Origin of the sequence: Sphingopyxis sp. 22461 (assembly GCF_052044915.1) — a bacterium.
GTDB lineage: Bacteria > Pseudomonadota > Alphaproteobacteria > Sphingomonadales > Sphingomonadaceae > Sphingopyxis.
Genome location: NZ_JBQENY010000006.1, coordinates 115,343 through 171,120, shown reverse-complemented (window position 1 = coordinate 171,120; position 55,778 = coordinate 115,343). Strand labels below are relative to the sequence as shown.

At 64.6% G+C, this 55,778-nt stretch carries 54 protein-coding genes (2 of these 54 running past the window's edge); 28 read left to right on the top strand and 26 right to left on the bottom strand.

Annotated features, from left to right (window positions below):
- The 4 genes from ACTJI5_RS11670 to ACTJI5_RS11655 all read left to right on the top strand — a co-directional run.
- A protein-coding gene (locus ACTJI5_RS11670; RefSeq protein WP_440860434.1) for a catalase crosses the window boundary here: on the top strand, positions 1-1,650 show its 3' portion. The gene continues 501 nt to the left of window position 1, outside the view; only the last 1,650 of its 2,151 coding nucleotides appear in the window; its start codon lies off the left edge, out of view; it ends in the stop codon at positions 1,648-1,650.
- A 12-nt stretch (positions 1,651-1,662) separates the two neighbouring features.
- A complete protein-coding gene (locus tag ACTJI5_RS11665) occupies positions 1,663-2,895 on the top strand; it encodes an NAD(P)/FAD-dependent oxidoreductase (RefSeq protein WP_440860433.1) in 1,233 nt (410 codons plus the stop codon).
- A gap of 366 nt (positions 2,896-3,261) precedes the next feature.
- Positions 3,262-4,740: a flavin-containing monooxygenase gene (locus tag ACTJI5_RS11660; protein WP_440860432.1), complete on the top strand. Its 1,479-nt coding sequence runs from the start codon at positions 3,262-3,264 to the stop codon at positions 4,738-4,740.
- A 26-nt stretch (positions 4,741-4,766) separates the two neighbouring features.
- Positions 4,767-5,639 carry an SDR family NAD(P)-dependent oxidoreductase gene (locus ACTJI5_RS11655; RefSeq protein WP_440860431.1) on the top strand — a complete coding sequence of 291 codons (873 nt, stop codon included), beginning with the start codon at positions 4,767-4,769 and terminating at the stop codon, positions 5,637-5,639.
- On the opposite strand, the gene ACTJI5_RS11650 is transcribed toward ACTJI5_RS11655, so the two are convergent.
- Genes ACTJI5_RS11650 through ACTJI5_RS11625 form a run of 6 tightly spaced genes read right to left on the bottom strand, consistent with a single transcriptional unit; the run spans position 5,636 to position 11,919 of the window.
- The gene (locus tag ACTJI5_RS11650; RefSeq protein WP_440860430.1) at positions 5,636-7,108 is read right to left on the bottom strand and encodes an FAD-dependent oxidoreductase; all 1,473 of its coding nucleotides are present in this window, start codon (positions 7,106-7,108) and stop codon (positions 5,636-5,638) included. The two genes, ACTJI5_RS11655 and ACTJI5_RS11650, sit on opposite strands and share 4 nt — an antisense overlap.
- A complete protein-coding gene (dmpG, locus tag ACTJI5_RS11645) occupies positions 7,105-8,151 on the bottom strand; it encodes a 4-hydroxy-2-oxovalerate aldolase (RefSeq protein ID WP_440860429.1) in 1,047 nt (348 codons plus the stop codon). The genes ACTJI5_RS11650 and dmpG overlap by 4 nt, the downstream gene beginning before the upstream one ends.
- Entirely contained in the window at positions 8,148-9,092 is a 945-nt protein-coding gene (locus ACTJI5_RS11640) for an acetaldehyde dehydrogenase (acetylating) (RefSeq protein WP_440860428.1), read from the bottom strand. The genes dmpG and ACTJI5_RS11640 overlap by 4 nt, the downstream gene beginning before the upstream one ends.
- 9 nt (positions 9,093-9,101) lie before the next feature.
- Positions 9,102-9,890: a fumarylacetoacetate hydrolase family protein gene (locus tag ACTJI5_RS11635; RefSeq protein ID WP_440860427.1), complete on the bottom strand. Its 789-nt coding sequence runs from the start codon at positions 9,888-9,890 to the stop codon at positions 9,102-9,104.
- Positions 9,877-10,695, bottom strand: a complete 819-nt coding sequence (locus tag ACTJI5_RS11630) for an alpha/beta fold hydrolase (protein ID WP_440860426.1) — start codon at positions 10,693-10,695, stop codon at positions 9,877-9,879. The genes ACTJI5_RS11635 and ACTJI5_RS11630 overlap by 14 nt, the downstream gene beginning before the upstream one ends.
- A gap of 12 nt (positions 10,696-10,707) precedes the next feature.
- On the bottom strand, positions 10,708-11,919 hold the full coding sequence (locus tag ACTJI5_RS11625; protein WP_058539043.1) for an acyl-CoA dehydrogenase family protein: 1,212 nt from the start codon (positions 11,917-11,919) through the stop codon (positions 10,708-10,710).
- A 377-nt stretch (positions 11,920-12,296) separates the two neighbouring features.
- Between ACTJI5_RS11625 and ACTJI5_RS11620 the strand changes: the two genes are divergently transcribed.
- Genes ACTJI5_RS11620 through ACTJI5_RS11605 form a run of 4 tightly spaced genes read left to right on the top strand, consistent with a single transcriptional unit; the run spans position 12,297 to position 15,585 of the window.
- A complete protein-coding gene (locus ACTJI5_RS11620) occupies positions 12,297-13,187 on the top strand; it encodes a VOC family protein (protein WP_058539042.1) in 891 nt (296 codons plus the stop codon).
- A 40-nt stretch (positions 13,188-13,227) separates the two neighbouring features.
- A complete protein-coding gene (locus ACTJI5_RS11615; protein WP_439514092.1) occupies positions 13,228-13,605 on the top strand; it encodes a nuclear transport factor 2 family protein in 378 nt (125 codons plus the stop codon).
- Between the two features lies 1 nt (position 13,606).
- Positions 13,607-14,812 (top strand): acetyl-CoA C-acyltransferase, encoded by a 1,206-nt coding sequence (locus ACTJI5_RS11610; RefSeq protein ID WP_440860425.1) that lies wholly within the window; start codon positions 13,607-13,609, stop codon positions 14,810-14,812.
- Positions 14,813-14,829: 17 nt separating this feature from the next.
- Positions 14,830-15,585, top strand: coding sequence for a glucose 1-dehydrogenase (locus ACTJI5_RS11605; RefSeq protein ID WP_440860424.1), 756 nt, complete (start codon positions 14,830-14,832; stop codon positions 15,583-15,585).
- Between the two features lie 43 nt (positions 15,586-15,628).
- Here the strand turns inward: ACTJI5_RS11605 and ACTJI5_RS11600 are convergent, their stop codons facing one another.
- Together ACTJI5_RS11600 and ACTJI5_RS11595 are read right to left on the bottom strand one after the other, a co-directional pair.
- Entirely contained in the window at positions 15,629-15,988 is a 360-nt protein-coding gene (locus ACTJI5_RS11600) for an EthD domain-containing protein (protein WP_440860423.1), read from the bottom strand.
- Complete coding sequence (locus ACTJI5_RS11595) at positions 15,988-17,673, bottom strand: FAD-dependent oxidoreductase (RefSeq protein ID WP_440860422.1); 1,686 nt, start codon at positions 17,671-17,673, stop codon at positions 15,988-15,990. The genes ACTJI5_RS11600 and ACTJI5_RS11595 overlap by 1 nt, the downstream gene beginning before the upstream one ends.
- A gap of 230 nt (positions 17,674-17,903) precedes the next feature.
- Here ACTJI5_RS11595 and ACTJI5_RS11590 point away from each other — a divergent pair, with 230 nt between their 5' ends.
- Both ACTJI5_RS11590 and ACTJI5_RS11585 read left to right on the top strand, forming a co-directional pair.
- On the top strand, positions 17,904-18,425 hold the full coding sequence (locus tag ACTJI5_RS11590) for an Lrp/AsnC family transcriptional regulator (RefSeq protein WP_440860421.1): 522 nt from the start codon (positions 17,904-17,906) through the stop codon (positions 18,423-18,425).
- The gene (locus ACTJI5_RS11585; RefSeq protein ID WP_056370606.1) at positions 18,422-18,892 is read left to right on the top strand and encodes an Lrp/AsnC family transcriptional regulator; all 471 of its coding nucleotides are present in this window, start codon (positions 18,422-18,424) and stop codon (positions 18,890-18,892) included. Before ACTJI5_RS11590 ends, ACTJI5_RS11585 begins: the two co-directional genes overlap by 4 nt.
- 77 nt (positions 18,893-18,969) lie before the next feature.
- Here ACTJI5_RS11585 and ACTJI5_RS11580 read toward each other — a convergent pair whose 3' ends face one another.
- Genes ACTJI5_RS11580 through ACTJI5_RS11545 form a run of 8 tightly spaced genes read right to left on the bottom strand, consistent with a single transcriptional unit; the run spans position 18,970 to position 25,649 of the window.
- Positions 18,970-19,437, bottom strand: coding sequence for a nuclear transport factor 2 family protein (locus ACTJI5_RS11580; RefSeq protein ID WP_440860420.1), 468 nt, complete (start codon positions 19,435-19,437; stop codon positions 18,970-18,972).
- Positions 19,424-20,512, bottom strand: coding sequence for a DUF1214 domain-containing protein (locus ACTJI5_RS11575; RefSeq protein WP_440860419.1), 1,089 nt, complete (start codon positions 20,510-20,512; stop codon positions 19,424-19,426). Before ACTJI5_RS11575 ends, ACTJI5_RS11580 begins: the two co-directional genes overlap by 14 nt.
- Positions 20,513-20,514: 2 nt before the next feature.
- Entirely contained in the window at positions 20,515-21,300 is a 786-nt protein-coding gene (locus ACTJI5_RS11570) for an SDR family oxidoreductase (protein WP_440860418.1), read from the bottom strand.
- A complete protein-coding gene (locus tag ACTJI5_RS11565) occupies positions 21,284-22,540 on the bottom strand; it encodes an NADH:flavin oxidoreductase (protein ID WP_440860417.1) in 1,257 nt (418 codons plus the stop codon). Before ACTJI5_RS11565 ends, ACTJI5_RS11570 begins: the two co-directional genes overlap by 17 nt.
- Complete coding sequence (locus tag ACTJI5_RS11560) at positions 22,537-22,977, bottom strand: nuclear transport factor 2 family protein (RefSeq protein ID WP_440860416.1); 441 nt, start codon at positions 22,975-22,977, stop codon at positions 22,537-22,539. Before ACTJI5_RS11560 ends, ACTJI5_RS11565 begins: the two co-directional genes overlap by 4 nt.
- A gap of 13 nt (positions 22,978-22,990) precedes the next feature.
- Complete coding sequence (locus tag ACTJI5_RS11555; protein WP_440860526.1) at positions 22,991-23,737, bottom strand: SDR family NAD(P)-dependent oxidoreductase; 747 nt, start codon at positions 23,735-23,737, stop codon at positions 22,991-22,993.
- 2 nt (positions 23,738-23,739) lie between these two features.
- Positions 23,740-24,534 (bottom strand): SDR family NAD(P)-dependent oxidoreductase, encoded by a 795-nt coding sequence (locus tag ACTJI5_RS11550; protein ID WP_440860415.1) that lies wholly within the window; start codon positions 24,532-24,534, stop codon positions 23,740-23,742.
- Positions 24,535-24,569: 35 nt separating this feature from the next.
- The gene (locus tag ACTJI5_RS11545) at positions 24,570-25,649 is read right to left on the bottom strand and encodes a Rieske 2Fe-2S domain-containing protein (RefSeq protein WP_440860414.1); all 1,080 of its coding nucleotides are present in this window, start codon (positions 25,647-25,649) and stop codon (positions 24,570-24,572) included.
- A 141-nt stretch (positions 25,650-25,790) separates the two neighbouring features.
- Between ACTJI5_RS11545 and ACTJI5_RS11540 the strand changes: the two genes are divergently transcribed.
- A complete protein-coding gene (locus ACTJI5_RS11540) occupies positions 25,791-26,567 on the top strand; it encodes an SDR family NAD(P)-dependent oxidoreductase (RefSeq protein WP_440860413.1) in 777 nt (258 codons plus the stop codon).
- 28 nt (positions 26,568-26,595) lie between these two features.
- On the opposite strand, the gene ACTJI5_RS11535 is transcribed toward ACTJI5_RS11540, so the two are convergent.
- Positions 26,596-27,531 (bottom strand): alpha/beta hydrolase, encoded by a 936-nt coding sequence (locus tag ACTJI5_RS11535; protein ID WP_440860412.1) that lies wholly within the window; start codon positions 27,529-27,531, stop codon positions 26,596-26,598.
- Here ACTJI5_RS11535 and ACTJI5_RS11530 point away from each other — a divergent pair.
- The 3 genes from ACTJI5_RS11530 (at position 27,530) to ACTJI5_RS11520 (ending at position 30,436) form a co-directional block, all read left to right on the top strand.
- Positions 27,530-28,717 (top strand): helix-turn-helix transcriptional regulator, encoded by a 1,188-nt coding sequence (locus tag ACTJI5_RS11530; RefSeq protein WP_440860411.1) that lies wholly within the window; start codon positions 27,530-27,532, stop codon positions 28,715-28,717. The two genes, ACTJI5_RS11535 and ACTJI5_RS11530, sit on opposite strands and share 2 nt — an antisense overlap.
- Before the next feature lie 117 nt (positions 28,718-28,834).
- Positions 28,835-29,986, top strand: a complete 1,152-nt coding sequence (locus tag ACTJI5_RS11525; protein ID WP_440860410.1) for a sulfotransferase family protein — start codon at positions 28,835-28,837, stop codon at positions 29,984-29,986.
- The gene (locus tag ACTJI5_RS11520; RefSeq protein ID WP_058539024.1) at positions 29,987-30,436 is read left to right on the top strand and encodes a nuclear transport factor 2 family protein; all 450 of its coding nucleotides are present in this window, start codon (positions 29,987-29,989) and stop codon (positions 30,434-30,436) included.
- 13 nt (positions 30,437-30,449) lie between these two features.
- Here ACTJI5_RS11520 and ACTJI5_RS11515 read toward each other — a convergent pair whose 3' ends face one another.
- Positions 30,450-31,211 carry an SDR family NAD(P)-dependent oxidoreductase gene (locus ACTJI5_RS11515; protein WP_440860409.1) on the bottom strand — a complete coding sequence of 254 codons (762 nt, stop codon included), beginning with the start codon at positions 31,209-31,211 and terminating at the stop codon, positions 30,450-30,452.
- 143 nt (positions 31,212-31,354) lie between these two features.
- On the opposite strand from ACTJI5_RS11515, the gene ACTJI5_RS11510 reads away from it, so the two are divergent.
- The 5 genes from ACTJI5_RS11510 (at position 31,355) to ACTJI5_RS11490 (ending at position 36,991) form a co-directional block, all read left to right on the top strand.
- Positions 31,355-32,497 carry an LLM class flavin-dependent oxidoreductase gene (locus tag ACTJI5_RS11510; protein WP_440860408.1) on the top strand — a complete coding sequence of 381 codons (1,143 nt, stop codon included), beginning with the start codon at positions 31,355-31,357 and terminating at the stop codon, positions 32,495-32,497.
- 201 nt (positions 32,498-32,698) lie between these two features.
- Positions 32,699-34,957 (top strand): TonB-dependent receptor, encoded by a 2,259-nt coding sequence (locus tag ACTJI5_RS11505; RefSeq protein ID WP_440860407.1) that lies wholly within the window; start codon positions 32,699-32,701, stop codon positions 34,955-34,957.
- 64 nt (positions 34,958-35,021) lie between these two features.
- The gene (locus ACTJI5_RS11500; RefSeq protein WP_440860406.1) at positions 35,022-36,011 is read left to right on the top strand and encodes a quinone oxidoreductase family protein; all 990 of its coding nucleotides are present in this window, start codon (positions 35,022-35,024) and stop codon (positions 36,009-36,011) included.
- Positions 36,001-36,366: a hypothetical protein gene (locus ACTJI5_RS11495; RefSeq protein WP_440860405.1), complete on the top strand. Its 366-nt coding sequence runs from the start codon at positions 36,001-36,003 to the stop codon at positions 36,364-36,366. The genes ACTJI5_RS11500 and ACTJI5_RS11495 overlap by 11 nt, the downstream gene beginning before the upstream one ends.
- Positions 36,359-36,991: a Dabb family protein gene (locus tag ACTJI5_RS11490; protein WP_440860404.1), complete on the top strand. Its 633-nt coding sequence runs from the start codon at positions 36,359-36,361 to the stop codon at positions 36,989-36,991. The genes ACTJI5_RS11495 and ACTJI5_RS11490 overlap by 8 nt, the downstream gene beginning before the upstream one ends.
- Here ACTJI5_RS11490 and ACTJI5_RS11485 read toward each other — a convergent pair.
- Positions 36,988-37,449, bottom strand: a complete 462-nt coding sequence (locus ACTJI5_RS11485) for a nuclear transport factor 2 family protein (RefSeq protein ID WP_439514116.1) — start codon at positions 37,447-37,449, stop codon at positions 36,988-36,990. The two genes, ACTJI5_RS11490 and ACTJI5_RS11485, sit on opposite strands and share 4 nt — an antisense overlap.
- 140 nt (positions 37,450-37,589) lie before the next feature.
- On the opposite strand from ACTJI5_RS11485, the gene ACTJI5_RS11480 reads away from it, so the two are divergent.
- From ACTJI5_RS11480 to ACTJI5_RS11465, 4 genes are all read left to right on the top strand, one after another.
- Complete coding sequence (locus tag ACTJI5_RS11480) at positions 37,590-38,393, top strand: helix-turn-helix domain-containing protein (protein ID WP_440860403.1); 804 nt, start codon at positions 37,590-37,592, stop codon at positions 38,391-38,393.
- 99 nt (positions 38,394-38,492) lie between these two features.
- A complete protein-coding gene (locus ACTJI5_RS11475; RefSeq protein WP_440860402.1) occupies positions 38,493-39,911 on the top strand; it encodes a cytochrome P450 in 1,419 nt (472 codons plus the stop codon).
- Entirely contained in the window at positions 39,911-40,246 is a 336-nt protein-coding gene (locus tag ACTJI5_RS11470) for a 2Fe-2S iron-sulfur cluster-binding protein (RefSeq protein ID WP_058539017.1), read from the top strand. The genes ACTJI5_RS11475 and ACTJI5_RS11470 overlap by 1 nt, the downstream gene beginning before the upstream one ends.
- Positions 40,247-40,432: 186 nt before the next feature.
- Positions 40,433-42,799 (top strand): TonB-dependent receptor, encoded by a 2,367-nt coding sequence (locus ACTJI5_RS11465; protein ID WP_440860401.1) that lies wholly within the window; start codon positions 40,433-40,435, stop codon positions 42,797-42,799.
- An 89-nt stretch (positions 42,800-42,888) separates the two neighbouring features.
- On the opposite strand, the gene ACTJI5_RS11460 is transcribed toward ACTJI5_RS11465, so the two are convergent.
- The 6 genes from ACTJI5_RS11460 to ACTJI5_RS11435 all read right to left on the bottom strand — a co-directional run bounded on the left by ACTJI5_RS11460 (position 42,889) and on the right by ACTJI5_RS11435 (position 49,071).
- Positions 42,889-43,395, bottom strand: a complete 507-nt coding sequence (locus ACTJI5_RS11460) for an SRPBCC domain-containing protein (RefSeq protein WP_197411498.1) — start codon at positions 43,393-43,395, stop codon at positions 42,889-42,891.
- 26 nt (positions 43,396-43,421) lie between these two features.
- On the bottom strand, positions 43,422-44,135 hold the full coding sequence (locus ACTJI5_RS11455; RefSeq protein ID WP_440860400.1) for an EthD domain-containing protein: 714 nt from the start codon (positions 44,133-44,135) through the stop codon (positions 43,422-43,424).
- A gap of 9 nt (positions 44,136-44,144) precedes the next feature.
- A complete protein-coding gene (locus ACTJI5_RS11450) occupies positions 44,145-44,693 on the bottom strand; it encodes a VOC family protein (RefSeq protein ID WP_440860399.1) in 549 nt (182 codons plus the stop codon).
- Positions 44,694-44,725: 32 nt separating this feature from the next.
- Positions 44,726-45,697, bottom strand: coding sequence for a flavin reductase (locus ACTJI5_RS11445; protein WP_440860398.1), 972 nt, complete (start codon positions 45,695-45,697; stop codon positions 44,726-44,728).
- Between the two features lie 222 nt (positions 45,698-45,919).
- The gene (locus ACTJI5_RS11440) at positions 45,920-46,777 is read right to left on the bottom strand and encodes a tyrosine-protein phosphatase (protein ID WP_440860397.1); all 858 of its coding nucleotides are present in this window, start codon (positions 46,775-46,777) and stop codon (positions 45,920-45,922) included.
- 56 nt (positions 46,778-46,833) lie between these two features.
- The gene (locus ACTJI5_RS11435; protein WP_058539012.1) at positions 46,834-49,071 is read right to left on the bottom strand and encodes a TonB-dependent receptor; all 2,238 of its coding nucleotides are present in this window, start codon (positions 49,069-49,071) and stop codon (positions 46,834-46,836) included.
- A gap of 107 nt (positions 49,072-49,178) precedes the next feature.
- Between ACTJI5_RS11435 and ACTJI5_RS11430 the strand changes: the two genes are divergently transcribed.
- The gene (locus ACTJI5_RS11430; protein WP_331458523.1) at positions 49,179-49,829 is read left to right on the top strand and encodes a TetR/AcrR family transcriptional regulator; all 651 of its coding nucleotides are present in this window, start codon (positions 49,179-49,181) and stop codon (positions 49,827-49,829) included.
- Between the two features lie 46 nt (positions 49,830-49,875).
- On the opposite strand, the gene ACTJI5_RS11425 is transcribed toward ACTJI5_RS11430, so the two are convergent.
- Entirely contained in the window at positions 49,876-50,502 is a 627-nt protein-coding gene (locus ACTJI5_RS11425) for a TetR/AcrR family transcriptional regulator (RefSeq protein ID WP_058539011.1), read from the bottom strand.
- Between the two features lie 170 nt (positions 50,503-50,672).
- On the opposite strand from ACTJI5_RS11425, the gene ACTJI5_RS11420 reads away from it, so the two are divergent.
- The 4 genes in view from ACTJI5_RS11420 to ACTJI5_RS11405 are tightly spaced (at most 55 nt apart) and all read left to right on the top strand, a layout consistent with a single transcriptional unit that may run on beyond the window.
- Positions 50,673-52,853 carry a TonB-dependent receptor gene (locus ACTJI5_RS11420; RefSeq protein ID WP_440860396.1) on the top strand — a complete coding sequence of 727 codons (2,181 nt, stop codon included), beginning with the start codon at positions 50,673-50,675 and terminating at the stop codon, positions 52,851-52,853.
- An 11-nt stretch (positions 52,854-52,864) separates the two neighbouring features.
- A complete protein-coding gene (locus ACTJI5_RS11415; protein WP_439514126.1) occupies positions 52,865-53,902 on the top strand; it encodes a metallophosphoesterase family protein in 1,038 nt (345 codons plus the stop codon).
- Positions 53,903-53,957: 55 nt separating this feature from the next.
- Positions 53,958-54,743, top strand: coding sequence for an SDR family NAD(P)-dependent oxidoreductase (locus tag ACTJI5_RS11410; protein ID WP_310252487.1), 786 nt, complete (start codon positions 53,958-53,960; stop codon positions 54,741-54,743).
- A 20-nt stretch (positions 54,744-54,763) separates the two neighbouring features.
- Positions 54,764-55,778 carry the 5' portion of a tyrosine-protein phosphatase gene (locus ACTJI5_RS11405; RefSeq protein ID WP_440860395.1) on the top strand. It continues 119 nt past the right edge of the window, so only the first 1,015 of its 1,134 coding nucleotides appear in the window; it begins with the start codon at positions 54,764-54,766; its stop codon lies beyond the right edge, outside the window.

Below are 55,778 nucleotides of genomic sequence, written 5' to 3'. Positions count from 1 at the left end.
AATTGGGATCTCGTCGGGAACAATATCCCGGTCTTCTTCATCCAGGACGCGCTGAAATTTCCTGACCTTGTCCACAGCGTGAAGATGGAAGCCGATCGTGGCTATCCGCAGGCGGCGAGCGCGCACGATACCTTCTGGGACTTTATCGGGCTGATGCCCGAGGCGATGCACATGATCATGTGGGCGATGTCCGACCGCGCGATTCCGCGCAGCCTTCGCATGATCGAAGGCTTCGGCGTCCACACCTTCCGCTTCGTCAATGAAAAGGGCGAGGGAAAATTCGTCAAATTCCACTGGAAGCCGCTGCTCGGACTCCAGTCGACGACATGGGACGAGGCGGTCAAGATTGCGGGTGCCGATCCCGATTTCCATCGCCGCGACCTGTTCGAGGCGATCGATGCGGGCGACTTTCCGGCGTGGGATCTCGGCGTGCAGGTGTTCGACGAGGCGTTCGCGAAAAAGCAGCCCTATGACGTGCTCGACGCGACCAAGCTGATTCCCGAAGAAGATATCCCCGTCGAGATCGTCGGCCGCATGACGCTCAACCGCAATGTCGACAATTTCTTTGCCGAAACCGAACAGGTCGCTTTTCTGCCCTCGAACATCATTCCCGGGATCGATTTCAGCAATGATCCACTGCTGCAGGGCCGGCTATTCTCCTATCTCGACACCCAGAAATCGCGGCTGGGGACGACCAATTTCCACCAGATCCCGATCAATGCGCCCAAATGCCCGTTCCACAATTTCCAGCGCGACGGGATGATGCAAACGCTCGTGCCAACCGGGCGCGCCAATTATGAGCCCAATAGCTTAGCTGAAGCAGGCGAAAATGGCGGCCCGCGAGCGAGCGCCGAAACGGGCTTCACGACCTTCACCGCCAACGACGAGCGGAACGACCCAGCGCAGAAGCTGCGTATCCGCGCCGAACTTTTCGCCGATCATTTTACTCAGGCGCGGCTCTTTTATCTGTCGCAGACCGAGAATGAGCAGGCGCATATCGCCTCGGCGCTGGTGTTCGAGCTGTCGAAGGTCACGCTCGATCATGTTCGTGCGCGCGTCGTCGGCCAACTCCGCAACATCGACGAGGATCTGGCGATGCGCGTCGCCGTCGGCCTCGCGATCGATCTGCCGGCCAAGGAAAAGGCGGCGCGACCGCCAGTCGAGCTCAAACCCTCTGACGCGCTCTCGATCCAGAAGAATGCCGACGACACGATGGAGGGCCGCAAGGTCGCGATCCTGTTTGCCGAAGGGTCGGACAAGGCGGCGATCGACAAGCTGAAAGGCGCGATCGAAAGCGCCGGCGGCACCGCCTTTCTCGTCGCGCCGAAGGTCGGCGGGATCAAGGTCAAGGGCGGCACGCTCAAGGCCGACGGCCAGCTCGCGGGCTCGCCTTCGGTGCTGTTCGACGCCGTCGCCTCGATCCTGACCGACGAACAGGCCAAGGCGCTATCGGCGCAGGGTGCAGCCGTCCAGTGGTTCATGGACGCCTATGGGCATTGCAAGACCATCGCCCATGATGAAGCGACGCAGCTATTGCTCGACAAGGCGGGGGTTGAAAAGGACGGCGGTGTCGTTGCGATCGACAAATTTGAAAGCGTGGGCACACGGCGCCATTGGGCACGCGAAGCCAAGGTGCGCGATCTTGCCTGATCGCCATTTTTGGTGAGCCGGGCATCGGCTACCCATCATCGTGACCTCCGGACCGGCCAGTCGATCTGGTCGGCGCGGCGCCGTCCCGCTATCGCCGCACAGCCGCTGACACGGGACATCGCGTGCGACGTGGTCGTCGTTGGGGCCGGCGTATCGGGCGCGCTGATCGCGGAAGCGCTGTCGGACGCGGGGCTCAACACCGTCATCGTCGATCGCCGGGGCCCGGCCGAAGGATCGACCGCCGCGTCGACCGCGATGCTGCAATATGAGCTCGATACGCCGCTCTCCGTGATGGCCGAGCGGATCGGTCGCGAGAAGGCCGAACGCATCTGGCGCCGCTCGCGCCAATCGGTCGATGCACTGCGCGAACGGACCGAACGGCTGGACCTCGCCGTCGATGGCGCGACGCGCGGTTCGATCTATCTCGATGGCGATGTGCTCGACGCGGGCGGTCTCGCGATCGAGGCCGACGCCCGGCGACGCGCTGGCTTCGAGGTCGAGCTGCTCAAGCCCGCTGCCGTGCAGGAGCGCTACGGGATCAAGGGACGTCACGCGCTGATCGGCTTCGGCAATTACTCCGCCGATCCGCGTCGTCTCACCGCGGGTTATCTGAACGTCGCGCTGGCGCGCGGCGCCCGGCTCTATTCGCCAGTCGATATCTGCGACATAGTGCCCACGGGCGATGGTGTAACTCTGGTGTCGGCTCGCGGACCAGCTATTCGCGCGCGCCATGCCGTGATGGCGACGGGCTATGAGATGATGAAAGGCATCCCACGCAAGGGAAACAAGATCATCTCGAGCTGGTCGATCGCGACCCGCCCGCAGCCCCGCGCCATCTGGCCGACCGCCGCGATGATATGGGAAGCCGCCGATCCGTACCTGTACATCCGGACCACCCCACGCGGAGAAATCATTTGCGGCGGCGAGGATGAGGAAATCGGCGATGCGGAGCTCCGCGATGCCAAGCTTCCCGACAAGGCAGCGACGTTGTCCCTAAAGCTTGCGGCTTTGCTGCCGGGAGTCGACGCCACGCCCACTTATAGCTGGGCCGGCAGCTTCGGTGACAGCCCGGTGGGGACACCGACCATCGGCCGCATCCCGGGCATGCCCAACTGCTATGCCGCGATGGGGTATGGCGGGAATGGCATCACCTTCTCGATGATGGCGGCCCAGATTTTGCGCGGCTTGATCTGCGGCTACGGCGACCCGGACGCGGATTTAGTCAGCTTCCATCGGAAGTTCTGACCGCAGAGATATTCGCCCGTCGGGTGATATCCGCTTTCCGCACCTGTCTCCCCTATGCCTATCGTCCGTAGCCGGCCCATAACGGAATTGGCTGCCCATCTTTTCACAGCTTCGCGATATGAGACGATCTCAATGTCTTTGACGCACTCGGCCGCTCCAACAGAGGAGCGTTACCAAGTGCCATTGAGTGAAGCAATTATTCGGCAAGCCGACCCGCGCCTAAAGCCCCACAAGATCTCCGACGGTGGCGGACTCGACACGCGCTTCTGTTCACGCTGCTCCCGATCTCGTCCATTTGAGTGATGTGGGCGCCCGGCAGCGGCCGTAGGGAATGGGGCAAGAGCAATCGGAAAACTGGAGTGGATAGTGGAGCGCAATCTGGACCTGCGATATGTCGTCATCGGCGCGGGCATGTCGGGGATATTGGCGGCGATCCGGCTGCGCGAGGCGGGCTATCGCAACGTCACGCTTCTCGAAAAGGCGCACACGATCGGCGGCACCTGGCGCGAAAACCGCTATCCGGGGCTCAACTGCGACGTTCCCGCGCACGCCTATACCTACAGCTTCGCGCCCAATGCCGAATGGAGCAGCTATCTGGCGCCGGGTCCCGAGATCCAGGACTATTTCGAAGATGTGACCGATCGTTTCGGCCTGCGCGAGGTCGCGCATTTCGGGCAGGAGGTCGATAGCTGCACCTATGACGATGGGGTGTGGACCATCACGACCAAGCCGGGGATGACCGTCGAGGCCGATGTCGTCATCACCGCGACGGGCGTCCTTCATCATCCGCGGATGCCCGAGATCGAGGGGCTCGACAGCTTCGCCGGCACCGTCGCGCACAGCGCGCGCTGGGACGATGCGATCGCGCTCGACGGCAAGCGCATCGGCGTCGTCGGCAGCGGTTCGACCGGGGTCCAGCTCGTCTCGGCGCTCGCCGGGCGCGCGGGCAAGCTCGGCCATTTCCAGCGCTCGCCGCAATGGATCATGCCGATGCCGAACACGCCTTATTCCGAGGAGCAGCGCGAGGCGTTCCGCCGCGACCCGGCGCTGATCGACGCGGTTCGTTACGATCCCGACTATCAGGCGAATGTGCTGCGTTTCACCGCGGGCATCATCAAGCCCGACAGCGAAGAGATGCACATTATCGAAACGATCGTGCGCGACAATCTGGAACAGGGCGTCGCCGACCCGGTGCTTCGCGAGCGGTTGCGCCCGAATTACCGCGCAGCGTGCAAGCGGCTGATCTTCTCGCCCGACTATTATCAGGTCGTGCAGCAGCATGACGTCGACATCGTGATCGAGGGGATCGAGCGCGTCGAGCCGCAGGGTATCCGGACGAGCGACGGCGTGCTCCACGAACTCGACCTCATCATCCTCGCGACGGGTTTTCACGCCGACCGCTTCATTCGCCCCGCGGTCGTGACCGGGCGCGGCGGCGCGTCGCTCGACGACATGTGGGCGAAACACGCGACCGCTTATAATGCGATCTCGCTCCCCGATTTCCCGAACTTCTTCTTCCTCAACGGGCCGACGGGGCCGGTCGGCAATTTCTCGCTGATCGACGTCGCCGAACGTCAATGGGGCTATATCGAGCAGCTCCTCGACAAGGTGACGAGCGGCGAATGCGACGAAATCTGCGTCACGCCCGACGCCATGACGCGTTATGACGACGCGCGGACCGAGGCCGCCAAAGGCACGATCTTCGCCTCGGGCTGTTCGAGCTGGTATCTGGGCAAGGATGGCGTGCCGATGACCTGGCCGTGGAGCTATGGCCATTTCGCCGATGTGATGGCGAAGCCCGTTTTCGCCGATTTCGAGATGGTGAAGGCCGAAGTTGCCGCCTGAAGGCGACGCCCAATAGGGAGAGTGACATGGCAAATCCGGCAATCGCCGTCGTGACGGGCGCCAGCCGCGGCGCGGGCAAGGGCATTGCGATCGGTCTCGGCGAAAAGGGGATGACGGTCTATGTCACCGGCCGCAGCAGCGATCGCAGCGATGCGACGGGGTGGGACGGCGCGCCGCTCGCGGGAACGATCCATGAAACCGCCGCGGCGGTGACAGCAGCGGGTGGCAAGGGCATCGCGGTCGCTTGCGACCACGCCGACGATGCGCAGGTCGCGGCGCTTTTCGAACAGGTACGCAAGGATTCGGGGCGGCTCGACATCCTCGTGAACAACGCCACCTATATCCATCACCAACTCATCACGCAGGCGCCCTTCTGGGAAAAGGAGCTTGCGGCGGTCGAAATCCTCAACGTCGGGCTGCGCTCGGCCTATGTCGCGAGCTGGCACGCCGCCGCGATGATGGTCGAGCAGAAATCGGGGCTGATCGCTTTCACCTCTTCTTTTGGCGCGAGCTGCTATATGCACGGCGCGGCCTATGGCGCGCAAAAGGCGGGCGTCGACAAGTTCGCGCACGACATGGCGGTCGATTTCCGCCCGCATGGCGTCCGCACCGTCTCGATCTGGCTGGGGCCGCAGATCACCGAGCGCGCGCTGGGCGCGGCCGAAGTGCACAAGGAGCAATATGAAGGCTTCATGGCGATGGCCGAGATGCCGCAGTTCACCGGGCATATCATCCACGCGATCGCCGGTGACCCCAAGGGTGACGAACTGTCCGGGCACACCGTCATTGGCGCCGAGATCGCGGGACGCTATGGCATCACCGACCGCGGCAAGACGCCGCCGTCGCACCGCGAGATGCTGGGCAGCCCGCGCGATCCGAACCCCGCGATCGTCTATTAGTCGGGCGTAGCAGTTGCCGCCTGCCGCCCCGCCATGCGCCCGAAAAAGGTGCAGTCGGCGAGGCTGAGACCCGAGCTATAGCCATGCCCCCAGCGCGGGAGGCCCGACGTCGCGCGGCCCGCGGCATAGAGGCCGGGAACGATGTTTCCGGCACGATCGAGCACCTCGCCCGACGGGCGGGTGTTGAGGCCGCCAAGCGTGAAGAAGGAAAAGAAGCTGGTGCGGATGTTGAGCTCCAGCGCCGCAAAAGGTCCTTCGTCCAGCACTTTCAACCATTCGGACGCCTTGTTGAAGACCGGGTCATGGCCTTCGGCGGCGTAGCGATTGAAGGTGTGGACGGTCGGCGCCAGTGTGTTTTCGGGCAGGCCGAGCTCGCGTTCGACCTCCTCCCAGCTGTCACCCACCGCGGCAATCTCGATCCGCGCAAGATCGAGCGGCCGCGCAAAAATCGCGTTGTCGACGAGCAGGAAGACGCGATCGCCGGGCTGGTCGAGCATCGTCCGGCTGACGCGCCCGTGATAGCAGTCCTCGTTGATGAAACGCTGCCCGCGCTCGTTGACGAAAATGCCCTTCACGAGGCTTTCGGGCATAATCCACGGGCAGGTCGTGAAAAACTCGTCCATGTGGATCGCGTCGCCGCCGACGCCCATACCCATCAAGATGCCCGAACCATTGTCGTTCTCGCCGATCGGGTTCGCGAGGCGCAGCGTTTGCGGCGCGTGGCGGCGGAGCATGTCGTCGTTCATGCAGAAACCGCCGGTGGCGAGGATCACGCCCTTGCGCGCGCGAATAAATCGCGGCTGGCCGTCGAGGCGGACGACCAGGCCGGTTACGCGGGCGTCGGTGTCGACGACGAGCGACAGCACGCGCGCATCGCATTGAACGTCGACGCCGAGCGCGCGAACCCGCGCTTCGAATATGTCCATCAGCTTGCGCCCGCCGCCCCAGCCCATGAACTGGATCGTATGTCCGCGCGGCGCGGGTGTCGCGGCTTCGGAAAAGGGCCACGCCGCCTCGCTGCCCGACCAGATCAGCGTGTCGTCTTCGGCCGGCTCGATGATCTTGCCGGGCAGGAAGCTGCCCTTGTAGGGGACGCCCTGATCCTTGAGCCATTGATAATGGCTGAGGCTTTCGCGCGCATAGAGCGCGACCTTGGCGGCATCGGCATCGGGGCCGCCCGCCATCATCAGATAGGCTTCGAGCGCTTCGGTCGTGTCGGTAAAGCCCGCGTCGCGCTGCGCATCAGTGCCGCCGCCGCCGCCGAGATAGATTTCGCCGCCCGAAAGCGCCGAGGCGCCGCCGCTTCCCGACGCCGCCTCGAACAGCGTCACCGTGGCGCCGGCCCCGGCCGCCTCGATCGCCGCGCAGGCGCCCGCGGCGCCGAAGCCGACGATCGCGACATCGGTTTCGGCGTCCCAGCGCTCGACCTGTTCGTGAGGAAAGGGGCGAGCGGCGGAGAAGCCCGTCATGCGGCGGTCTCGCGCGCCTTCAGCATGTCGAGCGCGACGTCGACGATCATGTCTTCCTGCCCGCCGACCATCTTGCGGCGGCCGAGCTCGACGAGGATCGTGCGCGTGTCGAGACCATAGGTTTCGGCTGCCTTTTCGGCGTGACGCAGGAAGCTCGAATAGACGCCCGCATAGCCGAGCGCGAGCGTTTCGCGGTCGACGCGGACCGGGCGATCCTGAAGCGGACGCACCAGATCCTCGGCGGCGTCCATCAGCGCATTGACGTCGCAGCCATGGTTCCAGCCCTTGCGGTCGGCGGCGGCGACGAAGACCTCGAGCGGCGCGTTGCCCGCGCCCGCGCCCATGCCGGTCAGCGAGGCGTCGATGCGCACCGCGCCTTGCTGCGCCGCGACGATGCTGTTCGCGACGCCGAGCGACAGATTGTGGTGCGCGTGCATGCCGCGCTGCGTTTCGGGCTTGAGCACGCGGTCATAGGCTTCGAGCCGCGCCTTCACCCCGTCCATGTCGAGCGCGCCGCCGCTGTCGGTGACATAGACGCATTCGGCGCCATAGCTTTCCATCAGCAGGGCCTGGCTCGCGAGCGCTTCGGGCTCGATCATATGGCTCATCATCAGGAAGCCCGCGACGTCCATGCCGAGGTCGCGCGCGATGCCGATATGCTGCTTCGACACATCGGCCTCGGTGCAATGCGTCGCGACGCGCACCGAACGGACGCCGAGGTCATAGGCGCGGCGAAGTTCCTCGACCGTGCCGACGCCGGGCAGGATCAGCGTGGTGAGCACCGATTTGGTGAGCACCGATGCGACCGCTTCCAGCCATTCCCAGTCGGTGTGTGCGCCGAAGCCATAGTTGAAGCTCGCGCCGCTCAGGCCATCGCCATGCGCGACCTCGATCGCGTCAACCCCCGCGTCGTCGAGCGCCTTGGCGATCGCCTTCACCTCGGCGATGCCATACATATGGCGGATCGCGTGCATCCCGTCGCGCAGCGTGACGTCCTGGATATAGAGCTTGTCGCCCGCCTCGACGTTGAATTGCGCGCTCATGCCGTCACCTTCTTTCCGTCGCGAATACGCTCCGCCAGCAGCTCGCCGGTCGCCTTGGCGGCGGCGGTCATGATGTCGAGATTGCCCGAATAGGGGGGCAGGTAATCGCCCGCGCCCTCGACCTCGAGCAGGATCATCGTCTTGATGCCCGTAAACTCGCCGCGCCCGGGAATCTTGAGCTTGTTGTTGTCGCCGAAGCGTTCGAACTGCACTTCCTGCTTGAGCCGGTAGCCGGGCACATAGGCCTGCACCTTCTTGACCATCGCCTCGACGCTGGCACGGATCGTGTCCTCGTCGGCGCCTTCGGACAGGGTGAACACCGTATCGCGCATGATCATCGGCGGTTCGGCGGGATTGAGGATGATGATCGCCTTGCCCTGCGCTGCGCCGCCGACCTTTTCGATGGCTCCGGCAGTGGTGCGGGTGAACTCGTCGATGTTGGCGCGGGTGCCGGGGCCCGCCGAGCGCGACGAGACCGACGCGACGATCTCGGCATAATGGACGGTCGCGACATGGCTGACCGCGGCGACCATCGGGATCGTCGCCTGTCCGCCGCAGGTCACCATATTGACGTTGCCGGCGTCGAGGTTGTCCTCGCCGTTGACGGTCGGGATCGTATAGGGGCCGATCGCGGCGGGGGTCAGGTCGACGACCTGCTTGCCGTCGGCGCGCAGCGCGGCGTCGTGCAACTTGTGTGCATAGGCGCTGGTCGCGTCGAACACGATGCCGATCTCGGGATAGACGTCCATGGCCTTGAGCCCGTCGATGCCTTCATGCGTTGTCGCCACGCCGCGTTCGCGCGCGATCGCGAGTCCTTCGGATTTTTCGTCGATGCCGACGACCGCGACCAGTTCCATATTTTGCGGATATTTGATCATCTTGATCATCAGGTCGGTGCCGATATTGCCCGAACCGATGATCGCTGCCTTCACGCGGGTCATGGGGTTTCCTTATACAAAACGCGCGACGCAGTGGCCGAGCGTGCGGCGGCCGTCGCCGAGGATCAATTCGAAGATGTCGCCCTTTACTGCGGGCGCGAGCGGCACGAGGCTGCCCGACAGGATGATGTCGCCGGCGTCGAGCGTCACGCCGTGCGCGCCGAGCGTATTGGCGAGCCACGCGACCGCCTGCGCCGGGTCGCCCTGAACCGCATGGCCATAGCCTTCGGACAGCGGCGATCCGTTTTTCGCGACCGCGACATGCAGGTTCGGAAGATCGAGCCCGCGCGGATCGATACGTTCCTTGCCGAGCACGAAGACCCCGCACGAGGCGTTGTCGGCAACCGTGTCGACAATGCCGATCTTCCAGTCGGTGATGCGGCTGTCGACGATCTCGAAACAGGGGGCGATGCTCGCGGTTGCCGCAATCACGTCGGCGGCGGTCACGCCCGGGCCGTTCAGGCTGTCCTTCAGGATGAACGCGATCTCTGCCTCGGCGCGCGGCGCGATCAGCGCTTTCGCGTCGATATCGATATCGCCCTCGACATACATCCAGTCGGTGAGGAAGCCGAAATCGGGCTGGTGAACGCCCAGCATGTCCTGCACCGCCTTCGACGTGACGCCGATCTTCTTGCCGACGACGCGCTCGCCGTCCTTCAGCCGCCGCGACAGGAAGTCGAGGCTGATCGCATAGGCGTCATCGATTGTCAGCGAGGCATCGCGCGCGATCAGCGGTTCAACCGTGCGCCGGTCGCGCAGCGCCGCATAGAGTTCGCGCCCGTATGTTTCAGCGATGCTCATCGAGGAACTCGATTGCATAGCGGTTGAACTCGCTCGCGCGTTCGACCTGCACCCAGTGGCCGACCTTGTTGAAGGTCACGCAGCGCACATCGTCGCATGCTTCGAAGAAATACTGGATTCCCGAAAGCGGCATGAACCGCTCGTTCTGGCCCCAGAAGAGCAGGATCGGGACCTTGACCTCGCCGAGCCGCGGGCGGACGTTGTGCGTCCGCATCCGCGTGATCACCTCCTTGGGCTGCTGGCTCGCGACCGCGAAACGTTCCTCGACGAGCGCATCGGTGATGTGTTTCGGGTCATAGACCAGATTTTCGCCGAGGCGCCGCTGGTCGGCGAGGCTGAAGTCGGGGCTGCCGAAGGAGGAGCGCATGTCGGCGATGCCGGGCATCGCGAAATAGACGTCGAGCTCCTCGATGCAGCCGGGCGCCATCAGGATCAGGCGCTCGGTGAATTCGGGATGGTCCTGCGTCATCTGGATCGCGACGCCGCCGCCGAGCGAGTTGCCGATCAGCGTCGCGCTCTCGATCCCGTGCGCCTTCAGCGCCCCGTACAGCGTGTCGGTGAACAGGGTCAGCGTATAGTCGATATCGGCAGGCTGCGACGAGGCGCCATAGCCGATCATGTCGGGCAGGATGACGCGGTAGCCGGCCGCGACGAACGCATCGACATTCTGCCGGAAATTGGACAGTCCCGACGCGCCGGGACCGCTGCCGTGGACGAACACCAGCGCCGGGCCTTCGCCCGCTTCCTTGATGTGGATGTCATAGCCACCCGCGACGCGGTGCGTCGTTTCCTTCATCTCTCCCATGGCGATTTCCTCTTACATGAATGTGAAGGCGGGCGGTTCGCCGAGCATCGTCATCACGACGTCGGTGGTGCGATTGCCGGGGTCGTTCGCGACGTGCGCGCGCGCGGCGTTGAGGTCGAGCCACGGCTGGATGATCGCGCTCGACATATAGACGGCGCGGCCGCCGAGGAGCTGGACCATGCCGTCGACCAGCTCGGCGAGCCGCCGCACGACGGTCGAGCTTTGATAGGCATAGAGCGCGCGTTCCTCGAGCGTGATCGGCTCGCCGCTTTCGGATTTCGCCATCAGCCGGTCGAAGGTCGTCTGGTGCGTCAGCTCCATCTCGAGGATTTGCGCGTGGGCTTTGGCGATCGCGCCGTGGAGCAAAGGGTCGGCCTTCGACGCCTTGCCGGTGTTGGTCGAGATGCGGCCCTGCATGATTTCCATCGCGGCATTGACCGCCGCGCGGGCGCCGCCGAACGCCGCGGTCGACACCGAGCGGACGAAGATCTGCGCCCAGGGCAGGCGATAGAGCGGGCCGTCATTCTCGGCCTGGCCGGGATTGGTGCAGGCAAAGCCGTCGCTCGCGCGGTGGGTGCGATGTTCGGGGACGAAGACGCGCTCGACGAGGATGTCGAAGCTGCCGGTGCCCTGCAGCCCGAAAACGTCCCATGTCCCCTCGATGACCTGATAATCGCCGCGGGGGAGCAGGAAGGTGCGCATGTCGGGCGGGCCGCCGTCGGTATCGAAGTTGAGCGCGCCGAGCAGCACCCAGCCGCAATGCGTCGAGCCCGACGAAAAGCCCCAGCGGCCCGAAAGATAGAAACCGCCCTCGACCTTCTCGACCTTGCCGACGGGCTGATAGGTCGACGAGACGAGCATCGCGCCGCCATTGTCGCCCCACACCTCGCGCTGCGCCTCGTCGTGGAAAAGCGCGAGTTCATAGGGGTGGCAGCCGAGCACGCCGTAAATCCAGCCGGTCGACATGCAGCCCTCGGCGAGCGCCTTTTGCACTTCGAAGAAGACATTGGGGTGCATTTCATAGCCGCCCCAGCGCTTCGGCTGCAGGATGCGGAAGAATCCGGCGTCCTGCATCTCGGCGACGGTTTCAGCGGGGACGTTGCCGTCGAGCGTCGTCTGGCGTGCGCGGGCCTTCAGCGTCGGAATCATTGCGCGGGCGCGCTCGATCAGCGCGGCGGGGGTGGGCAGCGCGGTGTCGGCGGCTTGCTGCGGGGCGGTGGCCATATGCTCTCCTCGGGATATTCATGCGCTTGCGGGAGGCCGCGTCGCGATATCGCTCCTGTATTCGTAGTGAATGATGCATTTCTCTACGCAAGCTGTCAATCCGGATTCTATGCAAAATGTCGCTTCGGGCCATTCGAAGGGTCGGGCTGCGTATCGAGGCGCGCAGCGCGATACGCAAAGTGTCGCTTGCCGTAGCGGCGTTCAGGGCTTTGGATTGATCGATCGACAGCGACACGTGCGAGCTGAGAAGGCAAAATATACGGTTTGCGTAAATTATAACGCAAATTTCTACGTATCATACTTGATGTGGCGCGTTCTCGCCTGTAGCTTGCGCTCGATTCAGGGTGCCGGAGCACCCGTCCGTAGGGGATGAGTGAATGGCAATCAGGTCACTGGCCTATGTCGTGGTCGATACGGCCGATGTCGAAGCGTGGCGCGCCTATGCCGAGCAGGTGCTGGGTATGCAGGCGATCGACCATGCGGGCGGGCTGCGCCTGCGCATGGACGAGCGTCCGTTTCGCATGCTGATTCGGGCAGGCGACGCCGAGCAGTTTCACGCCGCGGGGCTCGTCTATCCCGACAAGGCCGCCTTCGATCGCGGCATTGCGGGGCTTCGCGAGGCGGGCGTCGCGATCGAATCCGCGACCGCCGACGAAGCCACGGATCGCCATGTCGTCGAATTCGTCCGCTGTACCGACCCGTCGGGCAACCGGCTCGAACTCGGCTGGGGGCGCGTCGTCGACGGCAATCCGTTCGTCTCGCCTGCGGGCGTATCCGAATTCATCACCGGCGAGATGGGGATGGGGCATGTCGTCTTCCCCGCGGCCAAGCTTGCGGAGACGCGCGCTTTCTATATCGACCTGCTCGGCTTCGGCGACACCGACGAGATGCGTGTCTATATGCAGGGCGGCGGGCCCGACGATCCGGGGCTCGGCCTTCATTTCCTCCACTGTGACAATCCGCGTCACCACAGCGTCGCGCTCGCCGAATTCCCCGTGCCGAGCGGGCTTGTCCACATGATGGTCGAGGTGCCGGGCCTCGACGATGTCGGCCGTGCGCTCGACCGCGCGAAGGCGGCGAACGTCCATATCTCGTCGAGCCTCGGCAAGCATATGAACGACAAGATGGTCAGCTTCTACATGCGCAGCCCCGGCGGTTTCGACATCGAATATGGCTTCGGCGGCATCCAGCCCGACTGGGCCAGTTTCACCCCGACGATCAGCCTCAAGGAAGACGAATGGGGTCATCATTGGGATTTCGGCGGCTGACGCCGCGCTGATCTCGCCCCCGATTTTGGAGAAAGACATCATGCCCAGCCACGAAGATATGGTCCGCGCCGTCGAGCGCTATGTCGAGGCGTTCGACAAAGGCGACGCCGCGATGGCGTCGGGCCTTTATGCCGACGACGCGACGGTCGAGGATCCGATCGGCACCCCGATCCATCAGGGACGCGACGCGATCCACGCCTTTTATACGATGTCGATGCAGGCGGGCGCCAAGCTCCGCCTCGACGGCCCGGTGCGCACCGGCGGCGATTATGCGGCCTTCGCCTTCACCGTGCTTGTCGATTTTGGCGGCCCGAAGGAAATCGAGGTGATCGACACCTTCAAATTCGACGCCGAGGGCAAGGTGACCGAGATGCGCGCCTATTGGAGCCCCGCCAACATGCGCGCAGTCGAGGCCTGAGATGGCACGCGAAGCCGCCATCGTTTCGACCGCGCGCACCGGCGTCGGCAAGGCCTATCGCGGCGCGTTCAACGACACCGAGGCGCCGGTGCTGGCGGCGCATGTCGTCAACGCCGCGATCGCGCGCGCCGGGATCGATCCCGCACGCGTCGACGACGTCTATCTGGGCGTCGGCAACCACTGGAACACGCAAAGCTATAATCTCGGGCGGCTGACGGTCCATGGCTCGGTGCTTCCCGATTCGACCGGGGGTTTCACGCTCGACCGCAAATGTTCGTCGGGGCTCAACGCGCTCGCGCTCGCCGCACGCGGGATCATCGCCGACGAGATCGACGTCGCGGTCGCGGGCGGGATGGAGAGCATCTCGCTGACGCTGAACAAGCACACCCCGGCCTTTCGCAACCGGTCGGAATTCATCAAGGCGGCTGACCCCCACGCCTATATGGCAATGATCGAGACCGCCGAGATCGTCGCCGACCGCTACGGCGTCAGCCGCGAGGCGCAGGACGAATTTTCGGCTGTAAGCCAGCAGCGCGCCGGCGCGGCGCAGGCCGCGGGAAAGTTTGCCGACGAAATCGTGCCGATCACCGTTCAAAAAGCGCTATTCGACAAGGAAGGCCATGAGGTCGGCAAGGAAGAATTGACGCTGGCGCATGACGAGGGCGTGCGCGGCGACACCACCGCCGAAAAGCTCGCGGGCCTGAAACCCGTGTTCAAGGACGGGCTGGTCGTCAAGGAAGGCCGCCATGTCACCGCGGGCAACGCCAGCCAGCTGTCCGACGGCGCCTCGGCGCAGGTCGTCATGGACCGCGCGATGGCCGAGAAGGAAGGGCTGCCGATCCTTGGGCTTTATCGTGGCTTTCAGGTCGCGGGCTGCAAGGCCGAGGAAATGGGCATCGGCCCGGTCTTCGCGATTCCCAAGCTGCTCGAACGCAATGGTCTCAAGATCGACGATATCGGCCTCTGGGAAATCAACGAGGCGTTCGCGAGCCAGGCGCTTTATTGCCGCGACAAGCTCGGCATCGATCCGGGCAAGCTCAACGTCAACGGCGGCGGCATCGCGATCGGCCATCCCTTCGGGATGACGGGCTCGCGCCTCGTCGGCCACGCATTGATCGAGGGCAAGCGCCGCGGCGTCCGCTATGCGGTCGTGTCGATGTGCGTCGCGGGCGGCATGGGCGCCGCCGGCCTGTTCGAAATCGTCTGAATCAAAAGGAGGCAGCGATGGCGCTGTTGTTCGAAGGAAAAACCGCTTTCGTCACCGGCGGGGGCAGCGGCATCGGCCGCGCCGCCGCGCTGGCCTTTGCCGCCGAGGGCGCGAAGGTCGCGATCGGCGATCTCAATGGCGACAGCGCCGCTGAAACCGCGGCGCTGATCCGCGCTGCGGGCGGCGAGGCGCATCATGGTGCGCTCGACGTCACCGACGGGCGCGCGGTCGACGCCTTTGTCGACGATGTTGTCACGCGCTGGGGACGGCTCGATTGCGCCTTTAACAATGCCGGGGTCTCGCTCGAGGGGATGGAAACGCCATGGGGCGACCTAGCCGCCTATGATCGCACCATCGCGGTCAACCAGCGCGGGCTGCTGCTCTGCATGGCCGCGGAACTGCGCCATATGGAACAGGCGGGGCGCGGCGCGATCGTCAACACCGCGTCGATCGCGGGCATGGCGGGCGCCGGGGGCGCGGGCTATTGCGGGTCGAAGCATGCGGTGATCGGGCTCACGCGCTCGGCGGCGATGCGCTACGCCGCGCAGGGTATCCGCATCAACGCGGTCTGCCCCGGTGCGATCCGCACCCCGATGGTCGACGCGGTGGTGAAAGAGGAAGCCGCGGCGCGCTTCGTGGCCGAAATGCACCCGATGAACCGCATCGGCGAAGCGCATGAAATCGCCGACGCGGTGATCTTCCTCTGCTCGGACAAGGCGAGCTTCATCACGGGGCACCCGCTCGCGGTCGATGGCGGTTATCTGGCACGCTGAGGCTCGCTACCGAGGGGCCGCATCAATCGAGGCGGCGCACACCTCAAATATCGCTTTCGTGTTCGTTGACCACCACCATACGCGTCTTGTTTCGGTCGAGAAATCGCTCTTCATCTTCTGCCATCCGCGCGGCGTTGGCGGGGCTCATCAGCACCGCCAGGGCCTCGTCATACGCGGCGCGATCGCGGAATAATATTTCGGTGATCGCGTCATAATCGAAAGCCGGAGCCAGTTCGAAGGCGATGCCGCCATCGGCCTGCACATAGTTGCGCCGATAGCCGATAATATTGGGCATAAGCTCGCGGACCAGCGGAGCATGGCGCGTCTCATAATATTCGACGAAATCCGCGCGGCTGATATCCGCGCGAGCTTTCAAGAGCGAAATCACCTTGAACGCAGCCATCAGTGGTTCACCCGCATCGCGTGGCGCGCAGCAAGCCAGCCGAAGGTCATCGCAGGGCCCAGCGTCGCGCCCGCGCCGGGATAGGTCCGCCCCATTGCGGCCGCCGAGGCGTTGCCGATCGCATAGAGCCCGCCCAGCGGCCTGCCGTCCTCGCCCAGCACCCGGCCGTTGTCGTCGGTGAGCAGCCCGCCGTTGGTGCCAAGGTCGCACGGATAGATCGGGATGGCATAAAAGGGGGCCTCGGCGATCGGTGCGAGCGTCGGATTCGGCGTCACCGACGCATCGCCATAATGCCGGTCATAGGCGGAGGCGCCGCGGCCGAAATCGGGATCCTCGCCCTTGATCGCATTGGCGTTGAAGCGGGCAATTTCCTTGGAAAGCACGGCAGCATCGACGCCGATCTCCTTCGCCAGTCCGGCAAGCGTTCCGGCCTTCTTCAATATCTTGCGCATCGCCTCGGGGATGCGGCTGTCGGCCGACGGCTTGCCCGCCATCATCGGGCCCAGCATATATTTGCCGCGATAGCGCGCGTCGAACACGAACCACGAGGGGGCGGTGGGCGCCTCGGGGGTGTTGCAGCGGTGCATCTCGCCCCCCGCGACATGATAGGACGCCGCTTCGTTCATGTAGCGGCGACCCGCCTGATTGATGATGATCGAGGAGGGCAGGGCGCGCTCGACGAACAGGATCCGCGCGCGGTCCTCGCCTTCGAGCAGGAACCCCGGCCCCCACCAGGCCGAATCCATCAGCGCGGTCGCGGCGCCCGCCGCGAGCCCGGCCTTCAGCCCGTCGCCGGTGTTGCTCGGCACCCCCGCGCTCCAGTCGGCCGAGGTCGGCTGCGGCAGATATTTTTCGCGCAGCGCGGCGTCATGGTCGAAGCCGCCGCTCGCAATGATCACCCCGCGGCGCGCGCGAACCTCGATCCGCTGGCCGTCGCGTTCGACGATCGCGCCGGTGATCCCCCCCTTGCCTTGGACCAGCTCGACCATCGGCGCATTGAGCCACAGCGGCACGCCCTTTTCGTCGATCGACAGCTTCAGCCGTCCGATCAGCGCATTGCCGCCCGTCAGCCGCCGCGACCGCTTGGTCCTGAAGCGCCAGGGCAGGTCGAACATATATTTGAGCATCAGCTTGAACAGCAAAGGCTTGGCGCCGGGGCTCATCGTCAGGAGGAGCTTGGCTTCCTCCATCGTCCAGGTGAAGCGGCCAAAGGTCAGCGTTAGCGTGTGCGGCGGTTCCATCCGCTCGAAATCCGCGCCCAGCCTGTCGGCCATCAGCGGGATCGGGTCGTGCGTCCGCCACCCGTCGCGCGCGCCCGCGACGTCCATATGATAGTCGGAATAGGCATAGGCGGTGTAGCGAACCTCGGACCGTTCCTCGAGATAGCGCAGCATCCGGTGTGCATTGTCGACATAGGTCGCAAGCCTGATTTCGGGCACGTCGTCGCCGATCAGCGTCTTGATATAGCCCAGCGCTTCCTTCGGATCGTCGGCATGGCCCTTGGCGCGCGCGTCGTCGCTGTTCGGGATCCAGATGCCGCCGCCCGACGTCGCCGACGTCCCGCCATAACGCGCGCTTTTCTCGACAACCAGCACGTCGGCGCCGGCATCGGCGGCGGTAAAAGCCGCGGTCAAAGCCCCGGCGCCCGAGCCGATCACCAATATATCGACTTCGTGAACCGCCACTCTATTGCTCCTGCGTTCCTGCCTCGGAAAAACTCGCGCTTTCCGGCCTGCATGCGGTTCTACATAATGATTGCGTTTTTGAAAGATAAAATTTTTACGCAAACCGTTATATATTCTGCGCTGCAATCGATGAATGTTGACAGTGGCGCGGCGATACGGTCTGTGGACGCATATCGATGACGTCGACGCGCCATCGCACAGGATGCTGGTTTAGCTGGGGAGAACAGGCGTTGCGCACCGCAACCAAGGCCGGAAAAAGGACGCGGGGCAAGGCCGCGAACGCGAACCAGGGTGACGGGCTGCCGGCGCTCGACGAGGTCGACGAGCAGATCATCGCCGCGCTTCGCAAGAACGGCCGGATCGCAAACCGCGACATCGCGCGCGAGATGGGGCTGAACGAGGCGACGGTGCGCACGCGGCTGCGCCGGCTCGAGGATGCCAGCATGGTGCGCGTCGTCGCGATGCGCGACCTTTCGGCGATGGGCTTTGGTTATTTGGCACCCGTCGGCGTGCAGGTGAAAGGCCGGTCCGCGGGCGATGTCGGCGCAGAGATTGCCGAGCTGGAGCGCGTCATCACCGTCAATGTCGCGATCGGAACGCATGACCTAGAAATCCAGGTGGTGGCCGAAACGCTGGAGGAGATGCAGCATCTTCTGACCGGCGTGATCGCCAAGATCGACGGGGTCGAGCGGCTGTTTCCCAGCCTCGCGCTCAAGGTTCTCAAATATAATCCGGAGTGGGCACCGCTATGAGCACCAGGATCAGCCTCGACGAGCTCGATCACAAGATCATCGAACGGCTCGGCCACGACGCGAGGGTCTCGAACCGCGAGATCGGCCGCGAATTCGACCTGACCGAAGGCACGATCCGTTCGCGCCTCAAGCGGCTGCTCGACAACAGGGTGATCCGCGTCGCCGCGGTCACCAACGCCAACCGGCTCCGCAACCCGATCCTCGCCTATCTCTGGGTCGAAGCCGACACCGCCGCCGATATCGAGAAGGTCGCGGCGAGCTTGGCGCAGCTGCCCGAGATCGGCTTTGTCGCGACGACGCTGGGCCGCGCCGACGTGCTCGCGATGACGCTGGTCGAAAACGGCAATGAGCTGACCGATTTTCTCCACCAGACGATCGACAAGATCCCCGGCGTCCGGCGGGTCCGCTACAGCCTCGGGCAGAATTTCATCAAGCACGACTATCGCTGGTGCGCGCTGGTCGATTGAGCGTGGTCTTTATTGATTGCGAAAAGCGCCTTGGAATGGCCGTTAAGAGGCGGGGGCGACGGCTAGTTCCGGTCGTCTTACGTCCCCAGCCAGCCCGCCTTGATCGCGTCTTCGGCCAACGTCCCGTCGACAATCGCGCGCGGCTCCGACCGCGTGTAGCAAATCCGCCAGCCCTCGGCCGTTCGGCGATAGCGGTCGTGATAGAAATTCGCGAGCAGCCGGAAACCCCCGGTGCGCGGGTCATAGGTCGCATAGCCCAGATTCCAGCGCGCGCTCGCCTCGTCGCCCTTCACCTCGATCTCGGCATTATGCCCCTGATGCACGTCGGTGATCGGGGTGGTCGCCGCCATCTGCGTGAACACGCCGATCAGCCCGTCGAGGTCGAATTCGCCGACGGGCGGAAAGTCGATCACCGCATCCCCGGTAAAACAGGCGCGGATCGCGTCCACATCCTTGGCGTCGCAGGCATTGAGGTAGCGCGCCTTCAGGCGGCGGATGTCGCTTTCGGCTTCAAGCCGCGCGATACGGGATTCAAGGTCGGTCATCGATGGGGATTATCCTGCTTTCGGGAATGGGATGGTCGTCGGCGCCGATCCAGCGCAGCAACATGGTGCCTTGATGGTGCCCCGCGGTATCGATCCAGTTGCCAAAGCCCGGGTCGTGCGGGCCGACGACCAGCGTCAGCGTGCCGTCGTCGTTCAGTCGCGCACTGTGCCCGTTCACATGGATGCGGTGATGGCGATAATCGAGCGATTCCATCCAGTAATTGTCGAGCTGGAAATTCCAGAAGCTGCATGCGGGCACGCGCGTATCGATCCGCAGCATCTCGCCGGGTTCAAGCTGCCACCAGCCGTGGAGGTAGAAGATCGTCGGATCGCCGCCCGCGCGGAAAAAGGGCGTCTGGTCGGTCGTCGCCAGCCGGTTCATCTGGTTCGCGCGGAAATCCTCGGTCCACTGGACGAAGGTCCGCGCCGTGCCGGCGACAAAAGCGGTGGTGCGCTCCAGCGCCGCTGCGAGCGTGTCGGCGGCGAGCGGTGCGGGGTGCGCGGGGCCGTCGATCGCCTCGATCGTCACCGTCGCGGGCACTTCGTTCGCGCGGTCGAGGAAGGTCTGGCGCACGATCACCATCGAGCTGTCGTCGGCGAGCGGGAGCCAGTTGCCGTCGGCGCGCTCGCGGCTGACGATGATCTCGAACGATCCGTCGGGGGCGACCGCCATGTCGGCCGAATCGAGCTCGCCGGTCGAGGCCATCGTGCCGTCGACGGCATAGCGATTGGCCTTGGTGCCGAAACTCAGGATCGGCACGCTGCCGCGCCGGCCCCGGATGCGGTAACGCCGCGCGCCCGACACCGTCGCGTTCATATAGATATTGTCGGGATTGTCGGCGCCGATCTTCGCCGTTTCGTGCGAGGCGGCGTAGAAGCTCGGAAAATCGGGGTCGGCATGTTCGAGCTGCATGTCGAGCGCGATGCGCAGAAGCCGCGTGAGATAACGATAGCCCTCGGCGCGGTCGAGCGGGTTCGCGGCGGCGTCGGCGCCGGTGACAATCTCGCCCGCAGCCTCGAGCCGCCGGCAAAAATCGCGCCAGACATCGGGCGACAGGATAGGGCTCTCCGTCATCGTCATGGCGCCATATACTGGCCGCCGTTGACGTCGAGCGTCGCGCCGGTGACCATTTTTGTATAATCGGAGAGGAAGAAGAGCACGCTCTTCGCGCAATCCTCCTCGGGCGGAATGACGCCGAGCGGGATGCGCCCGGTGATCTCGCCGATCACCGTATCGCGGTCCTGTCCGCCCGCGGCGGCGCGGTCGATATAATCATAAACGGGCTTGCCCCCGATCCAGCCCATCCGCGTCGCGTTGACCCGGATGTTAAAGCGGCCAAGATCCTTGGCCATATGTTTGGTCATGGTGGTGAGGCCGCCTTTGCCGGTGGCATAGCCGCCCTCGCCGGGAAAGGGATTGACCTGCGACATGGTGGCGACATTGACCACCGCGCCGCCGCCCTGCGCTTTCATCGCCGGCAGCACCGCCTGCGTCATCCGGAGCGCGCCGAGGCAATTGACGTCGAACACCCGCGCCCAATCCTCGGGATCGGCCTCGTCCACCGTCACCCATTCGCCGTGGATATAGGCGGTGTTGACCAGCCCATCGATCCGCCCGAACGCGTCGGCAGTTGCTTGCGCCAGCGCCGCGCACTGGCCTGCATCGCCGACATCGGTCGGCACCGCAACGGCCTCGCCGCCCTTCGCGCGGATCTCATCGGCGACCGCGTCGATGAAATCCCGGTTGCGCGCGCCGAGCCCGACTTTCGCGCCCTCGGCGGCGGCGATCCGCGCCATCGCCTGCCCCATGCCGGGGCCGACCCCGCTGATGATGACGACCTTGTTCTCAAGCAGGCCCGGCATATTTCTCTCCCGCAAAAATGTCCTTGAGCCCGGGGGCGAGCGCGTTGCCGACCTCCGGGCAATGCGTTCCCGACGGACCGTACATCGCGGCGACGCAGCGGTTGCACGCGGTGCAGCCCGAAGCATCGGTGGTCCCGCTTTGCCATTTCGCGATCAGCGCCGGATCGTGGATCAGTGAACGCGCCAGCGCGATCGCATCGAACCCTTCGGCGGCCGCCTGCCGCGCCCCGGCGAGCGATTGAATGCCGCCCAGATAGGCGAGCTTCATCGGCGTCTGGCCGAGCGCCGCTTTCAGCTTCAGCGCGGGGTCCATCAGATAATTTTCGTGAAACGGCGGCAGCTTCGGCACGCTGCGCTTCAGGACCGCGAATTGCAGTTTCGCGAGCCACCCGCCCTGCATCGCGGCAAGGTCGTCATAGGGCAGCGCGCTGCCGAACATCGCCCAGGTGCTTTCGATGTTACGCCCCGCCGACAGCACCAGCATGTCGGCGCCCGCCGTTTCGAGCGCGCGCGCGGTTACAATTGCGTCGTCGACCGTCGCGCCGCCCGGCACCGCATCGGTCAGGTTGATCTTGGCGAGGATCGCGAGCCGCCCGCCGGTCGCCCGCTTGACCGCCGCCAGCACCTCGGCGGGAAAGCGCACGCGGTTCGTGGCCGATCCGCCATAGCCATCCTTGCGGAAATTGGAGAGCGGCGAGATGAACTGGTTGAGCAGATAGCCGTGCCCCATATGGATTTCGAGCGCATCGAAACCCGCTTCTTCGGCCAGCTCGGCGGCGCACACGAACTCGCCCGTCACCATCTCCATGTCGGCGCGGGTCATCGTACGTTGGAAAAAACGGCCCTTCAGCACGCCCATCTTGTCGATCCCGGCCGATGCCGACATCGCGCGCGGGGTCGAGAGGTCGTCGATCTGGCAGAAGCTGCCGCCATGGGTGATCTGCGCCGACGCTTTGGCACCCTCGGCGTGGATCGCATCGGTGACCGCGCGGTAATGCGGCACGCTTTCGCGGCTCAGCATCCCCTGTCCGGGCAGCGTGCGGCCGTCGGGCGACACCGCGAGATAGGCGAGCGTCGTCATCGCCACGCCGCCGCGCGCATAGGCGCGGTGGAAATCGACGAGCGCGCGGGTGGGGAAGGTCGCCTTGCTCATCATCTCGTTCGCGCCCGAACGGATGAAGCGGTTGCGCAAGCTGATCGGCCCGATCTGCACCGGATCGAAGGGGTCGGCGGTGCTCATGGCGCGGGCTCGGGCGTGAAACCGGTGGGCGGATCCTTGACCCAGAAATCCGCTTCGGTGCGGCCCGCGATCCGCCAGCCCGCGGGCGTGCGCACCAGATCGTCGATATAGGTGCAGCCGAGCAGGAACAGATGATCGCCCTCCGGCCGCGCCAGCTGCATCGGGTTGAACAGCATCGTCTTCGCGGTCGCGCGGTCGCCGTCGAGCCGGATCAGCGGCAGGCCGATCAGATGCTGGGTGACGGGGAAGGGGGCGAGCGCCCTGGTCAGCCACGGCTTGATCTCCGCCCAGCTGCCCCGCGCGCCGCCGGTGACGCGATAGTCGATCGCGGCGTCCGGCGTGAACACCGCGTCGAGCGCGTCATAATCCCTGGCGTCGATCGCAAAGACATAGGCGGCGAGCAATTGCTGGATTTCGATGATGTCGGCGGCGCTCATCCTGCTCGTTCCTTCAGCCGAAATTGGCTTGCCCACCGTCGAGCGGGATCGTCGCCCCGGTCAGATAGCTGAGGTCGGGGCCGCACAGCGCCGCCACCGCATTGCCAATATCATCCTCGCAATCGCCGACGCGGCGCAGCGGGATCGTGCGGAAAAAGGCCTCGGCCTCGTCCGGATTATTCTCGATCCAGCCTTGCAGGCCCGGCGAATTGGCGTGCGGCGCGATCGCCAGCACGCGGATATTGTCCGGCCCCCATTCGGCGGCGGCGGCGCGGGTCAGCGCGCGTGTCGCCTGCTTGACGGCGGCATAGGCGCCATAGTTCGACATGTCCCAGCGGACCGCGGCCGAACTGGCGAGGTTGATGATCGTGCCGCCGCCGCGCTCCCGGAGATAGGGGTGGCAGGCCTTCATCAGGCGGAAGGACGCGAGCGGACCTGAGGCGAAGCCCGCCTCGAACGCGCTGTCCTCGACCGCGAGCAGCGGCCCGAGCGGCACTTCCTGCGCATTGTTGACGAGAATATCGATCCCGCCGAAATGCCCCGCCACCGCGTGCACCGCGGCGGTCACCGCCGCCGCATCCTTGATGTCGGCGGTGAAGCAGGCGGCCCCGTCGCCGATCTCCGCCGCCACCGCTTCGATCTTGGCGGGCGTGCGGCCGACCAGGCCGACCCGGGCGCCGCGGCGGGCGAGGGCGCCGGCAATGCCGCGCCCGACACCCTGACCGCCGCCGGTGACCAGCGCGACCTTGCCCGCCAGCATCATTAGAGGCTGCCGGTCAGACTTGCGGGTGCGCCAGGCAGGAAGGGCTGATAATAGCCCGCCGACCAGCCGCCATCGACCGCCAGTTCGGCGCCGCTGATATAGCTCGCATCGTCGGAGGCGATGAACAGGCTGGCGCGCGCGATTTCCTCGGGCTCGCCGATCCGCTGGAGCGGGACGCGCTCATAGCCGACATTGAGCGCATCGCCCTCGAGTCCCGCGGGGTTGCCCATCTGCGTGTTCACGCCGCCGGGGTGGACGGTGCAGACGCGAATGCCGCGTGGTCCCAGCTCATAAGCGAGCGACTTCGACAGCCCGCGCACCGCCCATTTGCTCGCGGTATAGGCCGACAGGCCGTTGCAACCGCGAAGACCATCGACCGAAGAGATGTTGACGATCACGCCGCGCCCCGCCCCGGTCATCGCGCGCGCGGCATATTTGGCGCCGAGCATCGTTCCCATCACATTGATCGCGAGCACGCGCTCGATGTCCTCGGCGGGCATCGCCTCGATCGGGCTGAAATGCACGATCGCGGCGTTGTTGATCAATATGTCGAGCTTGCCGAAGCGCGCGACCGTCGCGGCGACGACGCGCTCCCAGTCGGCTTCGGACCGCACGTCGAGTTTCTCGAACACGGCGCTCTCGCCGATTTCGCTCGCGGTTTCCTGCCCCTTATCCTCGACCACGTCGCACAGCACCACCCTGGCGCCCTCGGCCGCGAAGAGCCGGGCGGTCGCGGCGCCCATGCCCTGTGCCGCACCCGTTATGATCGCAACTTTACCTGCGAGTCTTGCCACGCATTTTCTCCTGATTTCTGTCTGTATTGCCGCCCTCAGGCGACCTTCTGTTCGAACGGTGCGGACAAGGTGCCGCGGGTGACGTGCGTGCCGTTGACGCGCTTCTGAAATTCCCCGGCGCGCGCGCGGCTGTTGTAGAATTGGCGATACCAGATCCGCAATTTGCCGATCGGGCCGTCGCCCTGCACCGCCATCGGATTGATGCACGGCCTTTTGTTCGACCAGATTTCGAAATCCTGCGCAAAGGCGGCGCAGGCCGCGGCCTGATAGGCGCGCGCCATCGCGACATCGTCGGCGGTCGGCTCGGCATTGGGCACCTTGACCAGCAGCGCGTGCCACACCTTCACCACCCCGTCGTCGACGGGGGTGTGCGCGATCATGATGATCGACGGGAATTGCCCCGACATGCGCGATTGCAGGATGCCCGGCCCGGTATACCAGGTGTCGGTTTCGAGCGGGGCGTCGCCCTGGAGCGTGCGGTGTCCTGCGCGCAGCCGCTGGACAACGCGGTGGCCGTCGAAATCATTTTCGAAGACGTCGACGGCGTCATTGCCGTGGACGGGTTCGAAATGCGCGCGGTCGGCCATATTGTCGAGAATCTCGACCGGGTGGCTGGCGAGTTCGCCCAGCCGGTCGAGCTCCCATTTCACCCAATGCGGCTGATCATATTCCTCGAACGACGGCAGCTCATATTCGGGCTCGAGCCCCTCGGGATCGTGCCACATCCAGATGCAGCCCGCGCGCTCGATCACCGGCCAGTTTTCGAGCTTGGCCGCCGCGGGGATCTTCTGCGGCGAATAGGGGATCTGGTTGCACTTGCCGTCGGGGCCAAAGCGCCAGCCATGATAGGGGCAGCGGATCGATTCGCCCTGCACATGCTCATTGTCGCGGATCACGAAGCTCGTTTCGTTCTTCGCCAGATGCGCGCCCATATGTGGGCAATAGGCGTCGACCAGATAAACCTGCCCCGACTCGCCGCGATAGAGCACCCGGTCGCGGCCGAAAAAGCGGACGGCCAGTGGGGTCGTCCCCTCCAGTTCGGCGGCGGCGGCGATCATGAACCAGCCGCGCGGAAACGCCTGGTCGCCCAGTCCATAGTCTGCGGTTGTCGCCATTGGAAATCTCCCATCCATGCCCGGTTTTGCATCAGGCATTGTCACTATGCGTTTTGAAAACTTGCGATGTCATCGCATTTCGATAACATATCTCACTATTGTCGACGTTATGCAATATTTTGTGGTTCAAGGAGGGTGAAGATGGGTGAAGGTTCGCAGTTTCCCGAGGGCGCGACGCTGATTTTCGGTGCGACCGGTGGCATCGGCGCGGCGGTTGCCGGTGAATTCGCGGCGGCGGGGAGCGACGTCGCGATCGCATGGCGCTCGAAACAGGCGGAGGCCGAGGCGCTGGCCGAGCGTATCGAGGCGTCGGGGCGCAAGGCGAGCCTGCATCAGTGCGACGTCACCGACGAGGCGGCGCTGGCCGCGACCATCGCGGGCGCCGTCGCCGCGCACGGGCGCATCCACACCATGCTGTGGGGCGCCGGTCCGCTCGTCGCGCAGGTCCATCTCGCCGACACGACGCCCGAACAATGGCGCCGCGCGATCGATGTCGAGGTCCATGGCTTTTTCAATGCCACGCACCACATCCTTCCGCATATGCGCGCGCAGGGTGGCGGCTCGTTCGTTCATCTGGGTTCGGCGGGCGACCTGCGCTGGCCCGACAAGGACGGCCTGTCGGTCGCGCCCAAGGCCGCGAACGAAGCGCTGGTCCGGGGCATCGCGCGCGAGGAGGGGAAGCATGGCATTCGCGCCAACTCCATCCTCGTCGGCGTGATCGAGGCCGGCATGTTTCTCGAGCTGTCGAAACAGGGCGTATTCGACGAGGCATGGACCGCCGAGGTTCACAAGAACCTCGCGATCAAGCGCTGGGGTCGTCCCGAGGAAATCGGTCATGCCGCGGTCTTCCTTGCCTCGTCCAAAGCTGCCTACATCACAGGCCAGCAGATTGCGGTCGCGGGCGGTTACGGGGTCTGACGCGACGGCGCCGACCCCGGCACCGCCGTTACGCCGCGGCTTCCATCGCGAACGCCGCCCGCAATCCCCGGGCCGCCGTTCCAACCGCGACATCGGCCTGCGGCAGCATGCCCAGCATGCTGGCAAAGCCGTGGATCACGCCGGGGAAATGATCGTGCGTCACCGCCACGCCCGCCGCCTTCAGTCGCTCGGCATAGGCGGTGCCTTCGTCGCGCAGCGGATCGAACTCGGCGGTGACGATCGTCGCCGACGGCAGGCCGGCGAGGCTGTCGGCGCGGATCGGGGTCGCAAGCGCGCCGGCGTCGCGGCTGGCGTCGCCCAGATATTGGGCCCAGAACCACTGCATCATTTCGCTGCTCAGCATATAGCCGGTGGCGTTTTCGACATAGGAGGCGCGGGTGAAGTCATTGTCGACCACGGGATAGAGCAGCAGCTGGTGCGCAATCGCCGGGCCGCCCTCGTCGCGGGTGGCGAGGCACAGCGCGGCGGACAAATTGCCGCCCGCGCTGTCACCGCCGACCGCGATCCGGCCGGCGTCGATGCCGAGGGTGTCGGCCTGTTCGACCGCGGTCACAACGGCGGCGCGAACGGTGTCGAGCGCGGTCGGAAAGCGACGCTCGGGCGCGCGCGGATATTCGAGCGAGAGCACCGCGATCTCGGCGGCCGCGGCGAGCGCGCGGCACAGCGGATCATGGGTGTCGAGCGTCCCGAACACCCAGCCGCCTCCGTGGATGAAGACGAGCAGCGGCAGCGTCGTACCGGGCATGGGGTGATAAAGGCGCGCGTTCACGGCTCCCGCGCTGGTATCGAGCGTGACGTCGCGGACCTCGGCGACGCCGGCCTTGGGCACGGGCATCGGCTGTTCGTCGGCCAGCCGCAGCGCGGCGGGATCGAAGGGCGCGTTCAAATGCGGCAGCGCGTTCATCATATCGAGCAACGGCGCGAGGGCGGGGTCAATGGGCATGGCAAAACTCTCCGGCTTGTGGGATGGAATGGATGGAAATGAAGGTGCGATGGTGAAGGCAGGCGGATCGGCCGCGGAATTTTCGAAGCTGCTCGCCGACCTGTTCGGCGGCTTGCTGACGGACACGCCGTGGGAAGATTTCCTGCGCGGTCTCGCGCTCCATCTCGACGGCACCTATGCGACGCTGATCCTGACGATGCCGGGCACGCGCAAGCCCGGGACGATCGTCACCCCCGACGCCGATCCGCAAACCAGCGAAGACTATGCCGAAAGCTTCTTCGCGAGCGACCCGTTCAAGGGGCTGCCCGAAGGCAAGGTCCTGTCGTTCAGCGACTTTGTGCAGGGCGCGGCGCGCACGAGCGATTTCTGGCGCGACTTCCTCGAAGCCGCGGGGGGCGACCAGATCCTTGGCGTCGACCTGCGTTTCGACAGCGGTTTCGAGGCGCGGCTTCGTGTGACGCGCGACCGCAGCCGCCACGATTTCGGCGCCGTCGAACGCGATGCGCTGCAGGCGCTCGTTCCGCATCTGCGCCATGCCATCCAGCTGTTCGAACGGTTGCAGGCGTCGGGCGCCGAGCATGGCGTCTATCGCGGCGTTGTCGAACAGATGGGCGTCGCGGCGATCACGCTCGACCACGATGGAAAGGTGATCCGCACCAACGCGGTCGCCGAGCGGCTGCTGGCCGAGGAGGACGGGCTGACGCTGGCGGGCGGGCGGCTCCGGCTGGCGGCGGGCAGCGCGCACCGCACGCTCGAAAAACTGCTCAAATTGCTCAGCGCGGAGGCCGACCCCGCCGCCGCGCCGCCGCAGCGCTTCCGAATCGAGCGGCCCTCGGGGCGGCGCGACCTGGGCGTCGTCGCCAAGGCGGTGACGACGCCGGCCTTCATGCGCGGCGGCAAGGGTGCCGCGCTCGCCTTGTTCATCAGCGATCCGGGGCAGGATGCGGCGCCCGATCCCGAAGCGATCCGCGACCTGTTCCAGCTGACGCGGATGGAGGCGATGCTGGCCGCGGCGCTTGCCGGTGGCGGTTCGCTGGTCGAAGCCGCCGACCGGCTGGGCATCGCGCACAACACCGCGCGCTCGCACCTGCGCTCGATCTTCGCCAAGACCGGCGCCCGGCGTCAATCGCAGCTCGTGCACCTGCTGCACGCCGGAATGACCGAATTGGGCGGCTCCAGCACCTAAGGGTGTTGCTTCTTTCTGCGTAGATGATAGCATGTGTGAATACGAATATCGTATGTCATACATAAAATTGCTATCATAATGCAGAGAGGATGTGCCGTGAAAGAGGCAATTGGCCAAGTGCCGAATCGCGACGTGCTGGTGGCGCGGGCGCGCGAGCAGGCGGGGCTTTCGGATTTTGGCGACACCTGGTTCTTCGCCAATATCGACGCGCTGATCCCCGCGCTCAACACCGAAGCCCGGTTGAGCGAGGCGGGCGTCGCCAGCGCCTCGGCGATGATCGTGAACGGTCTCGTCAACCGCCTGCGCCATATCGACCTCATCAAGCGCCACCCCGAGATTCTCGGCGAGGAGGTCGAGGTCGCGGCCGTGGTCGTCGGGCTGCCACGTACCGGCAGCACGATGCTGCACCGGATGCTCGCGTCGGCCCCGGGAATGACCGGCACGCGCTGGTTTGAGACGCAGAATTACGCGCCCTTTCCGGGCGAGGCGCGCGGCGATCCGGAACCGCGTCGTGAGGCGGCGCGCGGCTTCCTCGACTATATGCTCGCGACGATTCCCGACCTGATGTCGATCCACCCGATGAGCATCGATCAGCCCGACGAGGAACTCATCATCCTCGGCCAGCTCTATTCGAGCACAATGATCGAGGGGACCTATCATGTCCCCGGCTATGCGCGCTGGCTGACCGAAAACGACCGCGTGCAATGCTACCGCGACCTCAAGCAGATACTCCAGTCGCTGCAATGGCAGGACCGGAGCCGCGCGGGGGCGAAATGGGTGCTCAAGACCCCGGGTCATCTGCTTGCGCTCGATGCGGTGATCGAAGTCTTCCCCGAGGCGAAGATCGTGATGACGCACCGCGATCCGGTCGCGACGGTGCCGAGCTATTGCAGCATGGAGCACAGTCTCTACCAGATGGTGTCGGACAGCGTCGATCCGGCGAGCGTCGCCGCCTTCTGGGTACCGCGGCTTGCCGAGCTGCTCGACCGTTTCATGGCAGTGCGCGGACAGGTCGCGGGGCAGAATTTCATCGATGTGCGCTACGCCGATCTGCTGGGCGATCCGATCGGTGAGGGCGTGCGCGTGCTTGAGGCTGCGGGGATCGACGTTACCGACGCGGTGCGCGCGGGCATGGCCGAATGGACCGAAGCGAACAAGCGCGAGGATCGCGCGCCGCATAAATATGCGCTTGAGGATTTCGGCTTGGTCCGCTCCGATGTAGAACAGCGTTTCGCGGCCTATCGAGCCGCCTTCCTGGGAGGGGAATAGATGATGACCGAAGCCGTCAACCTCGCTGCGATCGAGGAGATAAGGTTGCTCAAGGCGCGTTATGTGCGCGCGCTCGACACCAAGGACTGGACGCTGCTGCGCAGCTTGCTGACCGAGGACATGATCGGCGACTTCCGCGAAATGCCGGGTGAAACCGACGAAGGATTGCTGACCAACGGCGCCGACGCCTTTGTCGCAGGGGTCGCCGCGACGCTCGAACATGCCACGACGGTCCATCATGTCCACAGCTTCGAAATCCGCTTCACCGGCGCGCGCGACGCCGAGGGCATATGGGCGATGGACGACCATTTCTGGGCGGGCGAGGGGAGCGACCTTGCCGGTCGCTCGCGCCACGGTTTCGGACATTATCACGACTGTTATCGCAAGGCGCGCGGGCGCTGGCTGATCGCCAGGACCCGGCTCAGCCGCATCCGCGTCGAGCGCGACTGACGCGCCCTCCGGCTCATTCGGGCATCGGCGGGTAGCTGGCGAGGAAGCCCGCATCGGCGATAATTTCCTGGCCGTTGATCCCGCCCGAGCGCGGGCTGGCCAGGAACAGGGCGAGTTCGGCGATATGCTGCGGCAGGAGCAGGCCATCGGCCGGGAGCGCGAGCGCGTCGGCGGGCTGGATCGGTGCCTGTTCGGTCACGCCGAGGATCGCGGTCGCGACGGGACCGGGGCAGATCGCGTTGACGCGAAGTCCGCGCCGCGCGAAGCTCTGCGAGGCTGAACGCACCGCGCCGATCACGCCATGCTTGGCGGCGCTGTAGGCGGCCGCGACGTTGAGACCGATGACGCCCGAGGTCGAGGCGGTCACCACCGCGGCGCCGCCCGGTTCGAGCGCGGGCAGCACCGCTTGCAGGCCGAGAAATGCACCCTTCAGATTGATCGCGATCATGCTGTCGAGCGTCGCCGCGTCGGTGTCCTCGAAGACAGTCTGTGCATAGGCGCCGGCGTTCAGGAAGGCGGCGTCGAGCCGGCCGAACTCCTGCTTTGCCGCGGCGACCATCGCCGCATTGTCCGCCCCGCTGCTGACGTCGCAGCGGATGGCGCGCGCGCGGCCGCCGGCGGCGCGTATCTTTTCGGCGATCGCTTCGGCGCCGGCTTCGTTGATGTCGGCCACGATCACCGCGGCGCCCTCTTCGGCGAAGCGCAGCGATGCCGCCACGCCGATTCCCGAAGCGCCGCCGGTCACCAGCGCGACCTTGCCCTCGAACATGCCCATCTCGATCCTCTCTCCATCCGTCGTTGCCCGATTTCGTAGCACCGGCGGGGGCAGGCGAATTGATCCAATTGGACGAGGAGCGGGTGCGAACGGGCGCCTTATGCTCGCAAAAAACGCGGCATGACGGAGAGGATCGGACAGCCATGAAATTCTCGATCATTTACGAAGCGCAGATGGTGGACACCTCGCGCGAAAACGAAGCGCGCTGCTTCCACGAGATCGTCGAGCAATCGCTGCTCGCCGAGGCTATGGGCTTCGACACCGTCTGGGCGGTCGAGCACACCGCGCTCACCCAATATGCGCATATGTCGGCGCCCGAGACCTTCCTCGCCTTTCTCGCCGGCAAGACGACGCGGCTTGGCATCGGGCACGGCGTTGTCTGTCTGCCGCCCGCGATGAACCATCCGGTCAAGGTCGCCGAACGCATCGCGACGCTCGACATCCTGTCCAAAGGCCGCGTCCATTTCGGCATGGGCAAGGGCGGCACGCAGCAGGAGGCGGGCACCTTCGGTTATGATCTGGGCGCGCTTCAGCCGATGATCGATGAATCGATGTACCTGATCCCGAAAATCATGGTTCAGGACGAGATCGAACATGATGGCGAGTATATTCAGATCCCGCGCCGCCCAATCCATCCCAAACCGTATCAGGACCCGCACCCGCCGCTCTATATGGCGTGCACGCGCGCCGACGCGCTGACCACCGCGGGCGCGCGCGGCATCGGCGCGCTGGTGCTCGGCTTTGCGGGGCCCGACGACATCGCGAGCAAGAATGCGATTTATCGCGCCGCCTGGGCGAGCCGCAAGGCCGAGGATCAGGTCGGCTTCCGCCCGACCGAGCATCTTGCGGCGCTCTGTCCTGCGCTGGTGCTCGACGACCGCGAAAAGGCGCGAAAAATCGGTCTGCGCGGGCAGCGCTTCTTCGTCGAATCGCTGGGATACTGGTATCAGGGCGGCCCCAAGCCGACGGTCGAAGATCTGTCGGGCGATGAACAGGCGGCGATCCTTCAGCAGGAAAAGGCGGCGGTCGTCGCCTACCTTTCCGAGGAAAAGATCACCATCGGATCCGAACACACCGGCGCTTATGAGGAAGTGCAGGACGCCTATGGCACGCCCGACGACTGCATCCGCTACGTCCAGCGTCTGTTCGACGCGGGGGCCGACGAAATCCTCTTCCTTTTCCAGATGGGCGCGGTGCCGCACGATGTGATTCTGGAAACGATCCGCAACATCGGAACCCATGTGATCCCGCATTTCAGGGCGCAGGCCGCGGTCGCTGCACAATAGCGGTTTGCGTACCGCCCGGTGAGTAGCGTCGCGGGGCGGTCTCGGCGTAAGGCCATGAAATGCGACAAAAAGCCCTGACAGATAAACGCATAATATATATAAGAATGTCATTTGATGTTGAAATGCGTTCTACGGAATGTCATTTGCGATGCATAAGAGAAGCATCATCCCGGAGATGATCCGGGTCGCAGAGGGGCAATTATGAAATATTACAGGCATTTCGCGCGCACTTCGGTTGCGCTGGCGGCGCTCGTCGCGGCGCATCCGCTTCTTGCGCAGGAGCAGGCGCCCGCCGCCGAGGACACGGCGAGCGAAGCCGAATCCACCGAAATCGTCGTCACCGCGCGCCGGCGCGAGGAAAAGCTGCAGGACGTGCCGATTGCGATCACCGCGATCGGCGGCGCGCAGCTCGACTCGCGCGGCTTCGATGGTGTCACCGACGTCGGCCAGGTCGCGCCCAATCTTCAGTTCACGCCGGGGCAGGGCGGCAACAGCGGCGGCGTTTCGGCGTTCATCCGCGGCGTCGGCGAGAATGATTTCATCATCACCTCCGATCCCGCGGTCGCGCTCTATATCGACGGCGTCTATGTCGCGCGAAGCTTTGGCGCGACGACCGAGCTTCTGGGCATCGACCGGATCGAGGTGCTGCGCGGGCCGCAAGGGTCGCTGTTTGGAAAAAACACGATCGGCGGCGCGATCAGCGTCGTCTCGCGCGTGCCGACGGGTGACCGGCTCGAAGGCGACATCCGCTACGGCTCTTTCAACGATCTCCGGCTGCGCGCCAATGTCGAGGCGGGGCTGACGGACAATCTCGCGATCGGCGTCGCCGCGCTCGGCGAATGGGGCGAGGGTTGGCAGAAAGTCCCCTCGGGCAAGAATCTCGGCAATCGCAATGTCCAGGCGGGTCGGCTGACGCTGCATTATGACGCGTCGCCGATCGATGCGGTGCTGACCGTCGACGGGCTGCGCCGCCGTCAGAACAGCACGCCGCACAGCATGCTGTCCTTCACTCCGACCTTCTTCTCGGGGCTGCAATCGGGCTTCATCGCGCCGTGCTGCACTGCGCCCGGCAGCATCAACCGCACCGACACCACCGACTTCCTCAACCGCGACGATACCGATGCCGCCAACGCGACGCTGACGCTCTCGGCCGATCTGGGCGCTGGCACTTTGAAGTCGATCAGTGCCTATCGCTGGGTCCATGCGATTTTCGGGCGCGACGGCGATGCGTCGGCGGCGGTCAATTATGCGGGCGACATTCATGACGAGAGCGCGCGCCAGATCTCGCAGGAACTGCAATATGCGACCAGCCTGTTCGATCGCGGCACGCTGCTCCTCGGTGCCTATTATTTCCGCGAAAAATCGCGCGACGATACCACCCTCTATGTTGCCGACGGACTTTATCCGCGCCTGATCGCGGCGGGCTTCGATCCGGCGCTCGCGACCGCGCTCGATTTCAACATCGACTTCGCCAATCGCCAGAAGACGACCAATTACGCGCTGTTCGGCAACGCGACCTTCGACGTCACCGATGCGCTGACGCTCGAAGTCGGGGCGCGCTACACCTGGGAGAAGAAGGTCTGGGATCAGGCCGCGATGCGGATCTACAGCCAGCAGCCGCTGCTCGCGGGCATGCCTTCGTACAGGCTGAGCGAGGACTGGAAGGCGTTCACGCCGCGCGCGTCGCTCTCGTATAAATTCACCCCCGATATTCTCGGCTATGTCTCGTGGTCGCGCGGTTTCCGCAGCGGCGGCTTCAACGGGCGGCCGACGTCGGTCGAGGAAATCGGCTCCTACGATCCCGAATATCTGACGGCGTATGAGGCGGGGCTCAAGACCACGCTTGGCGGGCTCGTCACGCTGAACCTCTCGGCCTTCCGCAACGATTACAAGGATCAGCAACTGCTGATCTCGACGGTCAGCCCGAACACCGGGCTGATCGTCGTGCGCACCGACAATGCCGGCAAGTCGCGGATCCAGGGCATCGAACTCGAAGCCGACGTCCGCGTCTCGCGCGAACTGCGATTGAGCGGGGCGTTCGGCTATCTCGATGCGAAATATCTGCGCTACACCTCGGTGATCGGCGGCGTTCCGACCGACGTCAGCTTCCGCAATCCCAAGCAGGCGCCCGATCTCACCGCGAGCGGCAGCATCGTCTATTCGACCGCGCTGTCGGACCGCGTCGATGCGAGCTTCCGCCTCGACGCCGCCTACCGCAGCCTCACCTGGATCGATGTCGAGAATTCGCCGCTGATGCGCGCGCCCGATCATGCGATCCTGAACGCCAGCGCCGAATTCACGCTGCCCGCCAAAGGGCTGTCGCTCCGCCTCGCGGTCGACAATCTCACCGACAAGCGCGTGCTGACGGCGGGCTATGACGCCTCGACCAGCTTCGGCTTTGTCGAGGGCTATTATAATGATCCGCGCCGTTACTGGGTGACGCTCAGCTTCCGGCGCTGACGGGGCAGGGTTCGGCCGCGTGGCGCGGCCGGACCCTTTGCCATCGGTCGATAAGGAGAACGGCATGCGCGCGATGGTGATCAACGGGTTCGGCGGTCCCGAACAGCTTGTCTGGGGCGAGTTGCCCACGCCCGAAGCCGGCGCGGGCGAGGTGCTGATCCGGGTGATCTGCGCCGGGGTCAATCCCGCCGACTGGAAAACGCGGGTCGGCAAGCTGTCGGCCTTTATCAACTATCATTTTCCGTTTGTGCTCGGTTTCGACTTCGCCGGCATTGTCGAGGCGGTGGGCGAGGGTGTCGATGCCTTCGGTCCCGGCGACCTTGTCTTCGGCATGTCCAAACAGGGGCAGGGGCGCGATGGCTCCTACGCCGAATATTGCATCGCCGACGCGGCCTTTGTTGCGCCTTTGCCGCGCGGGTGGAGCTTCGCGCAGGCGGCCGCGCTTCCGGTGGCGGGGACGACGGCGTATGGCGGGCTTGCTGACGTCGGCGGATTGTCGGCGGGGCAGACCGTGCTCATCAACGGCGGTGCGGGCGGCGTTGGCAGCCTCGGCATCCAGATTGCGCAGGCGCTCGGTGCGCGCGTCGCGGCGACCTCAGGCCCCGACAATATGTCCTATGTCCGGGGTTTCGGCGCCGACCATGCGATCGACTATCGCGCCGGCGATGTTGTACAGGCCGTGCGGCAATGGGCGCCGGGCGGGGTCGATCTCGTTCTCGACGCGGTCGGGCTTGATACCTTGCTCTCGTCTGCCATCGACATCGTTGCGCCGGGCGGGCGCTATGTCGAAATCGCGACTTTGGTGTCGCAGGCGAGCGCCGATGAGGTCGCGCGAGCCGCCGCGAACGGGGTGAGCATCCTGTCGAACATGAACGCGGTCATGCGCCTGCCGCAGCATCTGAAGGAACTGGCCGCACTATGCGCCGCGGGTGGGGTGAAGCCGCCCGCGATCGAGATCCTGCCGCTCGGCGAAGCAGCCGAGGCGCATCGCCGCATCGAAGGGCAACATGTCCGCGGCAAGATCATCCTGGAGGTGGCATCCCATGGCGACTGATGGCACGGCGGCAGCGCCGATCGTCCATGCGATCGACGAGATCGTCGCAAAGCCCGGCGAGGGCAAGGCGCTGCTTAGCGACTATCTGGCGCGCTATGCGCCCGGCGCTCGGGCGCGCGGGATGACTTTGGAACAGATCCTTGTCAGCCCGCCGATGTGGCTCGACGATCAGTCGAACACACTCGTCTTTCGCTGGTCGCTCGCCGGCGCGGGGGCGTGGTGGCAGATGCGCTTTGTCGGCGGCAACGACCCCGACGTCGCCGCCTGGTGGGCCGATGTCGATGCGCGCGCGGTCAGTCGCCGGCGTTTCTTCGCCTCGGACCCTGCCGATATCGAAAGGCTCTGCGATGTATAAGCTGACCCGGCTCGTCACCCTGTCCGATCCCGCGAGTGTGTCGGCGTTGGCCGATGAGATACACGCGCTGGCTACGGCGCACTCCGCCTATCGCCAGCTGGTCGCACCCACCTTGGCCGGCAGCCATTTCGGCGGCGACCTCCTCGCGCATTTCGCGTTCGACGATGCCGCGAAGCGCGCCGATTTTGATGCCGCGCTCGCGCCGCTGCTCGCCGCGCCCGCGGTCGCCTCGGTCGACGGCGTCGCCTATCGGAGCGGGGAGGGTGGGAAGCCCGGTCCCGAGCTTGCGAACGGCGTCTACCGCGTGCTGCTGCTCGGCGTCGATGAAGGCACCGACCCTGCCGTCGTTGCGCGCTTCGAGGCCGAAACGCGAATGATGCCGCATTATATCTCCGCGATCCGGGGCTGGCAGTTGAGCCGGACTGAAGAGGCGGTCGGCGCGCGCCGCTGGACGCACGTCTGGGAACAGGAATATGCCGACGCCGGCGGGCTGATGGGCCCCTATATGATGCACCCCTATCACTGGGCGCGGATCGATCGCTGGTTCGACCCCGAATGTCCCGACCGCATCGTCGATGCGCGGCTCTGTCACAGTTTCTGCGGATTCGAGGGCAGGGTGATCTAGCAAAGCGAACTTGGGACTCGCGCGCTTGTCACCGCCGTTCCGCGCTTGATCGCGCAGGTGTAGATGCGCTTGCTGACCCGCCAGCCTTTGTCTGTGCGGACCAGTTCGTCGTCATATTGGCCCCACATCGAATATTGCTCGCCGGGATAGTCGCCTTGGCCGAGATGTTCGGCATAATAATGGACCTTGGCCGCCGCGGTGTCGCCGTCGATGGTGATGCGGAAATTGCCGACATTGTGATGCGTCGGCCCGCAATTCGAATCGGTGCCAAGGTTCGCGTGCATCGAGGCGATCAGGCTGACGCGGTCAGGGCTGATGACGCCCGGACCCAGCGCTTGCGTATAGTCGCCTGTCGCATCTTCCGTGAACACCTCGTGCAGATCGTCGAAGTGTTTGGTGTCGACGATTTCGCAATAACGAATGTAGACTTGCTCGATCGTCCGTTGGTCCAGCAACATTTGCAGCGATCCCATCTTCCCTCCACTGGACATCATCATTTCTCCCATGCGTATCGCCATCATGTTTGTGCATGGAAAAACGCATAGGCAAGTCGTATTGTAAAAATTATGCTGATTTGCGTAGAATTTGGAGGGTCATGATGACGACGAAAGCGGGGCTGGGCAGCCAGTCCAACTATCTGGTCGAGGCGCTGAAGCGCGTGCTGAAAGAGCGTGGGCTGACCTATGCCGATGTTGCGGCGGCGCTCGGCATCAGCCACGCCAGCGTTCGTCGGACCTTCGCGCAGCGCAGCTTCACGCTCGCGCGGATCGACGAAATCTGCGAACTCGCCGGGATCAATTTTCTCGAACTCGCGCGGCTTGCCGACGCGTCGCAGCCCGCGATGCCCGATATGCTCAGCGACGCGCAGGAGCAGGCGCTGGTCGACGATCCGCTCGCGCTCTTCTGCTTTCACCTCGCGACCGGCGGCTGGACTGTCGAACGGATCGAGAGGGATTATGGCATCGACCAGACCTTGCTGATCCCGGCGCTGATGAAGCTCGAACGCATCGGATTGATCCAGCTGCTCCCCGGCAACATCATCCGCCTGATGACCGCGCGCAGCATCAGCTGGCGCCGCGGCGGGCCGATGCGGCGTTTCTTCGACCGGCGGGTGAAGGAGGAGTTCCTCCAATATGACTTCTCGGCCAAGGGCTCGATCTGGGAGTTCGAGATCGGCGAGTTGTCCGACGCCTCGCGCATCCTGCTCGAACGCCGGCTCGTCAGCCTGTTTCGCGAAGTCCGCGACCTGATCGCGCGCGATGCCCTGCTGCCGCCCGCGGTGAAGACCAACGTCGGCTTGCTGATCGCATCGACTCCGATCCCGTTGCCGATGGTCGCGCGCGATGTCACCGCGGGCGCGTTCGGCGCCGAAAGTCGCGAACGCCGATCCTTCAAGGATTAAAATTCGCTACAATCATGCGACCCTCTCGGCGGTGCGGGGCACTGGCGCGATACCCGATCGCAAGCCGGCCCCGATGCCGGCGCGAGAGGGAGAAATTCGATGTCAGCAATCGCCATGCAGCCACCCGCGATGCGCGGCGGCGTTCCGCTCCTCGGTCACCTGACAGACTTCTTCAAGGATCCGGTCGGATTGCTGCGCCGGGGCTATCAGGAACATGGTCCGATCTATTCGTTCCGCATGGGCGGGCGGAACATGGTCGTGATGCTCGGACCCGACAATAATCGCTTTGTCTTTCAGGAAACCGACAAGCTGCTGTCGATCCGTGAATCGATGCCCTTCTTCCACAAGATGTTCTCGCCCAATTTCTACTCCTTCGCCGAGATGGAGGAGTATCTGAACCAGCGCGCGGTCATCATGCCGCGCTTCAAGGCGTCGGCGATGAAGCAATATGTGCCGGTGATGGCTGAAGAGGCGATGGCGCTCTGTCACCGGCTCGGCGACAGCGGGGAGTTCGATCTTATCTCGACCTTGGGGCCGGTCGTCATGGACATCGCGGCGCACAGCTTCATGGGGCGCGATTTCAAGCAGAAGCTGGGTCATGAATTTTTCGAGCTGTTCCGCGACTTCTCCGGCGGGATGGAATTTGTCCTGCCGCTCTGGCTCCCGACGAAGAAGATGCGTCGCAGCCAGGCCGCCAAGAAAAAGCTTCACCGAATCCTTGGCGACTGGATCAGGCGGCGGCGCGCCAACCCGGTCGAGCCTGCTGATTTTTTCCAGGACATGGTGGCATCGACCTATCCCGACGGCCGCCCGATCCCTGACGAGCTGATCATCCACATGATCCTGCTCCTCGTCTGGGCGGGGCATGAAACGACCGCGGGACAGGTCAGCTGGGCGATGATCGATATCCTCCAGAACCGCGAATATCAGGATGTGCTGCGGGGCGAGATCGGGACCATTTTGGGCTCGGCCTCGGGAGCCGATCTCAGCTGGGAACAGGCGATCGCGATGCAGAAAATGGATCTGGCGCTGCGCGAGACCGAACGGCTGCATCCCGTCGCCTTCACGATGATCCGTAAGGCGGCGGCCGATTTCGAGCGCGACGGTTATCAGGTTCGCGAAGGCGACTGGATCCTGCTCGCGCCCTCGGTCAGCCACCGGATGAGCGAAATCTTCGACCGCCCCGACGACTATGATCCCGAGCGCTTCAACACCGAACGCGCGGACAGCAAAGTCGAATCGAACAGCCTGATCGGCTTTGGCGGCGGCATGCACCGCTGCGCCGGGGTCAATTTCGCGCGGATGGAGATGAAGGCGCTGATCGCCATCCTGCTCCAGCGATACGACATGGAATTGATCGACACGCCGCGCCCGATCGCCGGTGCCGGCACCTATTGGCCCGAACAGCCGTGCCGGGTGCGCTACAAGCGCCGGACCATAGCAGCGGGCGCGCCGGCCGACCTTGATGCGGTTGCGGCGGCGGCAGGATGTCCCGCGCACGCGAAGGGTGCGAACTGATGGCCCGCGTCACCTATGTCCAGCCCGACGGGAGCGAAAAAACCTGCACCAACTTCGAGGGCATGGCGGTCATGCATCTTGCCATCGGCAACCTCGTCGACGGGATCGATGCGCTGTGCGGGGGCGTCCGCCAGTGCGGCACCTGCCACGTCTATGTTGACGATGCCTGGATCGACCGAGTCGGTCCGCCGGGCGAGGACGAGGCCATCATGCTCGATGCGCTGTCCGACGCGATCGCGGTAACAGCGGGCAGCCGGCTGAGTTGCCAGATTCATATCACCGAGGAACTGGACGGGCTGAGGGTGCATATCCCCAAAGAACAGCCCGGGGTTTGAATGAGTTAGGGGCGGTAACTGGGGCGGCTTTGCCGCCCCTTTTTTTGTCCGCGCCCCCACCCCCAAAAGGGGGTGTTGAATTACCTGCTTGCGTAGGTATGTATTGCATATATTACGCATCATGTGAAAATTGACAAAAAGTGGCGCATAATACGCCATAATTGACAAGCAGGAGGGATGGGACTGATGAAGGCACGCACACATCGCCGCACGCAGATGGCCGCCATCGCGCTGATCGCGCCCTGGATGGCCAGCGCCGCGCAAGCGCAGCAGGCCGAACAGGCGCCGCAGGCCGAGGGTGCCGCGTCCGAGGGGCTGACCGAAATCATCGTTACGGCGCAGAAGCGCGCGGAGAGCCTGCAGGACACGCCGCTCGCGATCAGTGCGATCAATGCCGAAGCCATCGAGCAGCGCGGCATCACCAGCGTCGCCGCGCTTGGCAGCGCAGCGCCCAACCTCATCATCACCGAAACGCCATCGGCGACGGCCAACCCGTCGATTTCGATCCGCGGCATCGTCGACAACGACCCGATCCTGACCGCCGATCCCGCGGTGGGGCTTTATGTCGACGGCGTCATCGTCGGCCGTTCGGCGGGCGCGCTGTTCGACATGATGGACCTCGAACGCGTCGAAATCCTCCGCGGGCCGCAGGGCACGCTCTATGGTCGCAACACGACGGGCGGTGCGGTCAACCTGATCTCGGCCAAGCCGTCGAAGGATTTCGGCGGCCGTCTGCAGGTCGGCTACGGCAGCTTCGACGAATATATGGTGAAGGCGCTGATCGACACCGGCGAACTGGGCGACACCGGTCTGGCGCTGAAGCTCGGCTATTACCACAGTCAGCGCAACGGAACCGTCGACAATCTGCTCGAACCGTCCGACAAGCGCGATCCGGGCGCGCGCAACACCGACGCCGTCCGCGCCGCGGTGCGCTTTGACAAGGGCACCGGTTTTACCGCCGACTATGTCTTTGATTCAAGCGACCGCAACGGCCGCGCCAATGCGTTCCAGCTGCGCGCGATCCGCCCCGACATCCTCCAGTATCTGAGCTTCTCGCCCGCGTTCGGCGGCACCGCGCCGCAGGTTTCGCAGGACCGGCTGTCGCAGATCCGGCTCGATCGCGACGGCAATGCGCATGACAAGGTGCAAGGTCATTCGCTGACGCTCAACCTCGAGATCGGCGATGCGACGCTGCGCTCTATCACCGGCTATCGCAAGTGGGACAATGTGAGCGACAGCTCCGATCTCGACGGAAACGGGGGGCTCGTCGGCTTCCTCGTCAGCCCGGCGATTCTGGTGCCGCCCAATGCCTTCATTCCGCAGGGCATCGGCCCGATCGACCTGTTCCACACCAGTAATGAGCGGCATCAAAAGCAGTTCAGCCAAGAATTCAACCTGATCGGCTCGATCGGCGACGAGTTCGATTATGTCCTCGGCGGCTATTATTTCCGCGAGCGCGCGACCGAGGTGAATCCGCAGGGCTTCACATTGGTCCTTCCGTCGCCGGTGCCGATCCCGATCGCGCCGGGGGTCAACCTCAATAGCTTTGGCGTCAACCTCGACACATTGTTGTCCTATCGCCACATCTCGCGGTCGGTGGCTGCGTTCAGCCAGCTCACCTGGAAACCGGCGGCGCTCGACAGCCGGCTGAGCATCACCGGCGGCATTCGCTATACCGAGGATAAGAAGCATCTGATCCAGGCGGCGCCCGCGCCGACCGCGCCGCGCGACCTGACGCGCAAGTTCAATCGTCTGAACTGGCTCGCCAATATTTCCTATGACTGGAGCGACGACATCATGACTTATGCCCGTGTGAGCACGGGGTATAAGGCGGGCGGTTTCAACGCCCGTGCGGCGGACAATAATGGCTTCAATCCCGAGGACCTCGTGTCCTATGAAATCGGGTTCAAGAGCGAGTTGTTCGATCGCCGCGTCCGCTTCAACGTCGCCGCTTTCCACGCGATCTATGACGACCTTCAGGTGCAGCAATTCCTTGCCGGCACCGGCGGGGCGGCTAGCACGACGGTCAATGCCGCGAAGGCCACCTACACCGGTATCGAGGCCGAGCTGCAGGCGCAGATCACCGATGGGCTCACCGTCGACGCGTCGTTCGGTTACACCGACCGCAAATATAAAAGATTCACCTTCGTCGATCCGATGACCGGTGTCGCCACCGACATTTCGGATGTCGCCAAGTTCCAATATTCGGCCGCGACGACCGCCAATATCGGCGCACAATATGAAACCGAACTCGGCAATTTCGGGAAATTCATCGCGCGCACCGACTGGAGCTATCGCAGCAAGGTCTATTGGCACCCGGTCAATCCGTTCAACGAGGAAATCTCCGATGGCGGGGTCGGCCTGCTGAGCGCGCGGCTATCGATCTCCGACATCGCGGTCGGCGGCGCCAAAGCTTCGATCTCGGTCTGGGGCAAGAATCTGACCAAGGAAGATTATGCGCTCTCGGGGATCGACTTCGGTTCGCTCGGCTTCGCCGGCGTCATGTACGGCGATCCGCGCAGCTTTGGCGTCGAGCTGGGCTTCAAATTCTAGAGAGCCGCATGCCATGATCTCGTGAAGCCGGGGGTCGCAAATGAGCGACCCCCGGCTTCACTGTTTTCAGTCCGGGTTGAGGCCGGAGATCACCCCGCGGTTTTGCGGTCCCGATACATCGCTTCGGCGCGGGCCTTGAGCGCATAAGCGGTGTCGTCGAAAGCGCGTTTCACCCAAGGGCCGGCAAAGCGCATCACATGAATGCCGTTGGGTCCCAGAAAGGCATCGGTCGAATGATAGGCGCAGGCATTCTCGCCCAGCGCCTCGATGACCTGATCGCGCCGCGCCGGATAGGGCCAGGCTTCGGCATGGGGAAGTTCCCATGACAGCAGCTTTCCGGGCTCGAACGCGCAGACATATTCGCAATTGGGAAAGACCGTATCGGGTTCGGTATAGCTTTTGAGCGTCATGTTGACCGGCGCGCCCATGGCGAGCGTGGATTCCGCCGCGATGCAAAAGGGGTTCCATTCGCCGTAGCGGGGCAGATCGACCAATATCTCCCAGACCACCGCGGCGGGGGCGTCGATCTCGACGCGCTCCGAGCGGACGATGGCGTCGGGATCAACATAGGTCAGCGATTCATCCTTATCACGCACGACATATCCTTTCGATTTGTGGGGCTTTAGCGGGCGAACGGCCGAATATCGAACTGGCTGGTCGGGATGCAGTCGATCCGGTCGAAATCGATGAAGCGCGCGCAGCTTTCCATCATCAGCCGCTGGTTCTCCGCGAGCTGCGCGGCGTCGCCCGCCGCGTCGAAATAGACCGCCTCGTCGGTCAGCGCGGCGGCGGGGAAGCATTCCTCCACCATCGCGACATAGGCGGGTGCGCCATAGCTCAGCGGCCGCACGATCAGATTCTGCACATATTCGAAGTTGCTTTGCGTATCGACCGCGACCGCCGAATGCTGGCGCTGCCACGCATCACGCCAGGCGTCCCAGCTCAGCCGCGGCGGCAGACCGAGAAAGACGATCTGCGAAAAGCCTTCGGTGCGCGCACCGGGCGTCGGCGGATGCTGAGTGTTGGCGATAATGGTGGATTCGCTCGCCAGCCACGCGGCATGGCGCGGCGCGGCGTCCGCGATGACCGCATCGACGGCGGCGCGTTCGGGGTCGTTCGCGCTCGGCAGCCAGAGCTGCATCACGGCATCCATCTGCGGGCGGGTCGAGGTCATGCGCGGCGAGGTGCCGTTCGCGACGCTGTCGTCCTGGACATTGACGCGCACCGCGTGCGCCAGTCCGCCGAGCCGCGGCGCGATGTCGCCCAGCAGCCGCGCGGTGAAGCGTGCGTCTTCCTCCGCGCTGTCTTTCCACAGAGCGTAAATGACCTTTTCCATGATGCTCCCTCAGGCTGCGAAGTCGAAAATGGTAACGGGGTTGCTGCCGTCCCAATCGCGGGCGGCGGCGGTCCCTGTCGTGAAGCCGTCGCGGATCATCGGGGTCGCCTCGATCAGTTCGAGCAGGATCGCGGGTTCGTCGGGGGCCTCGAGATAGGCGACGCGCGTTGCACCGCCCCCGCTCTCGGCGCTGAAGACCGGAACGAGGCCCGCGGCGGCGACATCCTTCGCGGCCGCCGCGACATCATCCACCAGCCAGGCGACATGGTGCATGCCTACGCGCACGTGGCCATTTTCGTCATGATAGGGCGAGGGGCCGGTGCCGTGCGGCGCGATCAGCTCGATCTGGGTCTCGCCTTGATACGCGAGTCCGACATCGATCCCGATCGTCGCGGGCGCGCCGCGATAGTGGCCGTCGAGTGTGACGTTGCGATAGACGGTCCAGGGCCCCACGCCCGCGAGGAGGCGCCATTGGTCGATCGCGCGATCCAGATTCTCGGTCAGCCAGGCGATCTGGGAGATCGGGCCATGCCCCGCGATTGTCCGTATCTTCTCCATCCTCGGGCATTCCTTCATTATGGGCGTCGCGTTTACGGTGTCTCCTGCGCCGCCCACGGATCAGGAAGTCCGGGATCGGTGCTGCGGATGACATGTTTGAGCAGATGCTTGAGCAGCGCGGTTTCATTCTCGTCGAAAGCGCCCAGCGCGTCCTCCTCGGCGGCCTTGGCGGCGGCGGCGAGTTCGACGAGGACACGCCGGCCGGTGTCGGTCAGCCATATCCGGTCGGGCGTATCGGTCCGGACGATGTCGCGTGCCGCGAGCGATGCGATACGATCGGGGGTGATGTGCGCGCCGGTATAGCCGATCAGACCGTCGATCTCGGTTATGGTGCGTCCGTCGTTTATTCCCAGCACGCTCAGGATGAAGTGATCGGTGGCGTCGAGATGATGATCGCGCAAGCTTTCCTGCATCCGCCCGTAGAGTTGGAAATGCGCGCGGCCGAGCAGATAGCCGAGAAAATCCTCGCCAAAACTGCCCGCGGGCTGCGCGCCGGCGTCGCAGGCGGTGAGCATCGCGGCCTTGCGCGCGGCAAGCGCGTAGCGGCCGCCATGGAAGAGCAGGGGTGCGCGGTCCTCATGGTCGAAAGCAATGACCTCGCCCACGAAGATGATGTGGTCGCCGCCCTCATATTGATAGGCGGTGCGGCACTGGAAACGCGCGGTACAGCCGGTGAGCAGCGGCACGTCGCCTGCGCCGCGCTCGATTTTGGCACCGGCGAACTTGTCCGCGCCGCGTTTGGCGAAACCGTTTGAGAGCGCCTCCTGATCGGCGGCGAGGATATGCACCGCGAAATGCGCGGCGCCCTGAAACGCCTCCATGCTCTTCGACGTGCGCGCGAGGCTCCACAGCACCATCGGCGGATCGAGCGAGACCGAGTTGAAGCTGTTGGCGGTCAGTCCGCAATCTTCGCCCGCCGCATTCCGCGTCGTGACGATCGTGACCCCGGTTGCAAACGCGCCGAGCGCGCTCCGGAATGCGATGGCATCGGGATTGGCGGCCATGACCTTTTGCTCCTCATCCGGCCGCGATCGATGGGCGGGCAGGTGTCGACCCTATCGCCCGGCCGCGGCCGCGCATCGCTCAATTGGACTAGATAGGACGCCCGGATTGCGGCGTCGGCGGGCGCGCCGCCACCCCCTTTTGGGGGAGGTCAGCCGAGAACCGCGACGCTGCGCAGGATGAAGCGGACGAGATCGGCCTGCCGGCTGACCCCGCGCCTCATTCTAGCGCAGCATCTGCTTGCGCAGCCGCTGCAAAGCCTTTGAATCCACACCGAGTTCGCGCGCCAGATAGGTGTCGACGTCGCCATAGTCCTTGCGGATCTGGTCGAAGGCGGCGTCGAGATAGGCGCGTTCGACTCCAAGCAGGGGTTTCGCAACATCGGCCGGCAACGCCGACATCGCGGCGTTCATCCCGGCATCGGCGCGCAAAGCCTCCATATCGAGCGTGCTGTTGCTCAGCAGATAATCCTCCATGATCGTGTCATAGGGAACGCCAAGCGCGCTCAGAACGAGCGCCACGCCGACGCCGGTGCGATCCTTGCCCGCGGTGCAGTTGACGATGACCGCCTTGTCGGAGGTCAAAAGCCTGTCGAACAGCATGCGATAGGACGCCGCCTGTTCCTTGGGAAAGCCTCGATAGCCCTGAATCATCACGCCGCGCATCGTTCCGGCGTCGAGCGTCGTACCTTTCGCGAACAGTGCGCCCAGATTGCCGCCCGACAGGTCATAGTCGCGCGCCCAGTAGCCGAGGCCTGAGTCCTGCATCCACGGGGTCTTGTCGGTCTGACGCTCGCGCGTCGAGCGCAAGTCAATGATCGACCCGACGCCCAGTTTGCGGACCAATGCCTGATCGTCCGCGGTGTAGCGGCCGACCGACGCCGAGCGATACAGCTTGCCCCAGGCTATCGAATGACCGTCCTTCGTCCGGTAGCCGCCGATGTCGCGGAAATTGTCGCCGCCGGCGAGCGCGATCTCGCGCGTCCTGGTCGTCGCGGGATCGGTGTGCGCCGCCGTGGGCGCATGCTGAGCGATCGCCATCGTCGGCGTGAGCAACAGCAGCCCGAATAATGCCTTTTTCATGTCCTTTTCTCCCGCAATTGCCCGGCGACGGAAAAGCCGCCGCCGGGCTGGGTTCTTCAGAATTTTACCCGGGCTTCGAGACCATAGGTTCGCGGCTCGTTATAGAGCGTTGCGGTGGTCCTGCCGGGGATGCGGAAATCGAAGAGATTGTAGGTCGCGTTGGTCAGATTCTTGCCCCACAACGCGACTTCCAGCTCGCCGACGCCGCCGAGATCGATGTCGCCCAGCGTCAGCCTGCCATTGAGCAGCAACGCCTTGTCCGCCTTGACCGTCACCGTGCCGTTGGGGATGTAATTCCCGGCGGTATCGAGGCCGACATAGGCACGCAGCTCGCCAAAGGAAAAAGCGGGAAAGACATAGTCGGCCGAAAAGGACGCCGCATGTTTCGGAGTGAAGGCGGACGATGCCTGTTCGATCACTCCGGTGAATATATTCTGCACGGGTGTGGGCGGGGCGTCGGTGTAGACATAGTTCGCCGACAGCGACAGGCCGCGCACCGGAACGAGCGTGATATCGGCCTCGATCCCCTTGATCTTGCGCTTTTCGGGCGCGTTGACCGTTTCGGTATTCGATATGAAAACGGGATTCAGGAAATCCACCTGCTGGTTCGAGAGGCGGCTCATATAGGCGGCGATGTTGACGCGCAGCCGACGGTCGAACAGGTCGGCCTTGACCCCCGCTTCCCACGCCGTCAGTTCCTCCTCGCCAAAGGTGCGCAATATCACCGAGCGCGTGTTGGCGCCGCCGGCGCGATAGGCCCGGCTCCATTTCACATAGGCGTTGATGTCCTCGCTGAAGTCATAGGCGATCGTCGCCATCGGATCGATGCGGCTCGAATCGAAGACGAAATCCAGGTTCGGGTTCACCCCCGCGATGAACAGAAGGCGGCCGTCCTTATGATCGTCGGTGTAGCGCGCGCCGGCGGTAATATGCAGCCCGCGCAGCGCTTCGGGCGACCAGGTCGCCTGCCCGAACAGCGCCTTGGATTTGACATCGACCTGCGCCGCGCGATCGGGAAGCCGGGTCGCGCCGCCATCAGGCGACGGCGCGGGGAAGAAATTGACCCCGGTCAGCGTCGAATTGAGCGTTCCCAGCGAATAGACGATCGCCTCGTCCTGGCCCTCTTCCTCGAAATAATAGGCGCCGACGACGAATTTCAGTTCGCCGACATCGCCGACGAGCTGGACCTCCTGGCTGAACTGGTTCTGCTTCACATTGGCATAGCTCAGGCGGGCGAAGCGGCGGTTCGGCCCCCAGGTCGTGTTCGATCCCTCGTCGGTGTCGAGCTGGGTCGAATCGAGATTGCGCCAGGCCGAGATCGAGCGGATCGTCAGCGCGTCGCTGACATCCCATTCGGCGGTGAGGCTGTGCCCCTTGGCCTCCTGCGGATTGCGGAAGACGGGGAAACCGAAGCGCCCGGTTCGCACACGGCCGGTATCGAGCTTGATGAAGGATGGCGTGACCGCGGGCGACTGCGTCGAAGCCGTGATGTAATGATAATAGCCCGTCGATTTGTCGCGTGAGAGATCATAGGCATAGAGCAGCGACAGATTGTCGGCCAGGCGCCAGAGCGCCGAGATTTTGAAGCCGTATCGCTTGACCTCGCCATAGTCGAGCGCGCTGCCCAGCGGATTTTCCACCAGTCCGCCGCGCCCCTCGAACACCCCGTCGACCTTGACGCTGAGGCCCGCCGCTTCGGGCAGGTTGACGTGCGCGGCGAACGAGCGGCCGCGGTAGTTGCCGATGCCCGCCTTGAGGTCGACGCTCGCTTCACCTGTCGGTTTTTTGGACACCACGCTGATCGCGCCGCCGATCGTGTTGCGGCCGAAGAGCGTGCCCTGCGGCCCGCGCAACACCTCGATGCGTTCGATGTCGGCAAGCTCCATGCCGAGCCCGGACACGCGGCCCAGATAGACGCTGTCGATATAGATGCCGACCGTGGGATCACGGCTGACCTGTGTGGCATCGACCGGGACGAGGCCGCGCATGCCGATGCTGACGGCTGAGACGCGGCCGACGAAGGGCGCGATGCGGATCGACGGGATCGCGCCGGTGAAGAGGTCAGACAGCGAGCCGATGCCCTTTTCTTCGAGCGTCTCTGCGCTCAGCGCCACCATCGAGATCGGCGTGTCCTGAAGATTTTCTTCACGCTTCTGGGCGGTCACCACGATGTCGGCGACACCGATATTCTCGCTCTCCGTGCTTTCCTGCGCGGTCGCGGGCGTTGCCGCGAGCCAGGTCGCGGCCGAGGCCGCGAGTGCGATACGTGACAGGCGCAATCCTTCTATCGACATATGCTCTCCCTCCCGTTTTGCGCGGATATTTGTTCCCGCGTCGACTCACCTACTAATGAGTAGGTGAATTTGTAATCGGGGAAGGGAGATTTGCAAGCGGCATTCGGATGCGCCAAATAGCGGCGATGCATATGACGATTCCGATCCCGTCGACGCGCAAGGAGCGCGCGGATGCGACCCGCGAGGCCATCCTGCACGAAGCCGAACGGGTGTTTGCCGCGACAGGCTTCAGGGCCGCGCGCCTCGAGGATATGGCCGATGCGGTCGGCATTCGCCGGCCGTCGCTGCTTCATCATTTCTCGACGAAAAAGATGCTGTACGACGCCGTCGAGCAGCGCATTTTCGAGGCTATGCACATGGCTTGCGAGGCGCGAACCGCGGATGTCGAGGATCCGACCGCCAAGTTGCTCGCCCATCTGGACGCCTGGCTCGACTTCTTCGTCGGTCGCCCGACGGCCGCCCGAATTCTTCAGCGCCTCGTTGCCGATACCGCCGTTCAGCAGGGCAACCCGATGGAGTTCTCTTCTGTCGCGCTAGAAGACATGGACCGGACGCTGGCTTATGGCATCGCGCAGGGTGTGTTTGTCCCGCTTTCGACGATGACCTTTATCAACGGCGTGGCTGGCGGCATTCTCTTCTTCGTCTGCAACAGCCGTCAGGTCGGCGAACAGCGGCGTTATGAACCGTCCGATCCGGCGGATCAGGCGGTCTTCAGGACTTTGCTGCACAAGCTCGCACGCGCCGCCGTGCTGCCCTGACACCGGTGTTGGCCGGGTAACGGCAAAAGCCGCCTTGCCATGGCGTTTAGCCGGGCGTGGCCGGGGCGACGGCTGCGCGGGTCAGCAAGTGAAGCAGCTCGCGGAAACTTTCGAGTTCCGCGGGGTCGGCGGCGTCGTAGCTGCGGTTGGAGCCAAGTTGCTTGCTGTTGCACACGTAGAAGAGCGAGCTCGACCCCACCGCGTTGACGACATGCATCGGCGGCAGCGGACGAAAGTCGCCGACGGCCACGCCCTCGTTCACCACGATCTCGACATCGCGCAGCAATATGTTCGAGAATTGCGTGGGGTCGCCGCGGCGTGGTGAGACGTCGGCGACGAGGCGTTGGATGATCCGCGCCGCGGTCGGCCGCGCGACGAGGAAGTCGAGCCACCCGTCGAGCAGCGCGAGCAGCTTGTCGATCGGCTTGTCGTGCAGTGCGATGTGGCCGAGTGCTTCGCGGTGCATGGAGGCGAAGATGTCCTCCTCGACCGCGTCATAAAGCTCCTGCTTGTTCGAGAAATAATAAACGATCGACGGGCGGCGGATGCCGACCGCGGCGGCGACGTCCTCCAGCCGTGCCGTGGTGAAGCCGACCTCGGCGAAAACCGTCTCGGCCGCCTCGAGGATTGCCTGACGCGTCGCTTCGCCGCGCGCGTGCCTGATGGGCTTCATGCTCAATGCTCAAAAACCTTTCGTGTCAGCGCCTGTGAAGCGCGCTCCCTTTTGGCGCAATCAAATCCTGCTTGCAATCTACCTGCATGAAGGTAGAAATCTACCTACACGAAGGTAGAATCGTGAAACGAGGCGATCGCTCGCCCGAATGTTCGATGGAGGGGATTACGATGAATAAGGTTTCCGGGCCGCGGGTCCGTCTGCTGCTTTGCACGCTCGCGATGACCGCGGCGCATCCCGTTTTGGCGCAGACCGCCGATGCCGCACCCGACGAGGCGTCGGGCCTTGGCGAAATCGTCGTCACCGCACAGAAGCGCGAGGAATCGCTTCAGGACACCCCGATCTCGATCGCCGCCTTCACCGCCGGCGATCTGGAGACCCGGGGGATCAGCGGGCTCACCGACCTACGCGCCAACGTGCCCAATCTTCAGCTTACTCCGCACCCCAACAGCGCCGCGACGACGCAGATCTTCATGCGCGGCGTCGGCCTGAGCGACGACCAGATCACGCAGGATGCCGGCGTCGCGGTCTATATGGACGGCGTCTATGTCGCGCGCAGCCAGGGGCAGGCGCTCGAAGTCGCCGAGCTTGAGCGCGTCGAGGTGCTGCGCGGGCCGCAAGGCACGCTCTATGGTCGCAACGCAACGGGCGGCGCGATCAACTTCATCACCAAAAAGCCCGAACTCGGCGATTTCGGCTTCAAGGGGCAGGTGACGCTCGGCAACTACGACAATCGCCGCTTCAAGGCCGCGGTCAATGTGCCGATCGGCAGCACGCTGGCGGCGCGCTTTTCCTACGCGAACATCCAGCAGGACGGCTTCGTCAAGAACCCCGGCACCGGGGTGAAGCGCTGGGGCGACAAGGATCGCCAGGCGATGCGCGCCGATGTGTTGTGGCAACCCGCCGACGCGATCAGCCTGCGCTACAGCTATGATCGTTCGGAGATTCAGGACACGCCGATCTTCGTCGCTTTCTCGCCGCTGCATCCGCTGAAGGCGCCGCGCCCCAAGGCCGGCAGCCCGCTGGTCGGCGACCTGCTCGCCAATGACGTGACGTCGGAGGGGCACAGCCTGATCGGCGAGTGGAACGCCGCCGAATCGCTCACGATCCGCTCGATCACGGGGTATCGCAAGCTCGATAACTTCCAGAATCAGGATTATCTGACGGGCGTGCTCGGCCCGACGCCGCTTCAGAAGAACAGCAGCCGCGCCACACAGGATCAGTGGAGCCAGGAGCTTCAGTTTGTCGGCGACGCGCTCGATCGCCAGCTCGAATATGTCGTCGGCGGCTATTGGTTCTCCGAAGAGGGCGACAATTTCAGCAACAGCTTCAGCCCGCCGACACGGACGCGCAGCTTCACGACCACCACGATCGCGAACGAGTCCTGGGCGCTATTCGGGCAGGTGACCTATTCCCCCGAATGGCTCGACCGGCGTCTTCACCTGACGGTCGGTGCGCGCCAGAGCTGGGACAAGCGCGAAGCGACGCTCGCACGCCAGACGCAGGTCAATAATGGCCCGATCGTGCCGGTGCCCGGCGTTGGCGACGGCAGCCGAAAGTTCAAGGATTTCAGCCCCAGCGTCATTCTCGCCTACGACCTCGCCGAAAATGTGAATGTCTATGGCAAGGTGGTGAAGGGCTATAAGTCCGGCGGGTATAATACCCGCGCCAGCTCGATCCCGCGCTTCAACCAGGGGTTCGATTCGGAAACGCTCTGGTCCTACGAACTCGGCATGAAAAGCCAGTTCCTCGACAACAAGCTGCGCTTCAACGTCGCGGCCTTCCAGTCGAAGTACAAGGACATCCAGATCAACGTGCAGTCCGATCCGACCAATGTCCGGATCACCGACGTGCTCAACGCGGGCAAGGCGACGGTGAAGGGCATCGAGGCCGATCTGACGCTCGCGCCCGTTCGCGCGCTGCGTTTCTCGATCAACTACGGCTATCTTGATGCGCAATATGACGAGATCGTCGACGCGACGGGCAACGACATTTCGGCCAATTTCCGCTTCTCCAACGCGCCGAAACACTCGCTGGGGCTGGACGTCAACTATGATCTGCCGACGACGCCGGTTGGGACATTTTCGACCAATGTGAACTACACGATGCAGAGCGACAAGTACGTCAGCTCGAGCATCTCGGGCGGCAAATTTATCGTTGGCGACTATGGCCTGCTCAACGCGCGGCTGACGTTGGCCGATATTCCGGGCGTGGACGGCCTTCGTGTCGCTCTGTGGGGCCGCAACCTCACCGACAAGGAATATTATGTCACGCAGTTCAACATCGGCCGCCCCGGCGCGCTGTTTGGCGAACCGCGCACCTATGGTGTCGATCTGAGCTTCGAATTCTAAGGGGATTCGCGATGCGATATGCGGCCTTGCTGCTCGGCGGCGTGCTCGCCCTCTCGCTGTCCGGCGTCGCCATCGGCGCCGGGCAAGGGGCGAAAGACTTTCGCGCGGGCACGCCCGGCGTCGCCCGCACGCAAAAGGATTTCGCGGGCGGCGCCGATGAGTTTCGCTTCGTCGTCATCGGCGACCGCACCGGCAAGCATCGCCCCGGGGTGTTCGAGGATGCGATGGACAAGGTCGAGGCACTGCGCCCCGATTTCGTCATCAACATCGGCGACCTCATCGAGGGCAATAGCGAGGATCGGGCGCAGCTCGGCAAGGAATGGGACGAGGTCAATGCCGCGATCGACCGGCTGAGCGTTCCCTTCTTCTATGTGCCCGGCAATCACGACCTGACCAACGAGGTGCAGCGGAGCGAATGGCGCAAGCGTCTGGGCGCCGACTATTACAGCTTCACCTACAAGGGCGCGCTGTTCCTCGTCCTCAACACCGAGGATCCGCCCCAGCCGAAAATCGCGCGGGCGAAACTGGTCGAGCAATATGGCGCCGATGCGATGATGTCGGTGTTCAAGGCGATCAACGGCGATCCCGCAAAGGCCGAGGCGCTGTTCGCGAGCGACCCGAAGCTGGCCGAGCTGGCGGGCAAGTTCCGCGCTTCGGAGAATGTCGCGTTCAGCGCCGATCAGGTGAAGATGGTCCGCGAGGCGCTGGCGAAAAGCCCCAAGGCGCGCTGGACCTTCGTGCTCATGCATCGGCCGGCGTGGAAGGTCGATTCGCCGGCATTCCGCGAGATCGAGGGGCTGCTCAAGGGCCGTCCCCACACCATGCTCGCGGGGCATTACCACAAATATGCCTATGAAGCGCGCGGCGGCCACGATTATATCCAGCTCGGTACGACGGGCGGCATACCGGGGGGCGCGCCAGACGATCCCGCGGTCGTCGATCATGTGATGTGGGTTTCGGTCGCCGGTGGCGCACCGCGCGTCAGCAATTTGAAGCTCGACGGTTTTTTCGGAAAGCAGGGGCCGTCACCGGTCGCGCCGGCCCGATGACACGGATAATCGGCGCAGAAATTAGAATGGCCCGCATCATGGAGATTGTTCCACAATGACGTTTACTGATCTTTCGCCCGCGCTCGGCGCGCCCGGGACCGCCGTCATCGTCACCGGGGGGGCGTCCGGGATCGGGCTCGCCTCGGCGCGCGCGCTGGCTGCGGTTGGCCGGGCGGTTGCGCTCTGGGATATCAATGCCGGCAAGGCCGAGGCCGAGGCCGCGGCGATCACGCGGGAATTCGGCGCAAAGGCCATCGGCCTAGGCGTCGATCTCACCGATCTGGACGCCTATCCGGCCGCGATCGCCGCCAGCCGCGATGCGCTCGGTGCGCTGGGCGGGCTCGTCCACGCCGCGGGCATCGTCGACACCGCCTCGCTGGAAGGAATCACGCCCGAAAGCTGGGCGGCAGGCATCAACACGCACCTGCGTCCGCTCGCGCTGCTGACGCAGCAGCTCCACGGCGACTTTGCCGCCAATCCGGGGTCGGCGGTGGTCGCGATCACCTCGATCAACGCGACGCTCGGTAACGCGATGAACCCGATCTACAGCGCGGCCAAGGGCGGGATGCTCTCGCTCGTCCGCTCGCTCGCCGACCGGCTGGCGCGCGACAAGATCCGGATCAATTCGGTGTCGCCCGGCCAGATCATGACGCCGATGATGAAGCCCGCGGTCGACAATTTGCCCGAGGGCTTTTTCGAAAAACGGATCCTGCTCGAACGCATCGGCGTGCCCGAGGAAATCGGACGCGTGGTGCGCTTCCTGCTCTCGAACGAAGCGAGCTACATCACCGCCGCCGAACTCGTCGTCGATGGCGGCAACATCTCGTCGCAGCGCGGCTGAGCGCAGGAAGGAAGCTGAAAATGCGGAATGACGATCACCGGATGTGGCGGGCGGCGCTTGCAGCCGCATTGGTCCTGACGCTGCCGGCATGTGCGACGGTCGACAAGCGGCCGGTCGCCGGCGCGGTTGCCGAACAGCCGGGCGTCATTCCCTTCACTGCCGCCAGCGTATCGGCGGATGGCACGATCAACTGGTCGGCCCCGGGCGCGGGCCGGGTGACGGTGTATGCGGGCACCGATTCCGCAGTGAGCGACCGGACGAAACCGGTGGGACAGGGCGATGCTACGGGCAGTATCCACGTTTCGGGCCTTGCCCCCGGCAAGCGCTGGTTTTTCGCGCTCGTTCCCGATCATGGCGCGCCGCTGGTCATCGCCGACCGCGGGCTTCACCTGGGGACGGTCCCCAATTTGCGCGATATCGGCGGCTATCGCACGGCCGACGGCCGCTGGGTGAAGATGGGAATGATCTACCGTTCGGATCAGCTCGACCGCCTCAGCGATAGCGACCTCGGTGCGATGGGCGATCTGGGCCTCGCGCTCGTCGCCGATCTGCGCACCGCAAGCGAACGCAGCCATGAACCCGATCGTCTGCCCGCTGGCGCCGAGCATCTCTTGCTCGACGTCGTCGCGGACAGCAAGGGCAGCGTCGGCGGCGACATGCGTCAGGCGATGGCAACGATCGCGGCGGGCAAGGGCGCGGAGATGCTGACCGAGGCGAACCGCGATTTCGTCTCGTTGAACAGCGCGCGCAGCGCCTATCGCACGCTGCTCTCCCGCATCAGTGCAGAAGGCGCCGGACCGACGCTATATCACTGCACCTCCGGCAAGGACCGCACGGGCTGGGCGAGCGCGGTGATCCTGACCCTCCTCGGCGTGCCGCGCGAAACGGTGATGGCCGATTATCTTGCCAGCAACGACTATCTGCGCGCCAAGAACGAAGCGACAATCGCCATGCTCGCCCGATTGCCGACGCCGATCGCGCGGGAAAATCTCGAGCCGGTCTTGACCGTGCGCGCCGCCTACATCGAGGCGGCCT

Coding starts and splice junctions, on each gene's coding strand:
- ACTJI5_RS11655 (WP_440860431.1), top strand. CDS start 4,767: ATGGCAAATCCGGCAATCGCCGTCGTGACGGGCGCCAGCCGCGGCGCG.
- ACTJI5_RS11650 (WP_440860430.1), bottom strand. CDS start 7,108: ATGACGGGCTTCTCCGCCGCTCGCCCCTTTCCTCACGAACAGGTCGAG.
- dmpG (WP_440860429.1), bottom strand. CDS start 8,151: ATGAGCGCGCAATTCAACGTCGAGGCGGGCGACAAGCTCTATATCCAG.
- ACTJI5_RS11640 (WP_440860428.1), bottom strand. CDS start 9,092: ATGACCCGCGTGAAGGCAGCGATCATCGGTTCGGGCAATATCGGCACC.
- ACTJI5_RS11635 (WP_440860427.1), bottom strand. CDS start 9,890: ATGAGCATCGCTGAAACATACGGGCGCGAACTCTATGCGGCGCTGCGC.
- ACTJI5_RS11630 (WP_440860426.1), bottom strand. CDS start 10,695: ATGGGAGAGATGAAGGAAACGACGCACCGCGTCGCGGGTGGCTATGAC.
- ACTJI5_RS11625 (WP_058539043.1), bottom strand. CDS start 11,919: ATGGCCACCGCCCCGCAGCAAGCCGCCGACACCGCGCTGCCCACCCCC.
- ACTJI5_RS11620 (WP_058539042.1), top strand. CDS start 12,297: ATGGCAATCAGGTCACTGGCCTATGTCGTGGTCGATACGGCCGATGTC.
- ACTJI5_RS11615 (WP_439514092.1), top strand. CDS start 13,228: ATGCCCAGCCACGAAGATATGGTCCGCGCCGTCGAGCGCTATGTCGAG.
- ACTJI5_RS11610 (WP_440860425.1), top strand. CDS start 13,607: ATGGCACGCGAAGCCGCCATCGTTTCGACCGCGCGCACCGGCGTCGGC.
- ACTJI5_RS11605 (WP_440860424.1), top strand. CDS start 14,830: ATGGCGCTGTTGTTCGAAGGAAAAACCGCTTTCGTCACCGGCGGGGGC.
- ACTJI5_RS11600 (WP_440860423.1), bottom strand. CDS start 15,988: ATGGCTGCGTTCAAGGTGATTTCGCTCTTGAAAGCTCGCGCGGATATC.
- ACTJI5_RS11585 (WP_056370606.1), top strand. CDS start 18,422: ATGAGCACCAGGATCAGCCTCGACGAGCTCGATCACAAGATCATCGAA.
- ACTJI5_RS11580 (WP_440860420.1), bottom strand. CDS start 19,437: ATGACCGACCTTGAATCCCGTATCGCGCGGCTTGAAGCCGAAAGCGAC.
- ACTJI5_RS11575 (WP_440860419.1), bottom strand. CDS start 20,512: ATGACGGAGAGCCCTATCCTGTCGCCCGATGTCTGGCGCGATTTTTGC.
- ACTJI5_RS11570 (WP_440860418.1), bottom strand. CDS start 21,300: ATGCCGGGCCTGCTTGAGAACAAGGTCGTCATCATCAGCGGGGTCGGC.
- ACTJI5_RS11565 (WP_440860417.1), bottom strand. CDS start 22,540: ATGAGCACCGCCGACCCCTTCGATCCGGTGCAGATCGGGCCGATCAGC.
- ACTJI5_RS11560 (WP_440860416.1), bottom strand. CDS start 22,977: ATGAGCGCCGCCGACATCATCGAAATCCAGCAATTGCTCGCCGCCTAT.
- ACTJI5_RS11555 (WP_440860526.1), bottom strand. CDS start 23,737: ATGCTGGCGGGCAAGGTCGCGCTGGTCACCGGCGGCGGTCAGGGTGTC.
- ACTJI5_RS11545 (WP_440860414.1), bottom strand. CDS start 25,649: ATGGCGACAACCGCAGACTATGGACTGGGCGACCAGGCGTTTCCGCGC.
- ACTJI5_RS11540 (WP_440860413.1), top strand. CDS start 25,791: ATGGGTGAAGGTTCGCAGTTTCCCGAGGGCGCGACGCTGATTTTCGGT.
- ACTJI5_RS11530 (WP_440860411.1), top strand. CDS start 27,530: ATGGCAAAACTCTCCGGCTTGTGGGATGGAATGGATGGAAATGAAGGT.
- ACTJI5_RS11535 (WP_440860412.1), bottom strand. CDS start 27,531: ATGCCCATTGACCCCGCCCTCGCGCCGTTGCTCGATATGATGAACGCG.
- ACTJI5_RS11520 (WP_058539024.1), top strand. CDS start 29,987: ATGATGACCGAAGCCGTCAACCTCGCTGCGATCGAGGAGATAAGGTTG.
- ACTJI5_RS11515 (WP_440860409.1), bottom strand. CDS start 31,211: ATGGGCATGTTCGAGGGCAAGGTCGCGCTGGTGACCGGCGGCGCTTCG.
- ACTJI5_RS11510 (WP_440860408.1), top strand. CDS start 31,355: ATGAAATTCTCGATCATTTACGAAGCGCAGATGGTGGACACCTCGCGC.
- ACTJI5_RS11505 (WP_440860407.1), top strand. CDS start 32,699: ATGAAATATTACAGGCATTTCGCGCGCACTTCGGTTGCGCTGGCGGCG.
- ACTJI5_RS11500 (WP_440860406.1), top strand. CDS start 35,022: ATGCGCGCGATGGTGATCAACGGGTTCGGCGGTCCCGAACAGCTTGTC.
- ACTJI5_RS11495 (WP_440860405.1), top strand. CDS start 36,001: ATGGCGACTGATGGCACGGCGGCAGCGCCGATCGTCCATGCGATCGAC.
- ACTJI5_RS11490 (WP_440860404.1), top strand. CDS start 36,359: ATGTATAAGCTGACCCGGCTCGTCACCCTGTCCGATCCCGCGAGTGTG.
- ACTJI5_RS11485 (WP_439514116.1), bottom strand. CDS start 37,449: ATGTTGCTGGACCAACGGACGATCGAGCAAGTCTACATTCGTTATTGC.
- ACTJI5_RS11480 (WP_440860403.1), top strand. CDS start 37,590: ATGACGACGAAAGCGGGGCTGGGCAGCCAGTCCAACTATCTGGTCGAG.
- ACTJI5_RS11475 (WP_440860402.1), top strand. CDS start 38,493: ATGTCAGCAATCGCCATGCAGCCACCCGCGATGCGCGGCGGCGTTCCG.
- ACTJI5_RS11470 (WP_058539017.1), top strand. CDS start 39,911: ATGGCCCGCGTCACCTATGTCCAGCCCGACGGGAGCGAAAAAACCTGC.
- ACTJI5_RS11465 (WP_440860401.1), top strand. CDS start 40,433: ATGAAGGCACGCACACATCGCCGCACGCAGATGGCCGCCATCGCGCTG.
- ACTJI5_RS11455 (WP_440860400.1), bottom strand. CDS start 44,135: ATGGAAAAGGTCATTTACGCTCTGTGGAAAGACAGCGCGGAGGAAGAC.
- ACTJI5_RS11450 (WP_440860399.1), bottom strand. CDS start 44,693: ATGGAGAAGATACGGACAATCGCGGGGCATGGCCCGATCTCCCAGATC.
- ACTJI5_RS11445 (WP_440860398.1), bottom strand. CDS start 45,697: ATGGCCGCCAATCCCGATGCCATCGCATTCCGGAGCGCGCTCGGCGCG.
- ACTJI5_RS11440 (WP_440860397.1), bottom strand. CDS start 46,777: ATGAAAAAGGCATTATTCGGGCTGCTGTTGCTCACGCCGACGATGGCG.
- ACTJI5_RS11435 (WP_058539012.1), bottom strand. CDS start 49,071: ATGTCGATAGAAGGATTGCGCCTGTCACGTATCGCACTCGCGGCCTCG.
- ACTJI5_RS11430 (WP_331458523.1), top strand. CDS start 49,179: ATGCGCCAAATAGCGGCGATGCATATGACGATTCCGATCCCGTCGACG.
- ACTJI5_RS11425 (WP_058539011.1), bottom strand. CDS start 50,502: ATGAAGCCCATCAGGCACGCGCGCGGCGAAGCGACGCGTCAGGCAATC.
- ACTJI5_RS11420 (WP_440860396.1), top strand. CDS start 50,673: ATGAATAAGGTTTCCGGGCCGCGGGTCCGTCTGCTGCTTTGCACGCTC.
- ACTJI5_RS11415 (WP_439514126.1), top strand. CDS start 52,865: ATGCGATATGCGGCCTTGCTGCTCGGCGGCGTGCTCGCCCTCTCGCTG.
- ACTJI5_RS11410 (WP_310252487.1), top strand. CDS start 53,958: ATGACGTTTACTGATCTTTCGCCCGCGCTCGGCGCGCCCGGGACCGCC.